The following is a 42657-nucleotide window of genomic DNA, read 5'->3' on the forward strand; positions in this document are numbered from 1 at the left end:
ACTCGTTTGTGGAATTATGGAGCATAGACCAAACGGATTTCAAATCGATTACAAGCAATGGAGCACCTAGTTCCTAAATTTTGAGACACTTACAACACTTCTTCTTTCAAACGTTGGGACAGTAGTGATCTTGAAGTAATTCTGAAATTTGTATTACAAGTGGAGTCAATAAATCTGTCTTTCCGTATTGCCATGGATTAATCCAAAGTGTTTGAGTTAAAATTTGAGAATGCTCTGATGAATTTATTTCTTTCTCAATTCTCTTTAATGTATCAGTTTTTCCATGCCCCCAAGGGCCTTGAATAGATATAACTGATCCAGAGGGCAGGTTTGAAATCATATTGATGATGCTTTTTGCAAATTCATCATGACCTAAGGCATCATTTGGTAAACTAATTTCATTTGTCATTTTGTAATCTCGGTTCATACTTACATTTTCACCGCTTTGCCCGGGTAGTGGCTAACCATCAGCGGTTGGTCACCGAGGGCGGGGAAGTTTTGCCCCGGCGCACTGGCTTCTTCGACCGCGCGCTCGACCTCTTCGTCGGTGAAGCCATAATCCAATGCGCGGCCTATATTGGCTGAAGGCAACATGCCGATACGCGCTTTGTTGTCTTCATTACGGAACAAATAACAATGCAAGCGCTCTTTGCCGCCGATGTAGATTCCGACTTCGCGGTCAACGCTAACGTCCATCACATAGTCAATCATGTAACCCGGCGCTTCATCGCAGGGGACGCGCTTATGGATCAACAGATGAGCGCGGCTGCCGTCCGCCGCGTTCAGTCCAGTTACGAATAATGAAGATTCAGGGAAATATCTGAGAAATTGTTTCGCCCGTTCTGATTCCAAGCCAATTTGATAAACCGACTCTGGATCGATTCTGCTTTCAGTAATGCGAACCCGCAACCGGAATTGGTCGATGATTGGGATGAACAACCCCGCGATCAGGGCGACCACAACAGTTGAGAGAAACGGCGTCGCCAAAAAGAAATAAGGAACCACAAATAAGATAATGGTCATGGCGGCGGCGGAGACCCAACGGTCTTTCGTTTCCGCCGCCAGGGTTTTCTTCTCCCAATTGAGGAGCAGGTCAATCGGCCACCAGAAAAATACAAATCCCAGCGCGGTAAAATAAAATTTATAGATCAAACTGGGGTATTTTGAATATTCAGCGGGAATAATCACCGGGTCGGTGTTATTTAACAAAAAAATCAGCAAAGTAAAAGCGGTTGAACACGCTAAAAAGATCAGCGTTCCATTGGGTGAAAGTCGAACCATCTTGACCTCATCGCGCTTTGTGGAATTATTGAATGCGTAATACTGACTCTTGGCTATGATATTAACACAACAACAGGTGGGACCGTCAATTCATGAATGACAATAATTGGAACAATCGGTTTTCTCAATGCGGTCAAAGAACGGCGGCGCCGGAGATCAGCTGGCTGATGGCGCAAGCGCTGGAAACGCCGGGATTGATTTCACTTGCGGCGGGATTTGTCGATCAGGAGTCGCTGCCGCACAATGTCGTTTCGAGCGAAGTCGGTGAGATTTTAAATGAACCGGTCCGTGGACGCGCCATGTTGCAATACGGCACCACTCAAGGGGACGACGGCTTGCGGCGCATGTTGCAGGAGCGGCTGCTTGAAGAAGGCGTTGTGCATCCAAACGCGCCAATTGACGCGTCGCACTTTATATTGGGTTCCGGCTCGCAGCAAATTCTCTATCTGTTGGCGGAAGCGCTGCTGGATGAAGGCGATATTGTTTTGATGGAAGCGCCGACCTATTTTGTCGTGCTGGGCGCGATGCAGACGCGCGGCGCTCAGACCATCGGCATTGATATCGACGAAGGCGGCTTGGTTCCTGAAAAATTAGAGCAAACATTGCAGCGTCTCGAAAGCGAAGGCGCCTTGGACCGCGTGAAGATGTTGTATTGCATGACCTATGCGGGCAATCCTCACGGCGTGACCTTGCGGGAAGAGCGCCGTCCGCAAATATTAAATATTCTTCGGAAATACCGTGAGCGCGGGTATCCAATCCTCTTGTTAGAAGACGCCGCCTATCGTCGGCTGAATTTTTCGACGCCGCCTCCACCGGTCAAGTCGCTGGACGAAGACAACGATCTGGTGCTCTATACCGAATCATTCTCCAAGTCGCTTTCGCCGGGGCTGCGGCTCGGTTTTGGCGTCGGCCCGAAGGAGATCATCGACAAATTGATCCACCTTAAAGGCAACCACGATTTTGGCAGCAGCAATGTGAGCCAGACCATCTTAAAACGCATTCTTGCGGTCGGCGCGTTTGACCGCCATGTTGCGTTACTTCGTTCGGTGTATCAAAAGAAATGCGACATTGCGCTTGATGTATTGATGGACGCAATGCCGCAGGGGGCTCATCTGCCTCATCCCGACGGCGGGTTTTATATCTGGGCGACTTTGCCGGAAGAGTATGATACGGGAGCGAAAGCGCCAATTTTCCAGGCGGCGATCCAGTCGAAAGTTTTATATGTTCCGGGAGCGTTATGTTTTTCGCCTGACCGTCCTGAATCCGCCCGGTCGTCAACGATGAGAATCTCGTATGGGCAAATCGGGGAAGACGAATTACGCGAAGGTTGCGAACGCCTGGCGGGCGTATTGGCGCAATTTGCCAGCGCCGCCCGGTAAATGAGGAGAACAGACATTGCCCTTTGATGTGACAGATACGGTATTGATCGTTGTCGGGTCGGAGTTGGTTCCTGAAGAAAAAGACCGGCCGCTTGCCTATCAACTCAAGCAAGCGATGGACAAATTTGGCGATAACCGCTTTCAAAAAGCCGTTGTCGTCTCTGACCACTGGTTTCTGGACAACCCGATTTTTCAGGCCTGCCCCAGCATTATCCTGGGGGGAGCAGGCGTAAATAAAGCGGCGGCGGAGTCGTTTAACCGCATCCCGTTGGTATGGACGGGCGGGGAACGCGCGTTTGTTCATTTCTCGCTCAGTGACGGCGAAGCCAAAGCCGCCATCTGGGGGCTGGATGAACGAGGCACAACCGAAGCGCTCAACGCCTTTATCTCCGACGGATACATGGAGCAGTTCGTCGCCCGCATCTGGAAACGCGTATAATTCAATCGGAAGACGGTGTTTTATGAGAGAATTGTGAGAAAGGGCCTGCGGTATTCTCCCTGCCTTACGATTTAGGGCGCCGACGTGTAATATAGTAGTTCAGGGAATCGTCTCAAAAAGCATTAAACCCCTACGTACATACATATAAAGTTGCGCCAACCGATCTCAAAAAAGGCGCTCTATCAAACCAGCGTGTGAAATCACACAGGAGGAACAAAATGTCTGTAAAAATTGGAATTAACGGATTCGGACGCATAGGCCGCTTGGTCGCGCGCGCCGCACTTGCCAAAGGCGGCATCGAAATTGTCGGTATCAACGATTTGACCGACTCCAAAACATTGGCCCATTTGTTCAAGTACGACTCGATTCACGGCCTGTATCAAGGCGACGTCAAAGATGAAGGCGGCGCGATTTCTGTTGACGGCGTCAAGATTCCTGTTTCCGCCGAAAGAGACCCGGGCAACTTGCCTTGGGCGAAATTGGGCGCGGAAATCGTTATCGAATCAACTGGTATCTTCACCGCTCGCGAAAAAGCCGCTTTGCACATGAAAGCCGGCGCCAAGAAAGTCATCATCAGCGCTCCGTCAAAAGACGCTGACGTGACCGTTGTTTTCGGCGTGAATGACGATGACTATGTCGCAGCGAAGCACGACGTTCTTTCAAACGCTTCCTGCACAACCAACTGCCTGGCCCCCGTCGCCAAAGTCATCCATGACAACTGGGGAATCAAACGCGGTTTGATGACCACCATCCACTCATACACCAACGATCAGCGCATTCTCGACTTCCCTCACGAAGATTTGCGCCGCGCCCGCGCCGCCGCGATGAGCATGATCCCGACCAAGACCGGCGCCGCTGCTGCAATCGGCCTGGTTATGCCTGACTTGAAGGGCAAGATGGACGGCTTCGCGATTCGCGTCCCGACCCCGAACGTATCCGTGGTCGACTTGAGCGCCGAATTGGGCAAGTCTACGACTGTTGAAGAAATTAACGCTGCGATCAAAGCCGCTGCGGATGGCCCCATGAAGGGCGTCTTGCAGTACGTCGAAGACCCATTGGTTTCCGTCGACTTCGTCGGCAATCCTCATTCCTCCTGCTTCGACCCGGGCTACACTCGCGTCATGGAAGGCAACTTCATCAAAATTCTTTCCTGGTATGACAACGAATGGGGCTTCTCAAACCGCGTCATCGACTTGATTAACAAAATCGCCTAAGCGGTTTTTCCATAACAACCATTTACGGGGCCGTCTCTTTGGGGCGGCCCCGTTTTCCCGGTTGGGCCTCGGGGGAGCGCCCGCCAAGTCAATCACAACAAGGATCGAACCATGAAGAAAAAAACTATTGATGATATCAATCCCCAAGGCAAGCGGGTCTTAGTGCGGGTCGATTTCAACGTCCCGCTCGACGACAAATGCAACGTGACAGATGACACCCGCATTCGCGCCGCGTTGCCCACCATTCAGGCGCTGATTGACAAAGGCGCGCGCGTAATTTTGATGTCTCACCTGGGGCGCCCCAAAGGCCAGGTGAAAGAAGAATTCCGTTTGAAACCCGCTGGCGACAAACTCGCTGAATTGCTTGGTAAGCCGGTCAAATCGCTGACCGAATGCGTCGGCGCTGCTGTTAAGGCCGAAGTGGACGCCATGAGCGACGGCGACGTTGTGTTGCTGGAGAACCTGCGTTTTCATGCCGAAGAAGAAGGCAATGACGAAGGCTTCTGCAAGCAACTAGCCGAACTGGGCGACCTGTACGTCAACGATGCGTTTGGTACGGCCCACCGCGCTCACGCTTCGACCGAAGGCGTAACCCGCTTTTTTGACACCAATGTAGCGGGCTATTTGATGAAAAAAGAGATTGATTATCTCGTCTCAACGCTCGATAGCCCGGCGCGTCCGTTTATCGCGATTTTGGGCGGGCTGAAAATCTCCGGCAAGATTGACGTGATCCAGAACCTGCTAGACAAAGTCGATGCAATCATGATCGGCGGCGCGATGGCGTATACGTTGCTGAAAGTAAAAGGCGTAGAAGTCGGCGACTCCATTGTCGAAACCGAAAAACTGGATGTTGCCAAAAACGTCATCAAGGCGGTCGAAGAAAAAGGCGTGAAGTTTCTGTTGCCGTGCGATCACAAAGCGGCGGCGGAAGTCAGCGACGGCGTCGAACCGCAAACCATCAACGAAGAAAACATCCCCGCTGGCTTGAAGGGCATCGACATTGGCCCGGCCACGGTTGAAGCCTTTAAGAAAGAAATTGCCGCAGCGAAGACGATTGTTTGGAACGGCCCGATGGGCGTGTTTGAGATTCCCGCATTCGCTGAAGGCACCATGCAGATTGCGAACGCGGTGGCTGATTCGGATTCCGTTTCCATTGTTGGCGGCGGCGATTCGGTCTCAGCGGTTCACAAAGCGGGCGTTAGCGATAAAATTACGCATATTAGCACGGGCGGCGGCGCCTCGCTTGAACTCTTGGAAGGCAAAGAACTTCCAGGCTTGGCCGCGCTTTCCGATGTATAACGAGGAGCCAAACGCATGTTTTATCTCTTAAGTCTTTTGCAGTTATTTGTCTGCGTCGCATTGATCTTTTTTGTTTTGATCCAATCCAATAAAGGCATGGGTCTGGCTGGCGCATTCGGGTCCGTCGGCGGCAGCGACAGCGTGTTCGCGTCGGGCGGGATGAATATCCTGGTCAAGATTACGATTGGCTTGGCGGTGGTATTTGCGCTGAATAGTCTCGCACTGACTATCATCACGCCTCCAGGCGGTCAGAGAAGCCTGCTAGATGACGACGCCAATATCGTCGGCCCCGCGCTTAGTGAGTTAGTTGAACAGTCGCAAAGCGGCGGCGAGACGACATTGCCTGCGCAAGGCGGCGACGTTGAACAAGCCGCTCCACAAGAATAAGAGCATACCAAATTTTGTTTTACCCAACGGCCTGGAATTTTCCAGGCCGTTTTTGTTTGGTCAAATACAATTCTTAAAGGCTTGGCGTTGTGTCGGAATGCGCTAGCATCAGGTATCAGAAAGCATATCTCATTCGTGGTATTGCGAGCGAAGCGAGGGGAGGGCGAGTCTCCCGACGAGCCGCGTATAATTGAAACGCTTTCTGTCAATCGCGGCTCACCAGGAGGTTCGCCCTCCCCACATTATTAGATCGCCGCGTCGTCCTAAAGAGCCTGCCTGCGGCAGCCAGGCGCCTCGCGATGACATACAAGTCGAGTATATTTATTGTATTCTATGAACCAGAAATCAAAAAAAATCAAAATTGTCCGCATCATCGCCCGGCTCAATGTCGGCGGGCCTGCGATTCATGTCATCTTATTGACGCATGGTCTTGATTCCGAAAAATTTGAAACCGTCCTGGTCAGCGGGGTTGAGGCGCCCGAAGAAGGCGACATGCACCACCTCGCCGAAGAGAAGGGCGTGAAGCCGTTTATCATCCCCAACCTGGGGCGCGAGTTAAACCCGTGGCGCGACATCAATACGCTGTGGCGCCTCTACAAACTCATCCGCCGGGAAAAGCCTGACATCGTTCACACTCACACTGCTAAAGCGGGATCGGTGGGGCGCGTCGCCGCATTGCTGGCGGGCGTCCCGGTGATTATTCACACGTTTCATGGGCATGTGCTGCATGGCTATTTTGGGAAATTGAAGACGGCGTTCTTTCGCGGCGTCGAGCGATTTCTGGCGGCGCGCAGCAGCAAAGTGATCGCCGTCAGCGAGAAGGTGCGGCAGGACTTATTGCAATACCGCGTCGGCGACGAAGACAAAGTTATCAAGATTCCACTTGGGCTGGAACTCGAACCGTTTCGTCATCCCGCGCCGGATGCGCGGCAGCGGCTGCGTAGCGAATGGGGGCTTTCCGACAGCGATTTTGCGATCGGCATGGTGGCGCGCATGGTTCCCATTAAACGCCATGAAGATTTGTTCCGGGCGATTCCTGCTGTAATCGAGAAACACCCGAATACATACTTCATTATTATCGGCGACGGAGAATTACGTCCTGAGTTGGAAGCGCTGGCGGACAAATTAGGAATCACTCATCGTTTGGTATTTACTGGTTTCCGCGACGACCGGGCGGATGTGTATTCCGCCGTTGATCTGGTTGCGTTGACTTCGGGCAATGAGGGGTTGCCAGTGGCGGTCATTGAGGCGCTGTCGGCTGGAAAGTCTGTCATGGCGACGCGAGTGGGCGGCGTACCGGAGTTGATTGAAGACGGCGTGACGGGATTTATTGCCGAGCCGTATAATCCCGCCTCGATTGCAGACGGCTTTCTTCGTGCATTAAAAGACCCTGCCGCGACCGCCGAGATGGGACGCCGCGCTCAGGACGATGCGATCCGTAAGTATTCGATTTCACGCTTGATTGGTGATCTTGAACTGCTTTATCATTCACTGTTGAAATAAGAGGCAAGACTTGGGTGAGTCTCTCTTCGCTTCAGTGCAGGCTTTCAGGCCCTGTTCACAGGCGCTCAGATAGGCTCCCCCAAGCCTTGCCGTTCTTTGATCGATGGTAGAAAATTAAATTTGTGGTGTAAGAATCCACTCTGCAAAACTTAGTAGGGGCGCAGTGCGCTGCGCCCGAATCCCCCCTGGCGCCTGCTGCGCCTCCCCCCCCCTTAAAAAAAGGGGGCTATTTCACCGAGTTTAGAAGTAGAGAGAAAAACGCAGGAGATACATGCCTCACCCTTTCACCACGGCGAGCGGGGCCAGGCGGAAGGCGGGTTCGACGAGATGTTGTTGTTTCTTCATCACGTCTTCGATGTCTTTATAGGCGGCGGGCGCTTCGTCGATGATGCGCTTCATGCTGGGCGCAGCGATATGTACATTTTTTACTTGCTCTGCGAATGACTCTTCAGAGATTTCCTCCCGCGCTTGCGTTCTACTTTTGCAACGCCCCGCGCCGTGTGAGCATGAACGGAACGAATCAGCGAATCCCTTGCCGCGTCCAATGTAGCTGCATGTTCCCATTGAGCCTGGAATCGTAACCAGTTCGCCCTCCAATGCGCGTACAGCGCCTTTTCGATGGACAAGAACTTTCTCGCCGAAATGCGTTTCCCAAGCGGCGTAGTTGTGATGAGTGCATACTTCAAGCGTGCATTCGATGGGGCGCGAGAAGATTGCTTCCATGATTTCAAACGAGGCGTCGAGCATGTGCAGGCGGTTTTGCATGGCGAAGTCCATCGCCCATTGCATCTGGTCGAGATACTCTTGCGCTTCGGGCAACCCCAGCGGCAGCATGGCATAATCTTTTGGCAGGCTTGAGTCTTGCGATTTGCAATAGTCTTTTGCGAGTTTGTGATAGTGATTGGCGATGGTGTACCCGATGTTGCGCGAGCCGGAATGCAGCATTACCCACAACCAGCCGTCTTCGTCTTTTTGAATTTCGATGAAGTGGTTGCCGCCGCCTAATGTTCCCAATTGAAATGGAATCTCATCTATGCGCTCAGCAACGACGGGCATGTATTCTTTTAAGTCGCGCTTGGCTTTTCCTTTCACGCGTATGCGTTCGATCACTTCGCCTTCTTGCGGTTGCTCATGCCATTTTTTTCCAGTAGGGATATCGTAAAAAATTTCATCAGCGGCTTGTTGGATGTCGTTGCGAACATCCCAAAATTTGATGTTAGTACGGGCGGCGACCATGCCGCAGCCGATATCGACGCCAACCGCGTTGGGCATGACCGCGCCCTTGAGCGCCATTACGCCGCCGACCGGCATGGCGTAGCCCTGGTGTGCGTCAGGCATCAAGGCAATGTGGTGAAACGCGCCGGGGAGTTTGGCGCACCACTCCGCCTGGTCGCGGGCGCCGCTCTCGACTTCATCCAAAAAATATTGAATGGGGATGCCATCCGTCGGATCAAGTTTCATACGGATAGATTACTGCGTTATTCTACTGGCGGAACGGCATTTTTTTTCGGTCCAATAAAACGAAGCGAAATAAAACCGAAGATTCCCAAAACCAGCATCGCCGCGAGAAATAAATCAAAGCGGTGCAACAGCGGTTTGGCTTGTTCGCCGAAGAAGTAGAGAATCGAACCGACTAAATAGAAACGCCCCGCCCGACCAACCAGCGAAGCGAGCATAAAGCGCCAGAAGGGAATGCGGCACAGTCCGCCCGCGATGGTGAATACTTTGTAGGGAATCGGCGTGAAGGCGGCGGCGAGTACGACCCACACGTCATATTTGTTGTATAGCCCTTCAACTTTGTCGAATTTTTCCTGGTTGAAAATCCAATTCGTCCAAGGAGAATTCACCAGCCATGTGACAAATGGGCGTCCGCCGAAGCGTCCGATGGCGTAGCCCAGCGCGCCGCCCAACACGGAAGTCACGGTTAGGATGGTCGCCAGTAGGTAAGCGGAATCAGGCTGAATTACGCCCATGAGAATAAACGGGATGTCGGGCGGGATCGGGAAAAATGAAGATTCAGCAAATGACAACACCCCAAGGGAAACCAAGGCGTTGTCGGTAAATTGGTTGTTTTGAATTACGAGAGAAATCGTCCAGTCTTTGAGTTCGCTAAACACGCAAGGTCTCCATTATTTGCTATCAGATTGATTAACGTCCAGGTTCCATTTATCAATTTCCGCAATGGCGTGAAATTGGGTGAAGTCGTGTCCAAGCGGCGTGACGGAAACTTTGCCGTCTTCGATGGCGTGAAAGTCTGTACCTTCCGCTTCGACCCAGGTGGGCGTTTCGCCGCCGATCCAATAATACTCTTTGCCTTGCGGGTCATGCCGCTGAATGATGACGTCGCGGTATACGCGCTCGCCGAGCCGGGTTGCTGTGATGCCTTTCAGTTCTTCATAAGGCAGGTTGGGGACGTTCACATTCAAAAACGTCCCGTCGGGCATGTGTTTGTTTAACATGTCTTTTGCGATCACGCACGCAATTTTACCCGCTGTGTTGAAATGCTGTGTCTCGCCGGGAACGACGAGGTTTAACGAAATCGCAAAGGAGGGGACGTTGTTTAAATGGCCTTCGTGGGCGCCCGCGACGGTTCCTGAATAGACGGTGTCGATGCCTAAGTTGGGGCCGCGATTGATGCCTGACGCCACCAGGTCGGGCTTGAAGTCGAGAAAGCCTCGGGCCCCAAACATGACGCAATCGGCGGGCGTTCCGTCAATCATATACACGCGTTCGCTTAACTGGTGCGCCCGGATGGGGTGGTTCATGGTGAACGAGTGTGACACTGCGCTGCGTTCGCGGTCGGGCGCGATGATCCATACTTCGCCCAGCGTTCCAAGCGCATCCGCCAGCGCGGTCAGGCCGGGAGAGTGAATTCCATCGTCATTTGTAACAAGAATACGTAGTTTATTGGTCATTGGTTGTTTTTCTTTGTGGAATAGATATCGAGGCGGATTATTCTTTCGCAATGCCTGTTTGTCAACGCGACGGAACATCGAATCGTCTTCGGAAGAACTGTTTAAAAAATATTAATTTGTTTTTAGGAAAATACCCAGGAAGTTGATATAATCAGTAAACTTTATTGGATCAGGAGATAAGAGATGAGAAAAGTATCTTTCGCCATACTTGCTGTTTGTGCAATGATTGCCGTAGGGTGTTCGAATCCCGCTGACAATGTGACCGAAGCGAAGGTTTCCAGCCCAACAGGTGAGGCCGCCGTGTCCGCAGAAGGCAAAGCCTACACGGTTACGCCCGCATCGACTATCGGTTTTGTTGGATCAAAAGTCACAGGCAGCCATGACGGCGGTTTTGAAAAATTTAGCGGCGAGTTTGTGTTGGTCGATGGATCGCCCGAAGGATCACACGGCGCCATTGAGATCGATATGGATTCAACCTGGTCAGACAATGACCGCTTGACCGGACACTTGAAAAGCCCGGACTTTTTCGGTGTTGAGAAAAACCCGACAACGACCTTCAAGGCGAACAAGATTGAGAAAGCGGCTGAGGGCTACACCGTCACGGGCGAGTTGACTCTGCACGGCGTGACCAAGGCAATTTCGTTCCCGGCGCAAATCGCGGCTGAAGACGACTTGATCAAATTGAACGCTGAGTTTTTCGTCAAGCGCTTTGATTTTGAGATCAAGTATCCGGGTAAAGCCGATGACCTCATCCGCGATGAAGTTGTGATTAAGTTAGACATTATCGCGAAGGCAGCGTAATCAACCCACGCCTTATTTGAAATGTCGGCATAAATAGTAATCGTGAATAAAATCACACAATTCGTTCGGCCTTTTTTAGGCGGTCTTCCAGAGGCGCGAGTCCTAATCCCGCGCCTTTGGGGACGCTGACCTCGCCGTCTTTCATTGTCAACGGCGGATCATAATACACCGACTTTTCAAAGCCTTCCTTGAATTCCTGATACGGCCCGATGTTTGGCGTACAGGAGGCGAACTGTACGACTTCGACGAAACCAACGCCGCTGCCGCCCATGTGTAAGGTGATGGGCATTCCCGCAACGGCTGCCATATTCGCTACCCGGCGTGAACGGATATACCCGCCGTAGTAATGCAAATCCGGTTGTACGACCTGCACCGCGCCGTGATGCACCATCCAGCGAAAGCGTCGATGGCTCGATTCACACTCGCCGCCCGCAATATCGATCTCAAGCGCATCCGCTACGCGCTTGGTGTCGTCGAGATGGTCGAATGGACAAGGCTCTTCAAAGAAAATCGCGTTCGCGTCTTGCAGGCGCTTGCCAATGTCGATTGCTTTGGGCGGATCATACGACCCGTTCGAGTCGCTATGGATGTCAATCGAATCGCCCAGCGTTTTTCGCACAAGAGGGATGAGCGCTTCACTGCGCCCGGGGATGGAATCGGCGTTGTTGCTCATGCGCCCGCCGATTTTGAATTTGACCGCTTTCACGCCGTGCTCTTCAACCTTACGTTTGAGAATATCCACTTCTTCTTGCGGCGAAGTCTGGCGATTGCCGCTCGCATAATATACCGGGATGCTCTCCCGCAATACGCCGCCTAACATGTCGCCCAACCTCTGATTGGTGATGCGCCCCAGTAGGTCTAAGAGCGCCATCTCCACCCAGGCGACGCAGCACCACAAGGCAAGCCCCTGCAATTTATAATTGCTTTTGAATCCATACAATTCATCAAGCAACGTTTCGAGGTTGCGTGCATCTTTGCCGATGAAATGCGGAAGGACATTGTCGCGCAGCAATGGGTACAGTTGAAACGCCCGGTTATTGGTGATGGTATATCCCACGGCGCCGTCACGGCTGGCGGCCTTGAGAATATGGTCGTTGCCCAAGCGGTGCAATTCAAAACTCTCAATCAGAATCGGAACGGATATCTCCTTCAAATTCAGAACGGGGCGTTGCGCGGCCTGATCTATGGCTTCCATTGATGGAGTCGCACGAATGGATTGAGCGGAGGCGGGCAAGGCGGCGATGGCTGCGGTGGATTGTAAAAAACGTCGGCGGTTGGTTGACATATCATTTCCCCAATTTGAGTATGGGACAATTATATGCAAAGAACGCGGCTTGAGTCATCCACTCTGAGCGATAAAGTTTAAACGGAAATCATTGCTGCATCGTATGCTTTGGGAGACAACAATGAACGATCTGGTCCGAATGAGCGCTCGCGAAATTGCTCAAGCCATTCGCAATAAAGAGATTTCTTCACGAGACATTACTGAAGCCTGCATTCAGAAAATCGAAGCGGTGAATCCAAAATTAAACGCCGTTGTTCAGCCCTGTTATGAACGAGCGCTTGAACAAGCGGTCGCCGCTGACCAGACTGTTGCGCACGGCGACGCATTGGGAGCGCTGCACGGCGTTCCATTCACCATGAAAGACAGCATCGAAACCGAGGGGCTGACATGCGTTTGTGGAACCGAAGGCAGAAAAAACTTTGTCCCCAAACAAGATGCGGTCTTGGTCAAACGCTTGCGCGATGCGGGAGCGATCTTATTAGGCAAAACCAACGTGCCGGAAATTTGCATGGCGTTTGAAAGCGACAACGTCGTTTTTGGTAAGACGAATAATCCCTATAACATCAACAAAAGTTCGGGCGGCAGCAGCGGCGGTGAAGCGGCCATCATTGCAGCGTGCGGGTCGCCGTTTGGTTTGGGCAGCGACGCTGGCGGCAGCATTCGCTTTCCCAGCCACGCTTGTGGAATCGCAGGACTCAAACCGACGACGGCGCGCTTGCCGCGCACGGGACATTATATTCCACCCGGCGGCGCCCTGGGGCCGCTCTGGCAAATTGGGCCAATGGCGCGAACCGCAAAAGATTTGGCGTATCTCTTTCCACTGTTGTTGGGCGACGATCCCGGCGATCCGGCAATTGTCCCTATGCCATATCTTGATGGGCGGTCAGTCGAAATTCGCAAACTCAAGATTGCGTATTATACAGACAATGGCGTCGTGACGCCGACACAGGAGACGCAGCAAACCGTAAAGTCAGCGGCTGAATGTTTTGCCCAACTCGGCGCTGAAGTCATCGAAGCGCGGCCTGCTTGCTTTGGGCGCGAGGCGGACATCTGGCTTGATCTGTGCGGCGTGGATGGAGGCGAATTGTTGAAGCAGGTATTGCAGCAAAGCGGTACGAAAAATTTCGCGCCCATCATGCAGCGATTGCTTGATATCTGCCAGACGCGAAAGCGCGACGCCAATGGCTTTCATCATCTATTGTTTGAGTGGCAGCAATTTAAGCAATCGGTTTATGAATTTATGCAGGGTTATGACCTCATTGTTTGTCCTACTTGCGCAACGTCGGCGCTCGATCACGGCGTGAGTTATAACGATGACGTGTTTCCGGGATTCAGTTATACGATTGCGTACAATTTGTCCGGGCTGCCGGGGGCGGTGGTTCGCGGCGGCGAGTCGAAAGACGGTCTGCCCATTGGTGTTCAACTAATCGCCAAACCGTGGCGCGAAGATGTTGCGCTGGCAGCGGCGATTGCATTGGAAGAAGCAACGGGCGGCTGGAAAGCGCCAACGGGCGTGTAGCCGAAAATGCTTAAAATGGTTCTTCCGTAAATTGGATGTTTTTTTTTATTTCGCTGTATGGGGCATGGGTGCAACTCTGCTGGCTTCAGTGCGGGCTTTCAGGCCCTTATGCACAGGCGCTCCCAGAGTTTCATCCATATCACATATTTGGTTTGTTAATTTTTGATATACCGGAATACGTATTCATAACCAAAATCATGGCCATCCATCAATTTAAGTTCTCACTTAGCGGTTGAACCTTAAAAATTAAATAAATGGACGAATTTGGAGAAGAGATCGCTGTCAAAATGACCAACCATCTTTTCTCTCATAATTTGTAATGCTTCAAAGGTGGTCAGCGGTTTTTTATAACTACGCTCCATTGTCAGCGCGTCAAACACATCCGCAATGGCGCATATTTTTCCGTATTCGTGAATTTGCGCACCGGTCAGACCATAAGGATAGCCTGATCCATCTTCCCGTTCATGATGTTGGCTGACGATGACGGAGCACTCTTCGCTCAGTTCTCCCGCTTCTTTCAATATGCGCAATCCGCGTAATGGATGTTCGCGCATGACTTCCATTTCTTCGTCGGTCAAGCGACCGGGCTTACTGAGTATTCGATAGGGAATCTCGGTCTTGCCAATGTCATGCAGAAAGAAGGCGGAGCCGAGTTCATTCAAGTCATGTTTTGAATCTTCACCGTAAAATTGCTTTGCAAGCGACAGAGATAAGACGCCGACATTGACCGAATGCGCGTAGGTATTGTGGTCATACGCCGTGATTTTCAATAATTGCAATGCGGTTTCCTGTTCGGAGAGGATCATGTCAGACATCTTATTCAGTGCTTCTTTTGTCACTTTGATACATTCTGCTTTAGGAGACTCAAATAATGATTCAATTAAGGTAATCGCATTCTCATATACTTTTGACGCTTTTTCTTTTGGAGAAAGGTTGGGGTCAGCAATCGCCATGAGCAACCGGTCTGACGCCTCAAAGGGGTTTGGTTTTACGTTAGGATGAGCGATTGGTTTGATTGAGGTTACGTCATCATACTTAATGTCGCGCACGATGAAGTTCTTGCGGGTCGAATTTTTGACGCAGCTCAATTCATGTTCATTTGATATCGTATATTCTAAAAAATCCTTCTGGTTTGAAAGCGTATCGGGCGGTAATTCAATACACATCCCAATGCGAAGGTCTTCTGACGCTACTTTTTGATGCATCATAATCGTTACTGTCCTTCAACCATTTTAAAATCATGTCTCATAATTAAAGCAACTAGCGTACCGATTTTATCATCCAGATGCAATCATAAGCGCTGTTGTGTAATGCCTTGAAATATAATACGTTATAATATTTTATTGAGGAAGTGAATTTTTTAAATTTATCAAAAATTGTAACCGTACCTGTTTCATTTTTTCCAATAGTCACACAGTATGTTACTGGAATGAAAATATAAAAACGTAAATTGTTTTTTCGGCGTTGACAAATAGAGGGGGTATCCAGCAAGATAAAGTAGCGGGCCAGGACAATGCGTTATTGGAGAATATGAGATGAAGAATCAATGCCTGAATCGTCGTTCCTTTGTAAAAACGATGGGTGGTGGCGCAGCTGCGCTTCTGGCGAAACCCGCTCTTGGACAAGACTCGAAGCGTAAGCCGAATATCATTGTAATTTTTTGTGATGATTTGGGATATGGCGATTTGGGCGTATTTGGTCATCCCAGCATCCACACGCCCAATCTTGACGCGATGGCGCATGAAGGCCAAAAATGGACCAATTTTTACGCCGCCGCCAGCGTATGTACGCCTAGCCGGGCGGGAATTTTAACCGGGCGCCTACCGATTCGAAGCGGCATGTGCAGCGACAAGAGCCGCGTTTTGTTTCCCGATTCCTCAGGCGGGCTTCCAGCCGATGAGATCACCATCGCCGCAGCTCTCAAACCACAGGGGTACGCGACGGGTTGCATCGGCAAGTGGCATCTCGGGCACCTGCCGCAATATTTACCGACAAGCCACGGCTTTGATTCTTACTTCGGCATCCCATACAGCAACGACATGGACCGAAGGGGCGGCGATCAAACCAAAGACGCTGACAACAGAGCGACGCCGGAAAACTGGAACGTTCCTTTGATGCGCAATGAAGAAATTATTGAACGCCCCGCAAATCAATACACCATAACCAAACGCTATACCGAAGAGGCGCTTCAGTTTATAAAGGCGAACCAGGAACAACCGTTCTTTCTCTATCTTGCTCACAATCTGCCGCATATTCCTCTCTTCACTTCAGATGGATTTAAGGGAACTAGTGCGCGCGGCCTTTATGGCGATGTGATTGAAGAGATCGACAACGGCGTCGGGCGCATTTTGCAATCATTGAGGGATAAAGGCATCGCTGAAAATACGATGGTTGTCTTCACCTCCGATAACGGGCCTTGGCTTCCATTCAAGCAGGACGGCGGCTCGGCTGGATTGTTGAAAGACGGAAAAGGCACCACCTGGGAAGGCGGGATGCGTGAGCCGACCATCTTTTGGCAGCCAGGGCGCATTCAGCCGGGCGTTGTACATGGCATCGGTTCGACGCTAGATATCTTGCCGACGGCGTGCAAACTGGCGGGCGCAACAATCCCTGATGATCGGTATTTGGATGGGCTAGACCTATCGCCTGTCTTATTTGGCAACGATGAAAGCCCTCGTAAGACCATGTTTTATTATCGAGGACAACAGTTATACGCCGTCCGAAAGGGCGCCTTCAAAGCGCATTTCATTACAGAGACGGAATACACCAAAGACAAAAACCGTCAGCAGCATGACCCGCCGTTGTTGTTTAACCTGATGCACGATCCTTCTGAGAAATATAATGTTGCAGACAAACATCCTGAGGTGTTAGCAGAAATCGCTAAAATTGTTGAACAACACAAAGCAACACTCACGCCAGTGAAAGACCAACTGGCGGAGCGTATAAAATAAATTACGGCAATCTAATCGGTTTTTGATGATGCGTCCGGGCCCATGCCTTTTGGCGTATATTCGCGGTCTATGGTTAATACGAATTTGTCAAATTCAAATCCGTCTTCCCGCATGGAAAATGCGATGGAGTGGAGGCCGGGTTCGTTGATGTCCAGGTAGATTTTATAGGGTTCTCCACAATGGTTTTCTTGCGTGCGTTGTTTACTTTCCCATCGCCAATCGTTTTTGCCTACGCACCATTGCATACGGCGTCCTGTTTCCGGCCAGAGACCGTCAAGCCCGACATGGATGCCGTTGTCTTCTGGTCCCGTCGAAAATGCGCGCACCCATACATAGTATCTACCTGGGGTTTTGAATCGAACTTTGTACGTCAAAATCGCGAGTTGGCCCGGCGTGTTTGAAAAGTTTTCACCAGAAATTAACGGATCATCATGGGTTCTTCGCGTGTCGGGTAATAATTCAAGATAGGCGCCGCCGCTGGCGCTTTCGGCGTGATTCCCGTCGCCGTCCGGCTCGATTCCCATTGGGTTTTGAGGCGTTACGGTATACCAGAAGCGAACGCTGTTCAGGTCATGCGAAACATAATGCTCGGCTTCAATGGAAGCCAAGCCATCGGACTCTTCGAAGATCATTTCTCTGTCAAGCCCATAAGAATTCACACACAATATACAAAGACAGAGAACCAATAAACGCAAATGCATAATGTTCCTTTCTTAGTTCGTCATTCGCGCCGGATGTTGCATGACGTCATAGGGTTCCAGCATTTCAATTTTGTCTGGAGCAATGGCGTTTACCAAGTCCGGTAGGTCGTATATCCGCAAGACGCCGTGGATGGCGTTCTCTAACTGATTGTTGGTCATATTGGCGTCAACGACGTTGCTCCACGATTGCAAGGCGTGAATCAAGGTCGTCTTGGCGAACAAGCCAGGTTCTAAAAAAGCGGCGTGAAGCGCAGGCGTTGAGGCTTCTCGAACCGCAATGAGATGGACCGGCTGGCGGATAGCGGGATCAATGCGGCTGATGTATTGCGCCGCAACGAGAATATCTTCCGTTCGCATCCCGACGTAGGATTGTTGCAGCATATAGGCGCTCAGCACGTTTCGCCACGATGAATTGAAATGATTGTGATACGACTTCAGGTTATCTTCATGTTTTGTTTCACCGACGCCGCGAATATCAACCGCGAGAACAATACGGCCTTCGCTGAGCTCTTTCTGAATGAGTTCTTCCATTCGCCCGGCGCTTTTGCCTTGGCCGTGCACGATCAGCGCGGGGCCTGAATTGACTTCTTTCGGCTCGTACTGTACGGCGGGCAGAAAAATGCCCGGCTCCGGCTTGATGATGAGCCGAGTGATGGTTACGCCGTCGTGTTCTGTTTGGTCGATCGTTTCAATTTCGGGTTTCGGCAACTGTTTGAGACCGCGAACGCCCGCGATTTGTCGAACGCTTTGTCGTGTGGAAGATGCTTTGGCGTGTCCCCATAAAACCTGGCGTTGATCCGATAATTTTTTGTTGAACTCGCGATTGAGATCGTAGACGGAACGCGCGCCGGGGATGGTCATCACTTGTCCGTTGGGGGCGCATAGGGCTTCTTCATCCGTTAATGGCTGCAAGTCGGCAGGTTCGATGATGGTCTCATCTTTTCCAAGCAGCCAGCGCTTCATCCATTGCACGGAGGCCTGGCGCAACGGCTGCGTGAAGCCGTGTTCTTCATTGGCCTCGGCGAGTTCAATGTGATGGGGAACCCCCATGATCGTATAAAGCCGCTTGGCTTCGCGAAAGGCTTTCCAAGTCCCTTCAATGGGGAAAAAATCGCGGGTGGCGCAACACATCAGCGTAGGCTTGGGCGCCCGCATGTGGATGTAGTCTGCATGGTCCATGCCGATGGCGATTTGGCCGTAGATGTCTTGTTCGGAATCTTGAGGCGGCACCATCGATAATGTCGATAGATAGCAACTGGGCGCTGCGACGGTGATGCGGTCGTCTAACGCCATGAGATAACTGGTCAGCGTTCCGCCGCCTGAGTTGCCGGTGCAGCCGATGCGTTCCGGGTTGACTTCGGGGCGGCTGCATAAGTAATCCAGTGCGCGCATCCCGTCCCAGATGCGGTAGGTCGCGGTGTTGCGTCCTAGCAACATGCTGCTGATGCCTGTCATGGTGTGACCGAGAGTGCCGCCGATGATGGGCTGGTTATTTTCGTCGATGAGTTGATAGCGCTCGCCTTGGTCGATGGGATCGTAAATCAACGCGGCCATCCCATTCAACGCAAGCAGCATACAGGCGCGTTGGTAGCCGTCGTACGCTTTTCCATTGGCGCTGTGTCCGCAAGGAACCAACACGCCGGGGTAAGGCGGCTTGGCGTCGGGAAGAAACAGCATCGCGCTGACGTAATGCTGCGGCTGGCTTTCAAATAAGATTTTTTCAATGGTGAATCCGTCTTTTTTGATGGTCTCAACCGTTTTCGCGTTAAGCGGCGTACGTTCGGGGAACCCACCCAGCATTTCTACAAAATAATCGCGCATCCGCGCTTGGCGCTCAAGAATCTGTTGCGGCGTTTGCAGGGCTTCGATTGCTTGGGCGCGATTGGAAAACGCGATCTCGTTGAGTTTGCCAAAATAGGTTTCCATCATGCGGCTGGGGGTGACGCCTTCAATGGTTCCCGGCAAGACGGACGGGACTTCAGCGCTTGCCGTAAGCCCGACAAAAAGCATAAGCATCGCCAGTGTTCGCAGCATGGTTATTCTCCTTCAACAGCGTTATTTATTTTGATGCTCCGCTTTGATGCGCTTGCCGGTTTCAGGGTGAAACTCGTTTGGCAGAGAATCATCCGGCGGGATGTCGTTGGTTTCCTGAATCCACTGGTCAAGGCGTTTTCTCATGCGCACTAATACTTTTTGGTATGCAGGATCGTACGCCAAGTTATAGAACTCGTTTGGGTCGGCTGTGATGTCATAAAGTTCTTCTTCGGCGCGGCGCGAACGGAACAGCAGCATTTGCTCTTGCGTGAGTTGGTTTGCGTCGCGCAGTTTGCGAATCTCTTCAAACATTGGCGTATTGAGGCTGTCTGCTGAGGTCTCAAGCGCGCGCTCAGGAAACGCATTGTGGATGTATTTATAGCGCTTGTCGCGTACCGCGCGGATATGTTCGTCAAAGTCGTGCCAGTTGGCTTCGGCGAAAATGTAGTCGCGTTCATGTTCCGATGGATTCATCACCTGGTCAGTGAGACTAACGCCCTGCATGTCGCTTGGGACTTCGACGCCAGCGGCTTGCAGCGTTGCGGGGGCGATATCGACGGTGCTGACAAGCCCATCATATTTTTGTTGGGGCTGAATCATCCGGGGCCAAAAAGCAATCAACGGCGTTGAGATGCCACTGTCGTACATGGTGGTCTTGGCGCGGGGGAAGGGCATTCCATTATCGCCCCAAAAAATGATGAGCGTGTTTTCAAGCAAATTATTTTCGCGCAGATGGTCCATTAATTTGCCGATCTCCTGGTCCATGCGGGTGATCTCATCATAAAAGCCCGCTAGGTTTTCGCGCACGATGGGGATGTCGGGCAGGTATCGCGGCACTACGATTTCCTCATGGGTGTAGGGCTTGTCGATACAGCCCCGGTCAAAGGGACGATGAGCGTCGACGAAACCCATCTGCAAAAAGAACGGCTGTTGTTTGGGGCGCTCATCCATAAAAGACGACCAGTCGGTCACTTTGCCTTTGACGGAGTGGAACTTTTTGGCGGCGGCGTCGCCCAAATGGAGTTTGCCAACCGAGCCGGTGTGATACCCCGCAGGCGCGAGCAACTCCGGGACGATGGCTTGATTTGCGGGAAGCGGATCATGCAAATTGTCCGCCCCGGTTGAGTGCGGATACTTACCCGTGAATACGCTGCAACGGCTGGGGCTGCATGACGAAATTGTCACGAACGCATTGGTGAATTGCAGGCCGCCTTTCGCGAGAGCGTCGATTGTCGGCGTTCGGATGGTCGGGTGGCCGTAACAAGCGATGTCGCGGCCTCCGACGTCATCAGCGATGATCCAGATGATGTTGGGTTTTTCATCGCTGTCGCTGGTTTGCGCTACGGCGTTGCGCATGGCGGCAAGCGCCATACTGGACTGTAAAAAACTGCGTCGCGTAAGAGGCATGAATCCTATCCTTCCCAATGGTAATACTACGATGATTTCAAAGCCTCTGTGGTATTGTCAAGCAGCATCGCGATGAATTATTTCTTCTCGATAAACAAAGCCGCAGGGCCGTCAACTGGATTTTCGATTTTCATCTTTGAATTCGATGTTAAGCGCTTGTCCTTCAATTCAATTTTACTGGTCTCCACATTGAGCCACTCGACTGTGTACTCGCCTGCTGGCATTTCAACTTCTACGTTCTTTGTGTCTTGAGGGACAAACACAAGATATCTTGTTTCCGAATCCGCTAAACAGTATCCCGTATTTGATAACTCATTCATCGGCTTGCTGGCGTTGAGGTCCATGCGGGCGGTGAATTTACGAATGTCTCCAAGAGCGCGGCGTAAGGCGGCATATTTTTCGTCGAATGGCTGTTGGCCTAAAACGACAGCGTCATACGTGTCCATAAAAATTGGGTTCAACCCACGGCAGGCGCTTTTCCACGCCCATGAGGCGTAGCCGCCGATTCCCCATAAGTGGTCGGTGTCGGATATTACAACTTTCTTTCCCGTGTTGGCGGGCGGGTTGTCGCGATAGCCACCGTCATTGTTCGGCGATATCCAATCGGCGGGGCTGTCAAACAGCGTTTTATTTTTGCCGCCTTTGTATTGAAAGGTCATGCCGACGGGATGTTGGACGGGCTTGGTTGATTCGTATTGTTTGATAAAACGGATCAGGTGGTATTGCCATTCGGTGGATGGCGGGTGGTTTTCGTTTGATATTTCGTACAACACATTATCTAGATCGTTGACTTGGTCGATGACCTCACGGATATACGCCTTCTGGATTTCGAGAACTTTATCATTGCCGAGTTCGTGAATCTCGAGTCCCTTGCCGTCGCCATTGGTATCGCCGTTGGTTCCATTGATATTGTTATTGAGAGCAAATGGATGGAAATCCAGTGCTTGATTGACGTGTTGTAAGCCCCAACCCTCAAAGAACATGATCGAAACGTAGATGCCTTTTTGGCCCGCAGCGGCGACGCGTTCGCGCAGACGGTTGAAATATTCGGGATTAAATTTTGATAAATCGAATTTGGGCTTCCCGTCCGTTGCTTCGCCGGGGCCGGTGCGCAGCCAAGGCAGCGGCGCGACAAAGTGGCGTGTGTGTTCATTGCGATTATTGGCGCCATTGCCCGATGTATCCCACTGGGTCAGGTCCCATGCCCACATGCGCATGAAATTGTGATTGAGTTCTTCCATCCAAGTGATGTATTGCGGATAGTCAAACGCTGGCGGCGGGTCGCTCGGCCCCATATCAACCAGGTTATACCAGGTATGCGAGCCGGTGAGTAGGATCGCCTTGCCGTCTTGATCGCAAAAATAATTTTGGTTTTCTTTGCATACGCGTAATGGGCCGTTGGATGGCGCCGCGTCGCTGGTCAACGCAATGAACAAGAATAACGTGAATGCACAAAAACTAACGATTGGTTGTCTCATGGTTCTCTCTCCCAAACTCTTGAAAATTCCTCGGGGGTGGCTTGCGCTTGTCTCCGTCGCGGCTTATTGCCGCTGACTACGAAAGTCGCTCCACCCAATCCCCTGCGGCATTTTGTGCTTAAAATACGGTTCGTCCAAAATGAAAATCCGTTTATTGCATTCGGCTGCGATACATCAGAATGAAATCGCTTTCATCGAATAATGTCATATAAAGCCGCGCGTCTGAACCGTCGTAGGCGGATTTGGCGTCGCCCGCCCAATAGTATTGCACAGCGAGGCGTCCGCTGGGAAGCAAGACGCCGCTGGGGTAGCCGAAGTCGCCTTGCAATGGCCGCGAGAAGACGCTGACCCATTTTACGTCCCAACTGCGTCCCGCATCGCGAGTGAGGATTCCACGAATGGTTTTGAAATCCTGGCTGCGGTCGCCGTAGAGCAAAAGCAACCAGCCGTTCGAAAGGCGCACAAAATCGCCGGGGTGATTGAACGGGTCGGTCAGGCGTTTGGGCGTACTCCAAGTGCGCCCGTCATCTTCGCTCGATAGAATATCAATGCGCTGAGTGGAGACGGTGCGGGCGGCGGCGAGGATGCGTCCATCGCCGAATGAATACAATGCGGTTTCGTTGTGGTCGTCGGCGAGCAAGACCGGTTCGCCCCAGGTTTCTCCGTCATCCAGTGAGCGAACCAGGTAGGCGTAATCCCGCGCATCATTCCGCACCGCTGTCGCGCCGGGAACCGAGGCGGCGTAGCGTCCGTAGACGCTCATCAACAGGTCGCCGTTCTCTGCTTGCACGATGCGCCCATAGGGCGAGCACGGTTCCAAGCCAGCAACTCCCAGCGGACGCGGCAGGCTCCAAGTGCGTCCCAGGTCGTCAGAATAAAGCGTCATACATTGGGCGTTGTCGAGTTCGGGGCGGTATTTCTGGTCAAAATCATAACTGCCTTGACGGTGATAGGCGACGATGATGCGCCCCGTCGGCGTCAGCCCAACGGCGGGATTTCTATCATCAGCGGGGCCGTCAATTACGATGTCGGGCGTTTGCCAACTCAACCCCGAATCAATCGACCAGCGCATCGACAAGGCGCCGCCGACGCCCAGATGACCGCCGCCGCTGCGGTAGGCGCTGAACATGATTTCTTCAAGATTGGTGAGTACCGGGAAATAGCCGGATTGTTCTGAAACGACGATGTGTTTAACGGAGGGGAATTCAAAAATATTCAAAAACGGCGTATACGGTTGAGCGCAGAGAGACCGGGACGCAAGGGCCAACAGCAGCATGAATAACGTCCCGGTTCGGGTCATGGCGTTAATCCTCATCGTTGGCGTCGTCGTCTTTTTCGGCGCCGTATTCATGTAATTTTCGAATCAATGTACGTCGGCCTATGCCTAAGGCTTCGGCGGTTTTGGTGCGGTTGCCGTCATGGCGTTTGAGCGCATCGAGGATCACTTGTTTCTCAACGTCGGAGAGAGTGGCGTCGGCGTCGATGGATTGAAGCGCCGGGGCGTCGTCATCGTCATCGCCTCGAATTTCACGCGGCACGTTCTTGACTTCGATGACCTCGCCGCGCGTGAGCAACACCATGCTTTCGATGACGCCTTGCAGTTCGCGCACGTTGCCCGGCCATGCGTAGCGCTTGAGCCGCTCCATCGCCGCTTTGTCAATTTTGATGGCGCCTCTCTCATTTTCTTGCGCATAGCGTTGTACGAAAGTGTTGACCAGGAGGGGGATGTCATCCTGGCGTTCCCGCAATGACGGGGTGTCGATCGTAATCACTTTCAGGCGGTAGAATAAATCTTCACGAAATTCGCTTTTCTCAACCAATTCTTGCAGGCTGCGGTTGGTGGCGGCGATGATGCGAATATCGACGGAAATGGTTTCGCTGCCGCCGACGCGCTCAAATTGTTTTTCTTGCAAGACCCGTAACAGTTTTACTTGAATCGCCGGGCTGATTTCACTGATTTCATCGAGAAACAACGTCCCGCCGTCTGCGACCTCAAAGCGTCCTTTGCGTTGTTTGACGGCGCCGGTGAAGGCGCCGCGTTCATGACCGAACAGTTCGCTTTCTAACAAATTTTCCGAAAGCGCTGCGCAATGGATCGGGACAAACAGCCGGTCTTTACGTGGGCTGAGATCGTGTATCGCGCGCGCGACCAATTCTTTACCGGAGCCGGTCTCGCCGGTAATCAGCACCGTCGCTTTGCTGGGTGCGACCTGCTCAATGGTTTCCATCAAGTCCTGGATCGGTTTGCTTTGTCCGATGATGCCGCCGGCGCCGGGTTGGGATTTGCTGCTCTCGCGGTGATATTCGTTTTCTTGTTCAATGCGGCGCTTTTTTAAGACTTGCTCCAGCATGACGTCGAGCTCGTCGAGGTTCACTGGTTTGGTGAGATAGTTGTAGGCGCCGAGCCGCATGGCGCGAACCGCCATTTCGATGCTGCCGTACGCGGTTAGCATAATCACGTCGGTGTTGGGGCTGGCCGCTTTGGTTTTTTCTAATAACTCCATGCCGCCCATGTTGGGCATACGGATGTCGGAAATAAGAACGTCGTAGTCGCGTTTTTCAATCAGCTCGAGCGCTTCGACGCCGTCGGCGGCGAGGTCGACGCGGCGGCCTTCTTCCAGGATGGCTTTCTGCAAGCCCTCACGGGAATTGATTTCATCATCAGCAATTAAAATCGAATGAGGCATAGCGCTTTCTTTTCAATGTGAATTCAGAATGGCGTGTTGGTTCAGTGTATAAGAGGCGGAGACGAAATTAAAGCATATCGTTCGGGTCAACGTCTTGAACGATTCGGAACCCCGTCCGACGCTGCGAGAGAAATTTTTGCAACGGCTGGCTATTTAATAACGGACGAAAGGCGCGATAGTCGGTGCTTTTAATCGCCAACTGCCAGCGGTAATGGTCGCGCAGGCGGTACAAGGGCGCTTCGACCGGCGGCAGCAGCGTGACTTCGCGTTGTCCACGCAAGCCCTGCGAGAGAATTTCGTATAAGTCCCACGCTTTGCCGCGGGCGACGTCTTCGCTCTGGGCTTCGATGCGCCACAACACCAGGCGGGCGAACGGCGGGAAGCCAATCAAGCGGCGGTAACGAATTTCTTTTTCATAAAATGAATTGTAATCATGCTTGAGCGCAAATTGGATACTGTAATGGTCGGGGCTATAACTTTGGATGAACACTTCGCCCGCGTGCTGGCCTCTGCCGGAACGCCCCGCGACTTGGGTCAGCAATGTGAAGGTGCGTTCGGCGGCGCGAAAGTCTGGCAACGCCAGCGAGAAATCGGCGTTGATGATCCCAACCAAAGTCACGTTGGGGAAATCCAACCCTTTCGCAATCATTTGTGTGCCGACTAAGACGTCTGCTTCTCCGCGTCGAAATGGTGTGAGCAAGCGGTCATGGTCGCCCTTGCGCCGGGCGGCGTCGCGGTCGAGACGTATGACGCGAACGCCGGGGATGCGTTCTTCGAGTACATGCACAACTTTCTCGGTGCCGAACCCGCGCTGGCGCATGAATTTATCGGTGCAACTGGGGCAGTTGTCCGGCACGGCCTCGCGATAGTCGCAGTGGTGGCAAACCAACTGGTTGATGGAGCGGTGATACACCAGCGGAACACTGCAATTTTTGCAAGAGATAATATGACCGCAGTGGCTGCACGTCATCGTGGTCGAGAAGCCGCGTCTGTTTAAAAAAAGAATGGATTGCTGCTTGGCGTCGACCCGGTCCCAAAGCCCGCGCAATAATTCTTCGGAGAGAATCTCTTCTTCTTCCGGCCTGCCGCGCATGTCAACCAGGTTTACGTTCGGCATTCCATGTACGGCGATGCGCTCTTTAAGATGGAGAATGGTATATTTGTTCGCGCGCGCATTGTAGGTCGTTTCGACGGACGGCGTGGCAGTACCCAGAATGCACAACGCGCCCGCCAGTTTTGCGCGCACTACCGCCAGGTCGCGCGCCTGATAACGCGGGCTTGGGTCGGACTGTTTGTAAGAGCCTTCGTGTTCTTCATCAATAATGATTGCGCCCAAATCGGGCAGGGGAGCAAAAATGGCAGAACGCGCCCCCACCACGATGCGGCGGCGGCCTTCTTTGACCATACGCCATTCGTCAAAACGTTCGCCCTGGCCCAGTGAACTATGCAAGATGCCGACTTGATCGCCGAAGCGCGAGCGGAAGCGGTCCATGGTTTGGGGCGTCAGTGAAATTTCAGGGATCAAAACCAGCGCGGTTTTATTTTGTTGCAACAAGGTTTCGATGAGTTGCAGATAGACTTCGGTCTTGCCGCTGCCGGTGACGCCATGCAACAGAAATGGCTTGGCGTCTTGTTGTCCGATTGCGTTGCGCATCTCATCCAACGCGTGTTGCTGCTCGCTGGTCAACGCCATCGCCGTTGTCGGGCCGGATTGATACGAGAAGATTGGAATGCGCAGCGACTCGCGCGCTTGCAGCCTTACCAGGCCTTTGCGCTCGAGCGTTTTGATGGTCGAGGGCGAAACGCCCGCTTCGCGCGCAACGTCGTTTGGCGTCAGTAACGACTTTTGATTGATGAGAAACTCGATCACGCGGCGTTGCGGCTCGGTTGACGCCGCGTCGGGCAGGCTGTCGTCATGTTCGACTGACTCGTCAAGCAGTACGACTTTAATCATGCGCGGCTTGGCGTTGGGCGTGAACGGGTAGGCGACCGAAAAGGTTTCTCCCAAAGAGGCGAGATAGTAATCCGCCGCCCAGCGTAGGAAGACGAGCAACTCATCGCTGAATAGCGGCTCTTGGTCTATCAGACGCGTGATGGATTTGACGCCGGAAACGCCTTCGGGCGGCGTCGCCCGGTTGGCTGAAATAAACCCCAACGCATCGCGTCGGCCAAACGGCGCATAGACGCGGCAGCCGGGGCGCGCCTGAGCGCGTAGTTCGGCTGGGATTTCGTATGTAAACGCCTGCCGGGTTGGAATGGGAAACGCAACCTCGGCATACCGCAACTCGTTACTTGTCATAGAATCTATTTTCCAAAATTATTCATCACGGCTTGATGGCTGAGCCGTCGGGTGGGTTCTTTACCCATCATTTATTCACACGAGCCTATCGAAACGGCCTCGCTTGTATCTGCAGGCTTGGGTGCATCTCTCTTCGCTTCGGTGCGGGCTTTCAGGCCCTTTTGCACAGGCGCTTACAGAGACGCCCCCAAGCCTGCTATCGTTTGCTATTCTTATGTGCTTGCTACTAATCTAAGTCACTGGGTAGGGTGGGCTCGCGAGCGAAGCGAAGCAGCCCACCGGAAAAAACCGAACGCATTTCATCGTTTCGCGGCTCGGCGGGAAACCTCACTCTCCCCTAAAAAACTGCTGTCGGGCGGATTCTTACCCCACCGCATTGCTCAAGCGTTTGCCAAAGTATGTGCGGTATGCGCAACCGTAAGGCTCAGCGATAGATGCAGTGATGAAAACTCAGTCCGCACATAATTCTGGCAACCACTATTGATAGTCACTTTATATGTGTTTTTGATAGAATCGAGTGGAAGCCGCAAACTGGCGAGAACTTCTAAAGCTCAATCAAACGGTAAACTGAAAACGCGAGGTAGAAATGTAGGGTGAGTTCTTAGCCCAGTAAATTCACTGTCATCGAAATAAGAAATCGCTTTGCTCGCAATGACGCAGCCTAAGCGCTCGGCTTAAATCGGTCGATTGATGTCCTGGCGTAGGCGGCGCAATTGTTGCATGGCGTCCCACTCTGGCTTTAAGGTTTGGAACACCGATTGCGCGGCTTCCAAACGGGAAATCATGCTGTCCAGGCACTTTTCAATCATCAGCCATAGGGCTTCTGCGAATGGTACTGTGCTGCCGTCGTTGGGCGCTGCGCGTTCGGCGCGTAATGAGCACCGCGCCGTTTCGTAGGCTTCGACGTACATTTCGCTTGAGTAGAGGCTGTTGATTTCCATGAGCGTTTTGATGCGTCGCCAGGGCCAGTCCATCGTTTCAGACGCATCCTCAATTTCGTGATTCGCTAAGTCGTCGATTTGAGCCGCGCGCCAAACCAAGCCGGATATCCAGGCCGGGTTCGAACTGCCCGTTGTATTTTCTTCAATCATCCAAATAACGTCCGAGCCTGCCGGCGCATCGGTAAGGGCAGCGCTAAGGTCAAGTTTGAAGCCGCCCGTCGCGCTTGCATTCAGAGAGACTTCGCGGTTCCAAGTCGAATCTGTGGTAGAGCGAAAACGGCATTGATACGATGAATCAAGGCTCAAGCCCGCTAGACGCACAGGGCTTTCTGCCGGATACGCGGCGGTGCAAAAAAGAGGATGAAACGTCGGCAGGTCCGCTGCTGGAATATTGCGGCGCTGAGACGGGTATACCATACGCGCCGCAGAAGCGCCTCGATGGGCTGGGGCCGGAACCAGGCGGCCTGTCAGCGACTCAAGCGAGGTTTGGAGATTGCGCACTTCAGTTTGGACCGCATCGCTGGCGCAGTTGCCTAATTGATTGAGTAAGGTTTGGACTTGTTCGTACCAATTCAAATTTGACGCATTGCCTGCCCACTCTTCGATCAATGACAGGGTAGAGGGCTGTTTGAGCCAGGGCGTTTGGACGGCGCTAAAAAAGAGGTCTTGCGCATTGTGGATTGACGGAGTCTCGTCTGTATCCTCAATGAATGGCGCAGGCGTTTGCAAATCAGTAAGCGCCTGTTCAACCAGAGCCTGTAAGGTTTCGTTCTCAGGGGCGCTATGAGGGTTGGTACGGCGGGTATTCATTGTTAGTCACCTTTATATTTCGTCGCCGAAGATCAACGCAATCTGCTTTCGGCACTGGTTCCATAAATAATCGACGGTGCCGCGCGGCGCTTTAAGAATCTCGCCAATTTCAGCGTTTGTCTTGCCTTCCGCTTTGAGACGGGCGAGTTCGTCGCACCGGATTTCTTTGTCCTTATAGGTAATCGTTATGGTCTTAAGCACAGCTAGAATTCGTTCCAAATCGTGCGAATCGCGCCAATCGTCGGTCTGGCGGGCGGAATGAGACACCAATTCTTCCGACGACATATCATCCAGGTTTTTTCCGGTGTGGTAGACGCCTAACGCCTGGGTGGGATTAAATTCGCCGTCAGTTTGTTGGCCTGTTTCCGCTGTAGACGGCTCGATATGGATATGTTTGCGTATGCGGTCGATGAGGCGGCGTTTCAGAATGTAGAAGATCGCGCTTTCGAAGCCAATATCGCACATCCAGGGCGGCATGAAGCGCTCAATTTCGCTGGTTGTGACGATACAATCGCCGGATTGGTTCGAGACGCAATGATACACCTGTTCCTGATAGTCCTTCATCAAGAGTGAGGCGCCGCGTCGGGTTTGAATTTTTGTCGATTTGAATTGCTGCAGGTTACAGGCGGGCGGCAGCACGTCTCCGAACAGTTGTTGGAAGCGGCTTTTTTCATTCTTTTCAAGCACAACTGGTTTGTGCGCGTCGTCGATCGAAATAACGATGACCTGATCTTCGGTAACTTGCGCCGCAATTTTATTTTCACTGGCGGAAAAGAACGGAGCGCGCCATTCATCCGAATGACTTCTTGAACAATACGGCGCCAACGAGTGCTTTGCGATCAATTCTTGGGTTTCTATCGACCAGATCGACAAGACCCGGTCAGAATGCAACAAGGCCAAGCGTTTTGTCTCGGCGTCAACGGAGGCGTGAGTGACCATTGATTGCTTCCAGCCGCGCATCCCTTCCGGGGGGAAGACAATCGGCTCGCTTTCGCCCGATTTCCATACGCGGGCGGAATGGTCAGACAGGCATTTCACGATTTCTTCGAGTGCGGCGCTATAGAGATCGCCCCGCACGGTTTCGGCGTCTAAGCCTGCCCGCTGGATCGAAGACGCATAGCGCTGGGCTGCGTGTCCTGAAGCGCGTTCTAACAATTGGCAATGACAATTCACGCCCTTCAATATTAAAGGCGCATGGTTGTCCGCGCGTGGGTCATAGAGGCGTTCTACGGTTTCGGGCGCATAAAAAAATGATGACGTTGCGGACGATGCAATGGTATCGAATTTCTTTTTTTGCGTGGCGGAATCGAGCGACTGGCGCTTGAGGTGATTGATCTTGCTGAATAGGCGTCGCGCCGCGCTGAAGGACGCTATGCGCCGCCAGTCGGTTTCATCTAAATCATCAATCGGGGAGTCTGAAACGGATTGATATGCACAGGCGGCTGTTTGCTTCAGCCAGACGGATTGTTGCGACTCATCGAACTGTGATTGAAGGGCGTCTTGTAAACACTGTTGAAAAAGGTCCATGCCTGCTTTTAGGTGAATCAAATTCATTTCAGGATGGGACGATCATAAAAGAGAGGAGCGTGGCTGGCAAGAAGCGCTGTTCGCTTCTCATCCGCCCAACCAACTTTTAAACGCCGACGAAAAATCTTCCATCATGGTTTTGACGCCGGAATCAGCGCCGCCGGATTTTTCTTGCGGCGGCTTATATTTGAGGTCGCTGTATTGAATCAAGATTCCAAGAAATCCACAGACGCTTTTAATCATGCCCGCTTCACCCTGAAGGTTCGTCAGGTGAGATGACAGGATTGTATTCAGGTTTTTTACATAATCGCGGGTAATGCGGGCCTCGAGTTTTGGCAGTTCCAGGCCTCGATTGTCTAACGCGTCAAACGCTTGTTTCAGCGCTTTGACAAAGGCGGCGTCGGTTTGTAATTTTTTCGCGTGGGGGCTCGAAGGCTCCGCGTTGATTAAGACGCCGAGATATTCATTAAAAATTCCAACCAGAGTTTGTTCGCATTCATAGACTTCGGCTTGCGCCTCCAGTAATTCTTGAATTGCTTGGATGTAATGGCCAACCATGTTCAACACTTGATCGTAGGTCGGCTTAACCTCTTCTTCGCTGCGCATATAGTTGATGAGTTCTTTTTTCGCGTGATAGGTTTGTATGGCGCGGTCGGGACATTTACCCTCAAGGCGGCGAAGAAGGTCGGAATATTTATTGCGCTGGGTGATTTGAAATTTTTCGTATCGACTGATGAATAGAAAGTAACTAATTTTTTTACAGCAGGATACAGAGTCAAGCGCATCTTGGTAGGTATCGTCATCAGAGGTTGTTATATAGGCGGGCAGCATTTCGTAGTCTTCAAACGGCTTGGTTTTCACGCCGCGCCGCCGATCTGCAAATAATCGGTTTTTTGCCGAGTTGCGGAAAACGATTTCGACATTCTCCATCACAAGAGGGCCATGCGGACACAGTTTGACCGATTCCTCTGGCGAGGGAGCGGGAACGTCTTTCTGGAGTTCCGCAGCGATGTCTTCTTTAACTTGTTTTGCTGCGTGAATGTACGCTTCCATTAGTATCCTTAAATCTAAAAACTTCTTTTATGTGTCTTTTTATTGTCCCAGAACTCATATCGGAAAACAAGCATTAATCGTTATATTAGTATAACTTAGGTTTGAAAGCATTATTTTTCAAGCTCATTATGTCAAGTATAATCTTTTGGCCGATGGTTGCTCAGAAAAAACAATATCATCCAAAATGAAGAGATTACTTTTAAGTGAGTGATTATCGCTTTTAATCGCGCGAAAGTTGTATATGACATTTCAGGGTTGATGAACCCTTGGAATACATGCTATCATTCGATAGATTAGTTGCTTTTTTTTGTGTTGCTCTGTAAATATTCCATCGGTTAACACCCTTGGATGTAATCTAAATTGGGAGGATGTACCTTATGAGAGCATCTCTATTGTTGCGAACAGGGATGCTGACTGGAATTTCCCTCTTTGTTATCACATCAATGTCAGCAGTACATGCGGACCGCGGTGGATATGCAGATCCACCAGGCGGATGGACGTTTGTAGAAGACTGGAATGGCGATATTCCACCTGCCGATGATTTGCCAGACGCCAAGTGGCAACACAATAATGGAAGCGATTCGTATTCGGGCAATGCGCATACAGAGGAATTTAATGAATTCGAAATATACATTGCACCGGACGTATTGGTTGGCGATGTCGTACGCATTGAGACGATTGCGGGCATTGGCGATACCGAAGATGGGGTAAACCCGGCTGCCGACGCATCCGTTTTACGCCTTGTAGACATCGGCGATCCGCGCGCTTTGGGTTTCAGCGACCCCAGCGACCGAAAAATCTTTTTCACCGGCCCGCTTCACGCGCCCGGCGAGTTGGATGCGGACCCGTTTGAAAATGGAGTCACGTTTATTGCGCGTCTTCGTATTTTTCCGATCTTTCCTGATCCAGACATTGGCGTCGGTCAAGATTTAGTCGACCTCGCCCTTGACCCTGATGGCGACGGCGAACCTAACGGTGATGGTTCGTTACGCTTTATTCCTGAAGCCTCAAACCGCGCCCATGTTGGGATTGGGTATGTTGATCCTGATGATGATTTAGTACGTGCATTGGTCGGCGTCGGCTATTATAATGCTGGCTCATTAGAAGTTTTAGTGAACGATGCTTCAACGGTTGCTGGAGACGCAACTGGTCGCGACGGCGATGAAAATGTTCCTGTCTTGTCAGACATCGACACGACTGCGTTTCACACGGTTTGGGTGAGTGCGAAGGTTTCAGACTCTGACCCGGGCGCGATTACTGTTCGCGCATTTGCCGATGGCAGCACTACGCCTGTTATTGCAACGATCTTGAGAAATGACGGCGCTGCGGCTGCGGCTGATCGCCCCAATGCTCAAGAAATGGGCGGCGACCAATGGACTGGCTTCAAACAGCTTGCCTTTAACATTGGCAGCGCGGGCACCAATGCGGCTGGCGGTTTTCAATTTGATTATATGTGCGCGACCTTAGCGGGCGCGTTTGATCCCCAAGCGGCAGGCGGTTCAGATGTTGCTGCATGGGAACTGTACTAAAGAAAATTGATTAAGATAGCGATGAAAGGGTGGGTGAGAAATCATCCGCCCTTTTTTTGTTTGTTGCTTTTATAGGGTTTGCCCTCCCGGCGGTCTATCCATGTGCAACAATCTTGCAATGCTTCGCTCGCACTGATAAAGCCCTTGATGCAACGAAACAAAAATATATCAGCCATGTAGGGGCGCAACATGTTGCGCCCGAATCCCCCTTGGCGCCTACGTCGCCTTCCCCCCTTAAAAAAGGGGGGCTTTCAACGGCAATTTTCTAATCCATCAAATCGGCGCTGGTTACCGTCGGCGCCCAATATTTTTCAACGTGATGAATAACCAGCCGGGTTCCAATGTTGTGATCGACATTCGGATACATGCGAGAGTTATACATCGTGTCGGTCATGTCGCGAACCAGAACGACGTTGCGACCCAGGCGCGTCTGCTGGCGGATTCCAAACGGGCGCCCTAACACGCACATGTTGGTATGTACGCCCATGAGGATGATGTTTTGAATGCCGCGCTGCGCAGTGAGGTTGAAGATTTCCTGCCCATCATCGCTGATCGCGTCTTGCGGGGCGATGGTCAATCCTGGATGCTGCATTGACCACGCGGTGTATTGTCGGCATTGCGGCTGGCAATCGCAACCGCCGTCGGAATCGTCGATGGGCAGCGGCGCTTCGTCGTCTAAATCAAGATGACACCAGCCTTGAATTTCGACGGGCGGTTGGATGTATTTTGCTTCCTGTGCGAGTTTGCGTTGCGGCAGGAGTTTATAGTGGTCGAGCGTCCCGCTGGGCGCATGGATGATGAACACGCCTTTGTCGCGTAGCGCTGAAATCAGGCGGTCCATCTTTGGTATGATGTCACCAACGCGCTGTGTCGCGCCGTTGCACCAATGTTTGTTCCACATATCACAGATGATGACGCAGGTTTTGTCGGGCGCCCAAGTGGTTTCATGTTCGATTGTTTGCCAAACGCCTTCGGCGCCTTCCGTCTGAGAACGCGCCGTGAATGTAAGCGCGTCTTCCGCCGCCGTATGCATCGTCGTCGCCAATGCGAAAATTGCTGTGATGAAGAGGGCAATCGTTTTTTTCATGGTGCAGCCTCTCGATTTTTTTCTGTTTTGTTATGCAATGGATAGGGTAGGATGAATCGTTTTAATTGCCTAGAGTCTATTTCAAAATTGAATGCCATTGTGTAAAGCGGTCTATATTGCAATCAGGCGTGTGTACATCACTGTTCGCTTCGGTGCGGGCTTGTCGCCCTCGTTGCACAGGCGCTCACAGAGATGCACACACGCCTGATTAGAATTGTAATGACGCGATCAAAAGATGTATGATGTCGAATCAATCTATTTTTTGGGAGAAGACGATGATGCGAACTTTCTATATTCAATCTACGGCTTTACTCACATTCATATTTGCCTTGGCGGCGTTTTCCGCAGACGCGCCGCCGCCGGTTCCGAAAGGGTTCAATTCTGAAACAGAAATGAAAACCGCCGCTTTGATGGGGATGTTAAAAGTGGTGGATGTGAAGAATGTCCCTATCCCCAAAAATGTGACGGAACACCTCGGTATTGAATATGGAAACGTAGACGGACGGTCTTTGAAGTTGGACCTGTATGTTCCTCAATCGACGAAGCCGACGCCGGGCATTCTATTCATTCACGGCGGCTCATGGTCGAAAGGCAAGCGCGGGGACATGAAATTTTACGCCGTCCATTTTGCGAAACTGGGCTACGCCGCCGCGACGATCTCGTATCGGTTGTCGGGCGAGGCGCCGTTTCCCGCAGCGGCGCAGGACGCAAAGTGCGCCATGCGTTGGATGCGTTCTCAAGCGAAGACCTATAACATTGATCCAAACCGTATTGCGGTAAGCGGCAATTCAGCGGGCGGACATTTATCGCTCATGCTTGGGTATTCGTCGGATGATCAATCGTTGGAAGGCGACGGCGGCCACGCGAAATTCAGCAGCAAACCGCAAGCCGTGATCGACTTTTACGGCCCGGTCGATTTGACGGGAGAAGACGCCGTAGACAATGGCTTCGTCCACAAGTTTATGGGCGGGACCATTGATGATGTTCGAGGAAATTATACAAAAGCGTCTCCCATTTCGCATCTGACTAAAGATGATCCTCCCACATTAATATTTCATGGAACCGTCGATAGCCTCGTGAACATTCGCCATGCCGACCATTTGGATAAACAGTTGCAGGCGCTTGGTATTGAACACGAATACGAGCGCTATGAAGGCTGGGGACATACCATGGATTTAGCGGCGGATGTGAACAAGCGCTGCGTCTATATCATGGAGAAATTTTTGGCGAAGCATTTGTAGTCGGTCATACAAATATAGGCAATCGCTGATGAGGGGATATGTAATTTAGCAAGCGTGGGTACATCTCTGTGCGCTTTGTCGCAGGCTCAATATTTGGCTTATTCAGGGGAGGGCGAACCTCCTGGTGAGCCGCATTAAAGAGATTACCTTTTGATATTTCGCGGCTCGGCGGGAGCCTCGCCCTCCCCTCGCTTGAACATGAGGCGAGTTCTTAATTTGGATCACCCGGTGCTTTGCATCGCCGCCGCGATTCCAGCCAAACTCAATAGCATGGCTTCGCGCCATGCGTCATTTTGTAATTCGCCGGACTCTTTTTCAGGATCGCATAAATCCATCAGCATGGCTTGGATGCGGTTGAGCGGTTCGACGATGGGGTTGCGTAACTGCACGGTGCGCTCGATGACGTTTGCGCGTTTTACTTCGTCGCTATCCTGGGTGATCTGGCTAATGCAATTGCGGGCGCGGTTGAATTCATCTTCGATCAAACCGTGGATGCGGTCTCCGATTTCTTTTGGTACGACGCGCGCGGCGTAAACCGCTGCGGTGGGCATGTGAGCGCGCAGCAATTCGAGGCGCGCATTGTTGACTAGCGCAGCGAAGAAGGGCCAGCGTTGAAACATCTCCTGCAAACGCCCCAAATGTTCAGGCGATTGGCTGATGTATGCGTCCAGCGCAGTCCCAATGCCGTACCAACCGGTAATCAAGTAGCGGGTTTGCACCCATGAAAATCCCCAGGGAATTGCGCGAAGATCGTCCATCCCTACCATGGAACCGCCGGTTCGCGAGACGGGCCGCGACGCGATGGGCAAACGGCTGATGTGTTTGATGGGCGTGGCTTGCACGTAAAACGTCCAGAAGTCGTCGTCTTGAATTAATGCGCGGTACGCCTCTTGAGAAGACGCCGCCATCATCGCCATCGCTTCGCGCCATTCGGTTTTGGGCGCATTTTCTTCTTGGCTGGAACAGCCGGAATGCAGCACCGCTCCGGCGATTTGCTCTAAGTGGCGATGCGCCATCGGGGCGAAACTATAGCGAAACGAAATGACTTCGCCTTGTTCGGTGAAGCGAATGCGTCCATTGACGCTATGAGGCGGCTGAGAGCGAATGGCAAGCGAGGCGCGTCCACCGCCCCGGCCTACCGTCCCGCCGCGACCGTGAAACAACCGCATGTCTACGGAGTGGTCGTGGCAGATGTTGGCCAGGCGTTCTTGCGCGTCATGCAACAGCCAGGTCGCCGACATATAGCCGCCGTCTTTGCTGCTGTCGGAATATCCCAGCATGATTTCTTGAAAGCGGTTGCGGGCTTCGAGCTGGCGTGAATAGGCTGGATTGTCAAACAGTTGCTTCATTAAACCGTCGCAGCGTTCGAGGTCTTCAATCGTTTCAAACAACGGGACGACATCGATATCGCTTTTCAGCGTCCAGTCGTCGCCATGATGGCTTTTGCGAACCAGGCCGGCTTCTTTGGCCAAGACTAAGACTTCAAGCAAATTGCTGAGGGTGTGCGTCATGCTGATGATATACGTTGACGCGGCCTCTTTTGAAAACATGCGGTTGGCGCGGCGCATGACGCGAAATACATCCAAGACGTTTTGTGTGCGCTCGGAGCCTTTCCAACCAATGGGCAACAACGGGCGCGGGTTTTGTAACTCTTGGGTCAGCAGGTCAAGTTTTTCTTGTTCGTTTAAATTTTTATAGACCCGGTTGCCTGGAACCAACTGCGCCGCTTCAAACAATTCGTTGATCGCGAAGGCGTGTTCTTTGCTGTGTTGGCGAATGTCTAATGCGGCAAGATGAAAACCGAACGTCTTGGCTTGTACCACCAAGTCAGCGAGAGGGCCTTCATCCACCAGAATGTGAGCGCGGCTTTTGCGTAAACTGTTGCGTAATACCTCAAGGTCAGAGAGAAAGTCCGCCGCATTTTTATAGGCGGCCGGGTCTGGGGCGTGGGCGGCGTCGATTGCGTGAGTAGAGGACGCATGCAATGACTTTTGGGTCGCTTGAAGACGAACGCGGATGTGTTGCAGTTTGCGGGCGTAGGGTTCTTGCGCCCTACGGTTTTGCCGTTCGGCTTTCAACGGCGCTTCGGCGGCGTCTTTCGCCAATGATTTACGCAACGCCTGATCGGCGGGAACGCGACGCGCGCTTTGGGTGAATTCCCGCAGTAGAGAATTAATTTGTTTCAAGTAAATCTGAAGCGCCGTCCGTTTGTGAAAGGTCAGCGTTTTCCAGGTGACTTCAGGAGTCACATTGGGGTTGCCGTCGCGGTCGCCTCCCACCCAGGTGCGGTATTTCAAAAATGCGGGGACCTCAAATGATGCGCCGGGGTAGGTTTCTTTTAGTGCGTTTTTTAAATCTTGATGAAGCCACGCGACAATGGGGAATATGGTGTGTTCGAGAAAATAGACGGCATTGCGCGACTCGTCTTCGACAGTGACGGGGGTCAGGCTGAGTTCTTCCGTCAGCCACAGCGCAGTCAGTGCGCGGTGCAAATCATTTTCAACGCGACTGCCGCGATTCAGCGGTTGGTCGAGGCGGGTGACTTCTTTCGGCTGGCTGGATTCAGCCAACAAGGTAACGAGAATTTCTAATTGGTCTAACACGGCGCGGCGGCGCGCTTCGGTGGGATGGGCAGTCAGTGTCGGAACAATTTCGAGGCGTCCCAACAAACGGCGCATGGCGTCTGCATCTACGCCTTTTGCTTTGACCTGCATGACCGTGTCAAGAAGCGATTCGCGTCGAGGCGCATTGGCGTCTGCTTCGGCTTGTCGTTTTAAGTTGACGCGGACGATTTCTTTCTGTTCAGCCAAATTCAATAATTGAAATAAAACTGTAAACGCCCGTAGAAGCGCTTGTACTCGAAGGGGGTCTTTGAGAGCGGGGAAGCGCTTGAGCAAATCGGGCGCCGAAGCGTCGCTAGGGGCTTTGTATAATTTTTGCGCCAGTTGGAGTATGTCTTCGCCCGCTTGTTCTTTCAGGATGGCGCCTAATAAGTTGTCCCATAATTGAATGTCGTCGCACAACGGCGTCGTTAGATGATAATCCTGTGGATTCAGCGATAAGAATTGCTTGAAAATCATTGCTCACCATTGGGTTCAAGTTTTTGAGCTAAGATTATCATTATACTCAAAATAAAGAGGGGATGAGGAGCGTCCAGCGGTTTGAAAGTGTATTTAAGTTTCTGCGGGTTACATCGAATGAAGAATTCTGCTCCCAACGGCAATGCTCAAAGCCGCTGCTGTTCCAATCTCTGTCAGGCGATAGGTCGGGCCAGGCGTGATCTTCTTCGTATTTTTTTTCTCGAGGATATTTTTTGTTACGAGAGAATTATTATACGATTTTAATCGGTCTTGAGATGCGATCCCTGTATGTTGGCTGAGGGTTGCGATCCAGTTATCGACTGCATTTGAAGCAGCTGGCGCGTTCTCTGCATCATGGTAGGCCTGCAGAACCAATAACTCTCCTGCATCCAGATCAATACAAGTTTTAAGAACGTTCAGTGCCGGGTCGTTTTGAAGGGATTCAATCTCCACCGCGAGTGACGCAAAACATTTGCGCACGGCGACGAAGGTGAGTTCATTGAAAGCGTCTTGCGCAAGGCGCTCAATAATCAAGTTAAAACATTGAACAAGAGTCGCTTGAACTGCATCATCATTTTGCCATTTTTTTTGCCCATGCAAACGCTCATAATCTGAATGGAGTTGCTTTAAAAATTCCACATTGCGCAAACGCCCAAATAGCGCCGCGACATATTGGAGAGGGTCTTTCCGTTTTTGTTTGGAAATGCCCGTCGTTTTTAATACATAAGCGCTAAGCGTCCGGCGCATGTGTTGGTCGAGGATGTCGCAGGGTTGAGACATTGGATTTGCCATATTTACGTATACCTAACGCAATCATACTGATGATGGGGCCTGTCCGTCAATTCCAACGAGTTCCATTTTACGCGTTTATTATGTAATAGTTGTATAAAGGGCGTATTGCAAGTTAGAAATCCAATCCATTTCTGCGGTAGTTTTATGAGAGCCGTCAATTTAATCATAGAGATATAAAAAGCTCTAGTATTTTATTTATAAGATGTTATCATTCAGTAAATTATATTATATTAAATATAATATATAGTCAGATTGGAGGCACCATGTATCCAAAATCATCTACCATTCAACCAATGAACGATCCTATTTATGCGCGAGTGCGTGAACGCTTGCGCGTGGATATTCTTAGCGGTGTATTTGACGCGGGCTCCCGCTTGAAGATCGCGATGTTGTGCGAGCGATATGCGGTCAGCCAAATGCCCATTCGGGAAGCGTTGCAACAATTGCAGGGCGAAGGGCTGATTTGTATTGAACCCAACAAAGGCGCGAGCGTACGTAAAATTGATGAGCAATTCGTTAGCAATTTATATGAAATTCGCGGCGCGTTGGAGGCATTGCTCGCTCGACTTGCGATTCCGAATTTGCAAGCCCCTCACCGGGAGTCGATGCGAAAAACGCAAGCCTCGTTTGAGGCGGCGATCCGTAGAGGCGACGCCGCGCAGGCTTTAGAATTAGACGCCCAGTTTCACCGGACGCTTTATCAAGCAGCCGATAATTCGGAGGCATTGGATTGGGTGGAGCGTCAGCGTGATTTGATACGTTGCCTGCGTCGAAAATATGGATTCGGCCCCGCGCGTACGCCTGCGATTATTCGTGAGCATCGCGGCTTGCTGTTGGCCTTAGACCACGAAAACGCAATTGAGGCCGAAGCGGCCGCGCGCGAACATTGCGAAAACGCAAAGTTAGACCTCATGCGTTTAATGAACCAAAAATTGGAGTGCGTAGGGTAGCGAACAAACCGACGCCCTGAGCTTTTAATAAGCAACCACTCAGGGCGCCGCTCGTGGTTTACCGTTTAACGATTACTGCCATACCGTCGCCTTTTTCTTCTGAACACTGAATGATCTGTATGTCAAAGTGCGGGTCGTTTTCCATTGCGTCTAAAAAATCTTTCATTTCATCTTTAAAACGAATGACGTTATCGGCAATGATGACGGCTCCCGGCGTTAATTTGGGCGCAATCGCTTTGAAGTAATTGAAATAATCTTTCTTTAGCGCATCGAGAAACAAGAAGTCATATTTTCCTTCCAAATCAGGCAAGACTTTGAGCGCGTCGCCTTCAACGACCGTGACGGAGTCGGTTAGGTCCATTTTTTCAATGTGTTCACGGGCTGCAACAACCATTTTCGGGTCGATGTCGATTGTGGTCAGATGACCGCCTGTGCGTTCAAACGCTATGCCCATTAACAAGGCGCCATATCCCGTAGCGGTCCCGACTTCAACGCCGCGTTTGCATTGGGCGGCTTCAATCATAATGCTTAAAAAGCGCGCGTCGCCCGGGGTGGTGTTTAAACCAATTCGATGAAAGTCTTTCAAATATTGCTCTCGCGCCATTTGTTTTTCTCCTGGAGACCAGATGGATGGAATGGGTTGGACGTCGGCTGCGAAGGCGTAGACCGCTGCGCATAACGCAATGGTTCCGATCAGTGATAGAGCGGTGGTTCGTTTGTTGGGTTGCATGGTTCTTCTCTCCCTTGTTGGGCGTGATGGAATTCTGGCGGCACTATAAACAATCGTGACGAAGAACGCAATGCGGCCCATCGCATTTAGACTAGCGATTGATAGGGCGCTTGTGGTAGTCTGGTAAAAATTCGGGCCACCATGATGGGGAGGAAGCAGAATGGGCGTAATTCATATTGGAGTCAACATGGAGTTTGTCCGTAGCGCGGATAAATCCTTTACAGACGGCGTCAAAATTGCAGCGGATTTGGGGTACAAATTCATCGAACCGATGGTGCACAACGGGCGCGAACTGCTCAGCGAGGCGGGCTATTTCCATTCATTTAGTATGGACGACGACCCGCTTTGGATGAAAGAAATCTGCGACGAAAATGCAGTGACTATCTCTGGCCTTTCAGCGCACTGCCCGTTGATGCGGCCTGAGATCAGCGTGCCGTATTTGCAGAAGGCGATTCGGTTTGCGTCTGACATCGGCGCGCCGGTAGTGAACACGGACGAGGGCGTCAAACCGCCGTGGATGGATGAAGAGCATGCGTTTCAAGTGATGAAATATACGTTAACGCAAGTGGCGAAAACCGCCGAGCGTTACGGGATTTATATCGGCATCGAAGACCACCAGATTTTTTCCAAGACGACTGAAGGCTTGCTGAAAATCGCGAACCTGGTGGATTCGCCTTTTATCCAAATTAATTTTGACGCTGGCAATGCCTACATCGCAGGCAGCGACCCGTATGAAATGTTGGCGGCGACGCTGCCGCAATTGATTCACCTACACGCCAAAGACATTGGCGGATTGCAGATTGAAAAACGCGGCAAAGTGACTGGCGTCCCGGTGGGCGTTGGCTGCGGTGAAGGCGTGATTGATTGGAAGAAAATTATTGAAATGGTCAAGCCGATTGAGCGCGACATCGTTTTCTCGGTTGAATGCGGCACCATTGAACAAGCGAAATTCAGTTTGGCGCATCTGAACGCGTTGTTGTAGTTTTTTGTAGCGTGGGTTGCGTAATTTGACCTAACCGTACCGTTTTTTCACTCTGCCTTGATCCCCCCAGAAGATTTAAAATTCAATACCCAGGCGATAAACGCCCCCCTTGAAAAAAGGGGGGTGGCGCCGCAGGGGCCGGGGGGATTGTATCAAGGACTGCCCTCCCCAGGTTTTTACAATTACCCGCCGTTGAAGGTTTATTTGAAGTTGCATGGTGGGCTGCCTTGCGAGCCCACCCTTGTATCTTTCTTGTAAGTTGAATAGAAAAAGACGAAGCCTCGGGATGAGAGTACACCCACGAGGCTTTGTGAACGGCAGATCGTCCCACCCTGGGTCCGTCTCAACGACCGCAC

Annotated in this window: 34 protein-coding genes; 13 read left to right on the forward strand and 21 right to left on the reverse strand. The window is 51.7% G+C overall.

The features are described 5' to 3' along the window. Positions 1 to 106: 106 nt before the first annotated feature. Together P9L94_08525 and P9L94_08530 are read right to left on the reverse strand one after the other, a co-directional pair. Positions 107 to 409, reverse strand: coding sequence for a P-loop NTPase fold protein (locus tag P9L94_08525; GenBank protein MDP8244109.1), 303 nt, complete (start codon positions 407 to 409; stop codon positions 107 to 109). Between the two features lie 20 nt (positions 410 to 429). Next, positions 430 to 1281, reverse strand: a complete 852-nt coding sequence (locus tag P9L94_08530) for a hypothetical protein (GenBank protein MDP8244110.1) — start codon at positions 1279 to 1281, stop codon at positions 430 to 432. Between the two features lie 92 nt (positions 1282 to 1373). Between P9L94_08530 and P9L94_08535 the strand changes: the two genes are divergently transcribed. From P9L94_08535 to P9L94_08560, 6 genes are all read left to right on the forward strand, one after another. Further along, positions 1374 to 2660 carry a PLP-dependent aminotransferase family protein gene (locus P9L94_08535; GenBank protein ID MDP8244111.1) on the forward strand — a complete coding sequence of 429 codons (1287 nt, stop codon included), beginning with the start codon at positions 1374 to 1376 and terminating at the stop codon, positions 2658 to 2660. A 16-nt stretch (positions 2661 to 2676) separates the two neighbouring features. Next, positions 2677 to 3099 (forward strand): hypothetical protein, encoded by a 423-nt coding sequence (locus P9L94_08540; GenBank protein ID MDP8244112.1) that lies wholly within the window; start codon positions 2677 to 2679, stop codon positions 3097 to 3099. A gap of 218 nt (positions 3100 to 3317) precedes the next feature. Further along, positions 3318 to 4313, forward strand: coding sequence for a type I glyceraldehyde-3-phosphate dehydrogenase (gene gap / locus P9L94_08545; protein ID MDP8244113.1), 996 nt, complete (start codon positions 3318 to 3320; stop codon positions 4311 to 4313). Positions 4314 to 4424: 111 nt separating this feature from the next. Further along, positions 4425 to 5612, forward strand: a complete 1188-nt coding sequence (locus P9L94_08550; protein ID MDP8244114.1) for a phosphoglycerate kinase — start codon at positions 4425 to 4427, stop codon at positions 5610 to 5612. A 15-nt stretch (positions 5613 to 5627) separates the two neighbouring features. After that, complete coding sequence (gene secG / locus P9L94_08555) at positions 5628 to 5999, forward strand: preprotein translocase subunit SecG (protein ID MDP8244115.1); 372 nt, start codon at positions 5628 to 5630, stop codon at positions 5997 to 5999. Between the two features lie 333 nt (positions 6000 to 6332). Next, complete coding sequence (locus P9L94_08560; GenBank protein ID MDP8244116.1) at positions 6333 to 7502, forward strand: glycosyltransferase family 4 protein; 1170 nt, start codon at positions 6333 to 6335, stop codon at positions 7500 to 7502. Positions 7503 to 7778: 276 nt separating this feature from the next. On the opposite strand, the gene P9L94_08565 is transcribed toward P9L94_08560, so the two are convergent. From P9L94_08565 to surE, 3 genes are read right to left on the reverse strand one after another with little or no spacing between them, the layout of a single operon-like run. Continuing rightward, the gene (locus P9L94_08565; protein MDP8244117.1) at positions 7779 to 8963 is read right to left on the reverse strand and encodes an RtcB family protein; all 1185 of its coding nucleotides are present in this window, start codon (positions 8961 to 8963) and stop codon (positions 7779 to 7781) included. Positions 8964 to 8980: 17 nt separating this feature from the next. Then, positions 8981 to 9619: a YqaA family protein gene (locus P9L94_08570; protein MDP8244118.1), complete on the reverse strand. Its 639-nt coding sequence runs from the start codon at positions 9617 to 9619 to the stop codon at positions 8981 to 8983. Between the two features lie 12 nt (positions 9620 to 9631). Then, a complete protein-coding gene (surE, locus tag P9L94_08575; GenBank protein ID MDP8244119.1) occupies positions 9632 to 10417 on the reverse strand; it encodes a 5'/3'-nucleotidase SurE in 786 nt (261 codons plus the stop codon). A 183-nt stretch (positions 10418 to 10600) separates the two neighbouring features. Between surE and P9L94_08580 the strand changes: the two genes are divergently transcribed. Continuing rightward, positions 10601 to 11218 carry a YceI family protein gene (locus tag P9L94_08580; GenBank protein ID MDP8244120.1) on the forward strand — a complete coding sequence of 206 codons (618 nt, stop codon included), beginning with the start codon at positions 10601 to 10603 and terminating at the stop codon, positions 11216 to 11218. Between the two features lie 52 nt (positions 11219 to 11270). Here P9L94_08580 and P9L94_08585 read toward each other — a convergent pair whose 3' ends face one another. Then, complete coding sequence (locus P9L94_08585; GenBank protein MDP8244121.1) at positions 11271 to 12503, reverse strand: mandelate racemase/muconate lactonizing enzyme family protein; 1233 nt, start codon at positions 12501 to 12503, stop codon at positions 11271 to 11273. Between the two features lie 121 nt (positions 12504 to 12624). On the opposite strand from P9L94_08585, the gene P9L94_08590 reads away from it, so the two are divergent. After that, entirely contained in the window at positions 12625 to 14022 is a 1398-nt protein-coding gene (locus P9L94_08590; protein MDP8244122.1) for an amidase family protein, read from the forward strand. Between the two features lie 239 nt (positions 14023 to 14261). Here the strand turns inward: P9L94_08590 and P9L94_08595 are convergent, their stop codons facing one another. Continuing rightward, positions 14262 to 15230, reverse strand: a complete 969-nt coding sequence (locus tag P9L94_08595) for an HD-GYP domain-containing protein (protein MDP8244123.1) — start codon at positions 15228 to 15230, stop codon at positions 14262 to 14264. A gap of 327 nt (positions 15231 to 15557) precedes the next feature. Between P9L94_08595 and P9L94_08600 the strand changes: the two genes are divergently transcribed. After that, positions 15558 to 16973, forward strand: a complete 1416-nt coding sequence (locus P9L94_08600; protein MDP8244124.1) for a sulfatase — start codon at positions 15558 to 15560, stop codon at positions 16971 to 16973. An 11-nt stretch (positions 16974 to 16984) separates the two neighbouring features. Here P9L94_08600 and P9L94_08605 read toward each other — a convergent pair whose 3' ends face one another. The 10 genes from P9L94_08605 to P9L94_08650 all read right to left on the reverse strand — a co-directional run bounded on the left by P9L94_08605 (position 16985) and on the right by P9L94_08650 (position 31910). Next, positions 16985 to 17605 (reverse strand): hypothetical protein, encoded by a 621-nt coding sequence (locus P9L94_08605; protein ID MDP8244125.1) that lies wholly within the window; start codon positions 17603 to 17605, stop codon positions 16985 to 16987. A gap of 81 nt (positions 17606 to 17686) precedes the next feature. Further along, positions 17687 to 19708: an acetylxylan esterase gene (locus P9L94_08610; protein ID MDP8244126.1), complete on the reverse strand. Its 2022-nt coding sequence runs from the start codon at positions 19706 to 19708 to the stop codon at positions 17687 to 17689. Positions 19709 to 19729: 21 nt separating this feature from the next. Then, positions 19730 to 21115 (reverse strand): sulfatase, encoded by a 1386-nt coding sequence (locus tag P9L94_08615; GenBank protein ID MDP8244127.1) that lies wholly within the window; start codon positions 21113 to 21115, stop codon positions 19730 to 19732. 77 nt (positions 21116 to 21192) lie between these two features. Beyond that, on the reverse strand, positions 21193 to 22593 hold the full coding sequence (locus P9L94_08620) for a DUF6298 domain-containing protein (GenBank protein ID MDP8244128.1): 1401 nt from the start codon (positions 22591 to 22593) through the stop codon (positions 21193 to 21195). Positions 22594 to 22744: 151 nt separating this feature from the next. Then, positions 22745 to 23944 (reverse strand): sialidase family protein, encoded by a 1200-nt coding sequence (locus tag P9L94_08625; protein MDP8244129.1) that lies wholly within the window; start codon positions 23942 to 23944, stop codon positions 22745 to 22747. After that, positions 23898 to 25280 (reverse strand): sigma-54 dependent transcriptional regulator, encoded by a 1383-nt coding sequence (locus P9L94_08630; protein ID MDP8244130.1) that lies wholly within the window; start codon positions 25278 to 25280, stop codon positions 23898 to 23900. Before P9L94_08630 ends, P9L94_08625 begins: the two co-directional genes overlap by 47 nt. A 67-nt stretch (positions 25281 to 25347) precedes the next feature. Next, positions 25348 to 27579, reverse strand: coding sequence for a primosomal protein N' (gene priA / locus P9L94_08635; GenBank protein MDP8244131.1), 2232 nt, complete (start codon positions 27577 to 27579; stop codon positions 25348 to 25350). Between the two features lie 674 nt (positions 27580 to 28253). After that, positions 28254 to 29330, reverse strand: coding sequence for a hypothetical protein (locus tag P9L94_08640; protein ID MDP8244132.1), 1077 nt, complete (start codon positions 29328 to 29330; stop codon positions 28254 to 28256). A gap of 12 nt (positions 29331 to 29342) precedes the next feature. Further along, a complete protein-coding gene (locus tag P9L94_08645) occupies positions 29343 to 30884 on the reverse strand; it encodes a hypothetical protein (protein MDP8244133.1) in 1542 nt (513 codons plus the stop codon). Between the two features lie 60 nt (positions 30885 to 30944). Then, positions 30945 to 31910: a hypothetical protein gene (locus P9L94_08650; GenBank protein MDP8244134.1), complete on the reverse strand. Its 966-nt coding sequence runs from the start codon at positions 31908 to 31910 to the stop codon at positions 30945 to 30947. A 377-nt stretch (positions 31911 to 32287) separates the two neighbouring features. On the opposite strand from P9L94_08650, the gene P9L94_08655 reads away from it, so the two are divergent. Further along, positions 32288 to 33439, forward strand: a complete 1152-nt coding sequence (locus tag P9L94_08655; protein ID MDP8244135.1) for a hypothetical protein — start codon at positions 32288 to 32290, stop codon at positions 33437 to 33439. Positions 33440 to 33704: 265 nt separating this feature from the next. On the opposite strand, the gene P9L94_08660 is transcribed toward P9L94_08655, so the two are convergent. Next, positions 33705 to 34526: an isochorismatase family protein gene (locus tag P9L94_08660; protein MDP8244136.1), complete on the reverse strand. Its 822-nt coding sequence runs from the start codon at positions 34524 to 34526 to the stop codon at positions 33705 to 33707. A 275-nt stretch (positions 34527 to 34801) separates the two neighbouring features. Between P9L94_08660 and P9L94_08665 the strand changes: the two genes are divergently transcribed. Continuing rightward, entirely contained in the window at positions 34802 to 35767 is a 966-nt protein-coding gene (locus tag P9L94_08665; protein MDP8244137.1) for an alpha/beta hydrolase, read from the forward strand. Between the two features lie 221 nt (positions 35768 to 35988). Here the strand turns inward: P9L94_08665 and ppc are convergent, their stop codons facing one another. Both ppc and P9L94_08675 read right to left on the reverse strand, forming a co-directional pair. After that, positions 35989 to 38847 (reverse strand): phosphoenolpyruvate carboxylase, encoded by a 2859-nt coding sequence (ppc, locus tag P9L94_08670; protein ID MDP8244138.1) that lies wholly within the window; start codon positions 38845 to 38847, stop codon positions 35989 to 35991. Between the two features lie 108 nt (positions 38848 to 38955). After that, complete coding sequence (locus P9L94_08675; GenBank protein MDP8244139.1) at positions 38956 to 39486, reverse strand: hypothetical protein; 531 nt, start codon at positions 39484 to 39486, stop codon at positions 38956 to 38958. A gap of 416 nt (positions 39487 to 39902) precedes the next feature. Here P9L94_08675 and P9L94_08680 point away from each other — a divergent pair, with 416 nt between their 5' ends. Next, complete coding sequence (locus tag P9L94_08680) at positions 39903 to 40589, forward strand: GntR family transcriptional regulator (protein MDP8244140.1); 687 nt, start codon at positions 39903 to 39905, stop codon at positions 40587 to 40589. 58 nt (positions 40590 to 40647) lie between these two features. Here the strand turns inward: P9L94_08680 and P9L94_08685 are convergent, their stop codons facing one another. Next, positions 40648 to 41319 (reverse strand): class I SAM-dependent methyltransferase, encoded by a 672-nt coding sequence (locus P9L94_08685; protein MDP8244141.1) that lies wholly within the window; start codon positions 41317 to 41319, stop codon positions 40648 to 40650. Positions 41320 to 41479: 160 nt separating this feature from the next. Between P9L94_08685 and P9L94_08690 the strand changes: the two genes are divergently transcribed. Further along, complete coding sequence (locus P9L94_08690; GenBank protein MDP8244142.1) at positions 41480 to 42301, forward strand: sugar phosphate isomerase/epimerase family protein; 822 nt, start codon at positions 41480 to 41482, stop codon at positions 42299 to 42301. Positions 42302 to 42657: the final 356 nt, after the last annotated feature.

The sequence above is a fragment of the Candidatus Hinthialibacter antarcticus genome, from assembly GCA_030765645.1.
GTDB lineage: Bacteria > Hinthialibacterota > Hinthialibacteria > Hinthialibacterales > Hinthialibacteraceae > Hinthialibacter > Hinthialibacter antarcticus.

Bases quoted from the DNA above. Each gene is read 5' to 3' on its own strand.
- P9L94_08565 (MDP8244117.1), bottom strand. From the start codon at position 8,963: ATGAAACTTGATCCGACGGATGGCATCCCCATTCAATATTTTTTGGAT.
- P9L94_08615 (MDP8244127.1), bottom strand. From the start codon at position 21,115: ATGCCTCTTACGCGACGCAGTTTTTTACAGTCCAGTATGGCGCTTGCC.
- gap (MDP8244113.1), top strand. From the start codon at position 3,318: ATGTCTGTAAAAATTGGAATTAACGGATTCGGACGCATAGGCCGCTTG.
- P9L94_08535 (MDP8244111.1), top strand. From the start codon at position 1,374: ATGAATGACAATAATTGGAACAATCGGTTTTCTCAATGCGGTCAAAGA.
- P9L94_08605 (MDP8244125.1), bottom strand. From the start codon at position 17,605: ATGATCTTCGAAGAGTCCGATGGCTTGGCTTCCATTGAAGCCGAGCAT.
- surE (MDP8244119.1), bottom strand. From the start codon at position 10,417: ATGACCAATAAACTACGTATTCTTGTTACAAATGACGATGGAATTCAC.
- P9L94_08530 (MDP8244110.1), bottom strand. From the start codon at position 1,281: ATGGTTCGACTTTCACCCAATGGAACGCTGATCTTTTTAGCGTGTTCA.
- P9L94_08525 (MDP8244109.1), bottom strand. From the start codon at position 409: ATGACAAATGAAATTAGTTTACCAAATGATGCCTTAGGTCATGATGAA.
- P9L94_08640 (MDP8244132.1), bottom strand. From the start codon at position 29,330: ATGAATACCCGCCGTACCAACCCTCATAGCGCCCCTGAGAACGAAACC.
- P9L94_08585 (MDP8244121.1), bottom strand. From the start codon at position 12,503: ATGTCAACCAACCGCCGACGTTTTTTACAATCCACCGCAGCCATCGCC.
- P9L94_08590 (MDP8244122.1), top strand. From the start codon at position 12,625: ATGAACGATCTGGTCCGAATGAGCGCTCGCGAAATTGCTCAAGCCATT.
- P9L94_08550 (MDP8244114.1), top strand. From the start codon at position 4,425: ATGAAGAAAAAAACTATTGATGATATCAATCCCCAAGGCAAGCGGGTC.
- P9L94_08600 (MDP8244124.1), top strand. From the start codon at position 15,558: ATGAAGAATCAATGCCTGAATCGTCGTTCCTTTGTAAAAACGATGGGT.
- P9L94_08685 (MDP8244141.1), bottom strand. From the start codon at position 41,319: ATGCAACCCAACAAACGAACCACCGCTCTATCACTGATCGGAACCATT.
- P9L94_08665 (MDP8244137.1), top strand. From the start codon at position 34,802: ATGATGCGAACTTTCTATATTCAATCTACGGCTTTACTCACATTCATA.
- secG (MDP8244115.1), top strand. From the start codon at position 5,628: ATGTTTTATCTCTTAAGTCTTTTGCAGTTATTTGTCTGCGTCGCATTG.
- P9L94_08595 (MDP8244123.1), bottom strand. From the start codon at position 15,230: ATGATGCATCAAAAAGTAGCGTCAGAAGACCTTCGCATTGGGATGTGT.
- P9L94_08680 (MDP8244140.1), top strand. From the start codon at position 39,903: ATGTATCCAAAATCATCTACCATTCAACCAATGAACGATCCTATTTAT.
- P9L94_08650 (MDP8244134.1), bottom strand. From the start codon at position 31,910: ATGGAAGCGTACATTCACGCAGCAAAACAAGTTAAAGAAGACATCGCT.
- P9L94_08655 (MDP8244135.1), top strand. From the start codon at position 32,288: ATGAGAGCATCTCTATTGTTGCGAACAGGGATGCTGACTGGAATTTCC.
- P9L94_08645 (MDP8244133.1), bottom strand. From the start codon at position 30,884: ATGAATTTGATTCACCTAAAAGCAGGCATGGACCTTTTTCAACAGTGT.
- P9L94_08630 (MDP8244130.1), bottom strand. From the start codon at position 25,280: ATGCCTCATTCGATTTTAATTGCTGATGATGAAATCAATTCCCGTGAG.
- priA (MDP8244131.1), bottom strand. From the start codon at position 27,579: ATGACAAGTAACGAGTTGCGGTATGCCGAGGTTGCGTTTCCCATTCCA.
- P9L94_08620 (MDP8244128.1), bottom strand. From the start codon at position 22,593: ATGAGACAACCAATCGTTAGTTTTTGTGCATTCACGTTATTCTTGTTC.
- ppc (MDP8244138.1), bottom strand. From the start codon at position 38,847: ATGATTTTCAAGCAATTCTTATCGCTGAATCCACAGGATTATCATCTA.
- P9L94_08690 (MDP8244142.1), top strand. From the start codon at position 41,480: ATGGGCGTAATTCATATTGGAGTCAACATGGAGTTTGTCCGTAGCGCG.
- P9L94_08560 (MDP8244116.1), top strand. From the start codon at position 6,333: ATGAACCAGAAATCAAAAAAAATCAAAATTGTCCGCATCATCGCCCGG.
- P9L94_08580 (MDP8244120.1), top strand. From the start codon at position 10,601: ATGAGAAAAGTATCTTTCGCCATACTTGCTGTTTGTGCAATGATTGCC.
- P9L94_08610 (MDP8244126.1), bottom strand. From the start codon at position 19,708: ATGCTGCGAACACTGGCGATGCTTATGCTTTTTGTCGGGCTTACGGCA.
- P9L94_08625 (MDP8244129.1), bottom strand. From the start codon at position 23,944: ATGAATACGGCGCCGAAAAAGACGACGACGCCAACGATGAGGATTAAC.
- P9L94_08660 (MDP8244136.1), bottom strand. From the start codon at position 34,526: ATGAAAAAAACGATTGCCCTCTTCATCACAGCAATTTTCGCATTGGCG.